Source organism: Alcaligenes sp. Me129, assembly GCF_050487245.1.
Classification (GTDB): domain Bacteria; phylum Pseudomonadota; class Gammaproteobacteria; order Burkholderiales; family Burkholderiaceae_B; genus Alcaligenes; species Alcaligenes phenolicus.
In genome coordinates, this window is sequence record NZ_JBKQGX010000019.1 from 1 (window position 1) to 57,671 (window position 57,671).

The following is a 57,671-nucleotide window of genomic DNA, read 5'->3' on the forward strand; positions in this document are numbered from 1 at the left end:
GCGCCCCCCTGCCCCAGCGTTCTCGTTACGCCAGCCCGGATGTACCATCCAGCAAGGAGCTGTCCTTGCGCGGCATAGAAGTGGAAATCGGCCTGGTTCTGGGTCAGGACTTACCGCCCGGCCAGGCACCGTATTCCATGGAACAAATCTGGCAGGCGGTCAGCCAGATCTGTGTAGCCGTCGAAATTGTGGAATCCCGCTTTGCGCAGCGTGACACCGTAGGCCGTCTATCCACCCTGGCCGATCTAGCTAGCCACGGTGCGCTGGTCTATCAGCCGCAAGGCGTCGCCGCGCAGGATATGACATTGCTACAACCTGCATGGGCACGCCTGCAAGTGGGGCAGCAACCCTTGCTGCAAGGGCCGAACCAGAATCCGGCGGGTGAGCTGACACGACTGCTCATCTGGCTGGCTAATCAGGGCAGCCACCACCTTGGCGGGCTGCAAAAAGGGCAGGTCATCATTACGGGCACCTGTTTACCCATGCTGTATGCCGCCCCCGGCGACCGAATTCAGGCGGCCATTCAAGGGATCGGCGAGCTGAATTTTATCTGCGCCTAAGATCACATTGCCAGCGTCCGAAACGGCGCTGGTTTTGCCCGACAGAGTCTCTCATCAGGCAGCACAAACTCTGCACTGCTGCTCTAGGAAATGCCGCGTGCAAAGCCGATTTTCCAATAGTGGCTGACCTTGGGAGACAACGACCAGTCGGGTTTAAAAAAACTCATCTAACAGGCAGAAGAAAGCGATGCGCTCGGCATCCATTTCCACGCCGTACAAGGCAAAGAAAGGCGCTAGCCACTCCTTGCCCAAATTGCGCTCTATGCTGCGCGCCGTCAGCGCCAGATCCTGATAACGATCTGCCACGCCCAAACGTCCGCAGTCGATAAAACCGCTGAACTGCCCTTGATGCACCATGAAGTTGGGCAAGCAGGCATCGCCATGGGTGACCACCAGATCTTCTTGTCCTGGGCGGCCGGCATATAGCTCGTCCAGCAGGCTTTGAACCGGCATGCCCTGACGTTCATCGTCAAAATCTTCTTCATCAATGAGGCCGGCTTTCGCCCTGGCACGTGCATCGGCCAACCGATGCTCCAGGCGATGATCGAAGGGGCAGGCTTCAAGTGGCAAGCGGTGCAGGCCTTGCAAGGACGAAGCCAGTAACTCCACGGTTTGCTGGGGAGACAAGCCCTCTGTGCAGGCCAGATCGCGCCCAGGAACAGCACTCATCAGCAGCCAATGGCGGCCCTGCGCCAACAAAGTATCCAGCACCTCTGGGCAAGGCAGACCTTGCGTATGCATCCAGCGCAAGCGCTCAATTTCATCGGGCAGCTCGGCCAAAGGCAGATCGTCTTCTGCCTTCACAAACTGGCAGGAGCCATCCGGCCAGTCCAGACGCCAGACATCAGCCCCGGACTCCCCAATGGTTTGACGTTGTACCTTGGCGGTAGCCAGTCGGGTTTGCCAGGCAAGAGGAAAACTCATACTTAAAAACCTTGCTGAAAACAGTCGATAAAAACGGAGGGAGGGATCAAGCCAAACGAATCAGACCGTGATGCCCATCAGACCTGATACTGCAGGTGAATCAGCGGGTATGGCTTGCCCTGATCATCCACGGGCGAGCGTCCAATACGCTTGAAGCCCATTTTTTCGTAAAAGCCCACCGCTTGCTCATTCTGTTCATTCACATCGGTAGTCATGCTGGGATGCAGGCTCAAGCCATGCAGCACCAAAGCCTTGCCTACGCCCGTTCCCCGGCTGTCCGGGTCCACAAACAAGGCCTGCATATGGCCCTGGTCAATCAGCATGAAAGCCAGCGGGTAATCCGTCTCGTCCACTGCCAGCCATAAACTGGCCTGGGGCAGAAAACTGCAGACCATTGCATCAATTTCCTGACGGTCCTGGACGGATAAAAAATCGTGCGTGGCATCCACAGCCTTGCGCCAGATTTCAACCGCACGTTGCCCGTCCTCCGGGCGCGAATGACGAATCCTCATGGGGCGCATCCTGTTTGTAAAGTGTTAGCTGGCAAGCAAGATCCTGATGTCAGCGGTAGGTATGTCAAGGCTGCAGCCGGGACAAAAACACCGGCCAGATTCAAGACGACAGTCCCTGTGATGCAAAAATCTTTTGATAAATATTCCGCACTACTGCCTGCTTTCGCTGGTTGTAATCCTGCACACTGCCAGCCCCTTCTTTAGCCTGCATTTTGGCCTGGGCATAGCGCTGCAAATCCTCGGGATGCGTACCCAGCCAGTCCCGAAACAGGATATGGCGAATATGTTCAGGGCAATCCGGGCCGAACACATGCAGATTCACACGCGGCTCTTCCTGACGCAGCATGCGGTGCTGATACCAGGAGCGCTCACGTATGCTCAACTCATAACCCAAGGCGTTCAACGCAGGAACATAGTCCTCTTCCTGCTCCGGGTCGTCCACCAGCACATCAATATCAATCACAGGCTTGGCAGGCAGACCGAGCACCGCGGTCGAGCCCACATGCGCAATAGTCAGGGCCTTATTGCCCAGGGCCGCCTGAATTTCCTGACTCAAGCGCTGATACAGCACCGGCCAGTTCGCATCGTAGTCCTGAACCTCGATCAGCTCTGCTTTAGGCTCGCCTGCCACCCAGGGGTTCTCATTGGGGTCGCCCTCCTCGAAGGTAGTGATTTTGCTTAGTGCCGATGCAGACACGGTCCTGTTCTCGCGATTCACACAAATTCTCCTTGATACGACTTTCAACTTTTCCACGTCCACCTCACATGGACTGACCGGCTTTCAAAAGTTGGGCATACACACCGTCCAGCGCAGCCAGTTCCTGATGGCTACCCTGCTCAACCAGCCTGCCCGCCTTGAGCACAAAAATGCGGTCGGCATGACGGACGGTAGACAGGCGGTGCGCAATCGAAATAACGGTACGAGTTTCCGCCATTTTGGCCAAGGCGGCTGACATGGCATTTTCCGTGGTGTTATCCAACGCACTAGTGGCCTCATCCAGCAAGAGAACGGGCGGGTTGCGCAGAATGGTACGAGCCAGAGCCAAGCGCTGTTTTTCGCCCCCGGAAAAACGATACCCTCGCTCGCCCACCGTAGTTTCATACGCCTGCGGCAAGGACATGATGAAGTCATGAATCTGCGCGGTTTTGGCTGCGGCCAGCAGCTCCTCATCACTTGCCTCAGGCCGTGCAAAACGCAAATTCTCCGCAATGCTGGCATTCAACAAAAAGGGCTCCTGATTCACCACGCCCAGCACACTGGCCAACTGCTCGAAACTCATCTGGCGCAGATCAATACCATCAATCGTGATGCTGCCTTGATTCGGGTCGGCCAGACGCGCCAACAAGTAACCCAGGGTAGTTTTACCAGCGCCTGTCGGTCCCACAATCGCCACATGACTGCCCGCAGGAATATCCATATTGATGTCGGACAAGGTAGCGGTCTCGGATTGATAGCGGTAGCTCACTCCTTTGAGCCGCACATGACCTCGCGGTCCCGTAGCCGGGAAAGGACGGGGCTGGGCAGGCTCTGTCAACTCGGGCGGCGTATCCATGTACTCAAAAATCCGGGTGAACAGCGCTCGGGTAGTGCGCAGACGCACCCCACTTTGCAGCAGTTCTTCCAACGGCCACATCAACTGCTCCTGCAAGGCAATCAGGGCAAACAGGGTTCCGATGGTGACCACCATACCCTGGCCGATCAGCCAGCCACCCAGCAACAGCGTCAAAGCGGGCAAGGCACTTAAAAACAGATAGATCAGCGACCATTGCCATTCACCAGCCGTGTGCGCACGCACTTCCAGTCGGGCTACCTCCGAGGAGACCTGTGCAAAGCGCCGCGTCAAAAAACCGCCTTGTGCCAAGGTACGGGACAAAATGATGCCCGGAGCTGACAAGGTTTCTTGCACTGTCGCCGACATATTCGCGTGACCAGCCTGCTGATCATGCGTCAAACGCTCGCGCAGTTCCCCTACCTTATTACTCAGCCAGATCAAGGGCGGCAAGACAGCAAAGGAGAACAGAGCCAAGCGCCAGTCCAACAGCAACATGGCAATGGCCGTGGTGACCACCACGCTCAAGTTACGCGCCAAATCAGTGGCTGTGTTGCTGACCACAGCCTGCAAGCCACCAATATCATTGGCGATACGGGACTGAATTTCACCTGTACGAGTACGAATGAAAAAGCCCAACGACAGGCTTTGCAGATGACGATACAAACCGACCCGCAAATCGTGCATGATGGCCTGCCCGATCTTGGTGGACAAAATGGTTTGCAACACACTGATGCTGGCACCCAAGGCACTGATACCCAGCAGGCCCAGCACCAGCCAAACCAGCAGTCCAAAGTCCTGGTCCGGCAAAGCTGTGTCGATAATCTCGCGCAGCAAAAAAGGAGACACCACGCCAATCACTGCACCAAAGGCAATCAGCAGGGCCACCATAAACAAGCGCATGCGCCAGGGTTTGAACAAACCCAAAATCCGGCCCACGGAGGTATGGCGGGAGGATAGCGTTTTGTAATCAGTATCGATTTCCATCATCAAACTACTTAAGGCAGGCCGACGGATTCAGGCTAAGTCGGCCGGGTTTCCAGAAAAAATAAATGTCGCAAATGCTGTTCGGCCTGGGCAGGGCTCAGATCCGTAAAATCGGTCAACAGCATATTGGCCAAGCCGTCATACATCGCAGATAAGCGCAGTGCCGTGCCCTGGGCATCGGGTACCTGCCAAAAACCTTGCTCCGTGCCCCGACTCAGGTAAGAGGCAAGTTGTTCCAGCATTCTTTTATGCACGCGGGTGGTCACTACGGCCAGGGCTGCATCGGTTTTGGCCAGATCAGTGGCATCAATCCACAAAAACCAATAGATGCGATTGCGCTCTTCGAAGGCCGTCTTCAGGTAATCCTCCATCAGAACCCGAGGGTCTGCAGATTGCGCAGCCTCCCATTCCATGAGCTGATCGAAGATCTCGCCCCAAGCCTCGGCCCGCAATTCGGACCAGCGAAAGTAATGGTTCAACAGTCCACGGCCCACTCCAGCCCGTTCGGTCACCATGCGAGTGGTGGCGGCGCGAACACCAACTTCCATCAGGACCTCAACCGCGGCCTGTCGAATTCGTGTGGCACTGTCTTCTTTTTCACTCATCACCTTCCCTCCCTATTGACACGTTGAGCAAGCGCTCAATATTATGGCATTGAACAAGCGCTCAATCAATAAACATCCATGTCTACGGCTTCTCGAAACTCCTCCATCGACCTGATTCGCACCGCCGCTCTGATCGGTATTTGTGTGGTGAACCTGCCCTATCTGGCACTGAGCGACAGTGGCCCGACAGCCACATCCTCCTCCTATGACCACATGGCTGCCTTCCTGATCGAATTTCTGTTTCAGGGCAAATTCTTCCTGCTGTTCTCGCTGATTTTTGGCTGGGGTATAGAAATCCAGGCACGCTCTGCCCAACGTGCTGGCGTCCCCCTCAGCAGCCGCTACTTCCGTCGCATGCTCGGCCTGGCCGTGCTGGGTTGCTTGCACGCGACGCTGGTTTTTACCGGCGATATCCTGCTGCTTTACTCGGTGCTGGGTGTGCTGATCTGGCCACTACGCAAGCTCTCCCCGCGTGGGTTGATCAAGGTGGCGTTGTTGATGGTGCTGGTAGAAATTGTCAGCCTGGCACTGATCGCTTATCTGCTGGCAGGTAGCGAAGACATAGCCCCGGTGTACTCCCTGGGCGGTGCCTTCTCCGAGGCGACACTGGCACGCATCAGCGAATGGCCGGAGTCCTTTGTTTTCCTGTTTCTGTACCAGGGTCCACTGGCCTTTGGAGCCATGCTGATGGGTTTGGCCGCGGCTAAAAGCAACTTTTTTGAAGCTCATAGCCCTGGGCAACAAAAACTGGGCCGCGCCCTGCCCTGGCTCTTGCCGCTGGCTTTAGCTATCAACTTCTTTGGCGCCAGCATGTCCAACGAACAGAATCTGATGGGCTTGATGGGCCTTTTCAGCATCGCAATCGGTGCGCCTTTATTGTCCACGGTATATCTATACCTGCTATTGCATTGCGGACAATGGTTCAGCCTGCCCAATGTGCTGATCGAAGCTGGCCGCAATTCACTTAGCGCCTATGTCAGCCAAGGCATTCTGGCGGGTCTTGTTTTCAGCAGCTATGGCCTGGATCTGTTTGATTCCTTTGGCAATGCCGCACTGTTATTGATCGCCATTGCTATGGCTCTGCTGGCCATGAGCCTGACAGGTCTGATCGCCCAGCGCTGGGGGCGCGGCCCCTTGGAGGCGGTGCTACGACGCATCACCTACGGGTCCAAACACGCCTGAACCGCCCGCCTTTTAGCTGAACATGAAACCTTGAATTCATATGAGTGAACAAACCGTTTCCAAAGACGCCACCGTCTCTTTTCGTCGCATCAACTCGCAAACCGTCTACGAGGTATGTGAGCTAAGCGAGACCCTCTCTCCCGCACAGCGCAGCATGATTGCCGACAATGGCACCTCCATTGCAGAGGCGCACTTTTCCGAGAATGCCTGGTTCCGTGCCATCTACGCTAATGACACCCTGGTGGGCTTTATCATGCTGCATATCGGTGCCGACCATGACGAAGGCATTCTGTATCCTGGTGCCTTTTTATGGCGCTTCATGATTGCAGCCCCCTTCCAAAATCTGGGTTTCGGGCGCAAAGCAATTTCCCTGCTGATTCATGATCTGAAGTACCAGGGTTACAAGGAAATTCGGCTAGGCTATAGCCGGGGGGAAGGCAGCCCGGAAGCGTTCTACTCGAAACTGGGCTTTGAGCTGACAGGCGGCACCTATGGGGAGCACGAGCTGGAAGCCGTGCTGAAATTTGCTTGATAGCCAAATGGGCAAGGTGCTGAACGATGGCCTTCGCAAACCGTGTACAGCCCTTGTGCAAACCGCATCCTAATCACCAAATAGGCTTAGCGCTGCCCGAACAAATCCGAAATGGCCGTGCGCAACCAGCGCACGCCTTCGTCCTGTCGACTGCGCTCATGCCAATGTACGCGCACATCAAAGCTGGGCAGAGCCAGCGGCGTAGGCACAATGCACAAGGCGGCAGGGTCCTGGAAAGACAGGACGGCCACATTGGGCACGGTCAGCAAATAATTACTGTTAACCAGAATCTGCTCCGCAGCCAGATAGTGGGGAATCGTCAGGCTGATATTGCGCCGCATATCCAGGGAGCGCAGGGCGTTTTCCACCAGAGAATGCCCGCTGCTGGTGGCATCAATGGCCAGATGATCAGCCGCCACAAAGGCTTCCAGATCCAGCTCATTTCTGGCCAGGGGATGGCCTTTGCGCATGGCTGTCACATAACGCTCGTGGCGGAACACGCGCGAATGCACTCGCCCTTTAATCATGGGCAAAGAGCCAATCGCCAGATCAATCTCGCCCGAACTCAAACCGCTTTCCAGCGATTCCCAGCCCAGATTCTTGATGACCAGGCGAATACCTGGCGCGTGTTTGGCGACAAAATTGTTCAGCCCCGGCAAAAAAACCAGTTGGCCGATATCCGTCATATGGACCTTGAAAACACGCGTAGACTGAGCAGGATTGAAGCCTTGGGTTTGCGTCAAGGCAATGCCCACTTCTTCCAGCAACGGTTGCAGTTTTTCGCGCAGTGCAATGGCGATCTGCGTGGGTGCCACACCATAGCGCGCCCGTACAAACAAAGGATCACCCAGCGCCTGTCGCCAACGTTGCACCATCAGGGAAATAGCCGACTGGCTGATCCCGATACGCAGCGCGGCCTGACTCAGGTTCTGACATTCGCAGATCAGGCAGAAAGCATGCAGCTCGGCCAGCGTCCAGTTATATGTTTTGTAAATATCAGATAGCACGCTGACACCACCTCAAGTCGTTTTTTGCTCTCTATTATGTGTGTTGGAAATAGTACAACGACAAGATAAATTGCCACTACGTCCCAACAAAACCAGGAGGAAAGCCCCATGAGTAAAAATGAAATCACGTGGTCCAACGGTCAATGGAACAGCACCAGCGCACCTTTGATTGGCGCGACCGACCATGCGTTCTGGATGGCCACCACGGTCTTTGACGGTGCCCGTTCTATTCAAGGCCATACTCCGGATCTGGACCTGCACTGCGAGCGCTTGAACCGTTCTGCCCTCACCCTGGGCATGGAGCCCGTGATGACGCCGCAGCAAACCGTGGACCTGGTGCGCGAGGGCCTGAAAAAGCTGCCTCACACTACGGACTACTACATCAAGCTACTGTATTTCGCACCCGGCGGCTTCTTGTTGCCCGACCCGGCCACCACCCAACTGGCAATTCATATTTTTGAATCCCCACTGCCTGCTGACAGCGGCTTTAGCGCGACCTTCAGCGAATTCCTGCGCCCTGATCCGTCCATGGCACCTACCGATGCCAAAGCCTCCTGCCTGTATCCCAACACCCAGCGTATTTTGCGTGATGCCAGCGCACGCGGTTTTGACAACGCCATCGTGCTGGACTCCAAGGGCAAGGTGGCCGAGTTTGCTGTTGCCAATCTGTGGATTGTGCGTGACGGCGTCGCCCTGACCCCGGCGCTGAACGGCACCTTCCTGAACGGCATTACCCGCCAGCGTGTCATGCAGCTGCTGCGCGACGACGGAATTGAGGTACGTGAAGCCAGCCTGACACCACAAGACGTACTGGATGCCGATGAAGTATTTAGCACCGGCAATAACGGCAAGGTCCTGCACTGCAATCGCATTGACGATCGCCACTACGCCCGCGGCCCGATTGAAACCCGTGCTCACGAGCTGTACATGGCCTATACCAAGCGCAACTAAGTCTCAGAAAGTAGCCAACAGCATGGTTGGAAATGGGCCATGTGCCCAATAGAAAAACGGCTCATGCATGAGCCGTTTTTGTTTTTACATCTCGGCAGAAACCGAACTATCGCCCTGCCCCAAATCCGGTGTTTGAGCCCCCTCTGCCTGCGCCTGCGCCTGCTTCATCTGATTGAGCAAGCTATGCAGCATCTCTGTAGACAGACCGTGCAGCACCAAACGGTAGCCTGCTCGCAAGGTCGACATGGGCACCAAGGGGTGACCATTGTTCACCAGAATCAAATGCTCGGGTGCCTGCAAAATCTTGGCCGCGTAAATCCCGATAGTCTCGTCCAGCTGCAGGGAATTGGCCGCACGCCAGAAGTCGTTATCAGTCAGCAGCAACTGGTACAGGGGCGTGAACAGTTCGATGGCGCTTTGCAGATCCATCTTGTTCAGCGAGCCTTGCGGCATATCGTCCAGCGCCAAAGGCACGGGCTGGATCATGGAGAAATCCACGCGTTTCGGCGGGCCGATTTCCTGATTATTGTCCCGCAAGGTCTGATTGAGCCGGATCACGAAATTGAACAGATTCAAATCGTGCTTCACAAAGGTGTGATCGCGCAATTCGTCGATGTTCATGGGGGTGAGCGGCGTGGTCGGCACCTTGGTGGGCGAATTGGCCGCGATAAAAGCCAGCACCTGTGATCCCAAATGGAAGTGACGCAGAATCAGCCAGTTGGCCTGTGGCGAGACAAAGCGCTTCAGCCCCCACACCAGAATGCGATGCAGCAGGCCCGAATGTGACCATTTGCGCGGCAAAAAGGTTTTAACGACCTGAATCACAATAATCATCAGGCGCGCCAATGGCCGCAGGAATGGCAGCAGGTACTGGCGTGACGACGAGCTGGAGTCGGCCAGCCAGGCCTGCTTCACTTCATCAGGCAGGGGCGTGCTGCGATCCAGATACAAGGCCCGCCAAGGATTGGGGTCCTGCGGGTCATGCGGCTTGCTTAAAAAATCCGGGATTTGATCCATGACTTAAAACTCTTTCGCGTATTGGAACTGCATCAGGTACAGGGCGGCGGTACGACGCGCGGTTTCAATAATAATCTGCTCGGCGCGACCTGTTTCATCACAATCCAGAGCCAGTTCAACGGCTACCAGCCAGCGAGCCAGATGATGCTCGTCGTTCATGCCATGGTAGTGCAGGAAACGGTACATATTCGGTTCCAGCGACAGCGAGGATTTCAGCAAAGGCAACAAGGCCGGAACAATACGCTGGCCGGTGCCTTCAATAATATAAATCGCCCCCAGCAAACCAATCGGGTCCTGGCTGGCGGCCAAGGCATGCAGGTAAGCGTTCAGGGCCTGACCGCCGGGGTTACGGCTCAACTGCTCGATCTCGGTCGCGGTGCCACCAGCGTGCTGATAGTCCTCGAACAGTATCTTGAAGTCATCCTGCTCTTCGCCGGCGTGTAAGCGAATCAGCTCGGCCAGCGGGGCATAGGTGGGCGACAGAGAATCGCACGCTTCACGCATCCACTTGGCCCCTTCACGTACCTGGGGAATCCAGTCCGCCATCCACTTTTGATAATCCTGCATGCGGATCGAGCCGTCGTGCAGGCTGCGCAGCAAGGGCGTACGCCACACTTGGGAGCGATAGTCGTGCCAGATGGGGGCCAATTGCGTCAGCAGATCGCGCAAACCTTGCGGGGCGGTGGCCGGGTCATGCGGAGGGGCAATATCCACCTGATCCGAGGACGTGGCTGGCGCTTGTTTGGCCGCAGGATAAGACACAGCCGGGGCCGGTGCATCGCAGGCTTCTACTTCCAGCAACATATAGGCCGTCATGAAGCGGCCCGACTCGGGCACGTAGCACAGGATTTGCTCGCCGGGCGTCAAGGTCCGGTCGCGCATGAACTCGGCCAGCATGATCAGAATAGATGCTGCGCCCGTATTGCCGCGCCAGCGCAGATTGCTGTACCAGCGCTCGGCAGGAATGCCCAGGCCAGCCTGTTCCAGCAAATCTGCCACCACGGGGATGAATTTTTCGGAGGAGTAATGGCACAGGAAATGGCTGATGCGCTCGGGGTCTACCCAGCCATCACGCACCAGTTTTACGTATTCGTGTATGCCGATGTCGAACAGATGCGGCAGCAGGCGAATGTCCTGGCGCAGGGACAAGGCACCATCTTGCTCGGCCTCGGCCCAGGAATCGTAATCCAGATGGCTGCGAGTGGAATCACGCGTTGCTCCCAGCTGCATGCAAACCGGGTAATCACCCGAGAAGGATTTTTGATGAATCCAGCGCAGGCGCAGGCGGACTCCGGGCTGCGTTGTGGGCAGAACCTGATCTTGATGACTTAACAAGGCCGCGCCCGCACCATCGGACAACATCCAGCGCAGGAAGTGTGAGTCAAAGTCCGCCTGATAGCCTTGCGAGGCAAAGCGCGATCGGCGGAACAAGCGCGATGGCATTTCACTGGCCACGGCCATGCCGTGACGGTGCGCACCCAGCTCGATCCCCTGGGCAACGGCCTGCAAGGCGGTCACGCCAGCGGCGCAAATTCCGTGGACCGAATGCACCTCCAGGGGAGGAGCGGCCAACTCACCTTGAATGGCATTGGCAAAGCCGGGCATCAACAAATCCCCGCCCGAGGAGCCGCTGGCCAGCAAGCTCACATCCGCCATGCTCAAACCCGCCTGCTCCAGGCACGCACGCACGGCATTGGCGGCCATGGCCGTATTGCTCCAGCGCGTGCTGCCATCTTCACCAATGGCGTAGTAGCGCTGCTGAATACCGTTCTCGGCCAGAATGCGCTGCTTGATGCGCCCCGAAATACGATTCAAGGGGGCAATAAAGTTATCCATTGCGGTGTTATCGACCGGCTCTCCGGGCATAAACCACTGGGCCTGATGGATAACAACGTGCTCAAAGGCCACGGGCATAGAAATACTCCTGATTACACGGAATCACGCCGACGCTCCGTCTGGCCCACGGCGTTCAAGGATTGACTGCGGTAGCGGGGCATGAACAAGCCCAGCACAAAAACACGCAGCATATAAGGCACCAGCCCCCCTTCGTTCAAGGCGTCCGGGGTGCGGGCTCGGTATTCGGTGTCGTGCAGCCGGGTCAGCTCGGACCAGTGCGTACACGAATGCTCATGATGGGCCACATGCAGGCCGATATTAAAAAGCAAGGGATTGACCAGGCCCTCGAAATTGCGGGCATAGGCTAGCTGCTCGCCATGACGGCCCTCGTGACTGCCATCAGCATGGGCATGTTGCAGATAATTCGTGGTCAGCAGCCAGTGCAAACCGTGCAGCTGCGGCAGGATCACGTACAAAAAGCCTTTTACCGGGTCCAGCGCCAGGGCCAGCGCCCAGCTTCCCAGCCACACGCCGTACTGCGCCATGCAATAGGCCCAGACGCCCGGCCAATGACGGCGCAGGCTACCCAGCCAGCCAAAAATCATGGGGTACAGCGCAGGTACGGCCTCAAAGGGGTGCATCAACCAGCCCAGCGTGTCGTTGGTGTCACCCCGCCAGAAACGGTAAGTGCGGGCCACATCTTTTTCACCATGTTTATAGCGATGGTGATTGCGCCCATGTGCAGGCCAGAACACGCAAGCGGGGTGGCCTTGTACCAGGGTCAGCCAGAAGTCCGTCAAGCGGTTGGGGATACGCCCCCGCCACATGCGCAGATGATGATGGTTATGGTTGATGACGCCAACGCCCAGCGTCAGGAACAGCAGCAAGCCATACAGAATCCAGGAGAAGCCGCCCCGCCACAGCACGACCACCAGCACAGGATAGGCAATCAGGTACAGCAGGCTTTGCCAATCGCGCGGCTGACGCAAACGCCACGCAGCGCTCATCCCCGCGCCTCCTCGGGGCGATCGGGCAAGCGGGTGCCAAACAGGCGATCCATAAAGCTGAATTGAAAACCGTAATTGCCGTTGTACTGCGCGTGATGGCGCTGGTGACGACGGCTGGCCGCCAGCCAATGGCGGCTGGAAACATTGGGGAAAAAGTCGTAATTGGAGTGGCCGATACTGTTGAAAAACAGGCTGAACAAGGGCACGGACAAAAGCGACCAGAAACTGAAGTCATGCACGACCATGGGCAGCAAAATCACATTGCCCAGCATGATCGACTCCAGCGGGTGGAAACTGTAGGTGGAGAACGGCGTCACCACAACGGAAGAATGGTGCGGGCCGTGATAACGGCGCAACCAGCGGGTATGCAAGAGACGGTGATTGATCCAGAAGTGCACGTCGTTCCAGATCACCAGAGCCAGAATTTCCAGAGCAATGCGGGTCGCGCTGGCATTAGGCGTCAAATGCGCCCAGCCTAGCTGCAAAAAGCCCCAGGGAAAAATCATGCCGGTGCCAAAAATCAGAATGGCCGTGCCGGATTGCTTCAGTTCCCGGCGCAGTTGGCCAGGACGCAAAGGGCGCGTGTCCAGGGGGCGTCCCCAACCCAAGGCAGGTAAAAGCCAATGTGTCAGCGCCAAGGTGCCCAGTGCAAACAGCACGTAAATGCCGCCGAAGAACAATAAGCCCACGCCCATTACCTGCCAGACGCTCAAGGCCTGAAAAGCCTGCCCCATTCCACTCTCTACGTAACAAAGTGCGCTAATGCTAGCGCGGTCAGGAAGATTACGTTTGTTAATTTGGTTACTAATTGCTCACATTCGTCCAGCCCGCCCAAGCAATACAGTTTTGCAATAGCGGGGTTTCGCCCCTATCCTTGAAGGCATGCGCTTTCAAACGGAACCCATGCCATGAAAAAGGTCGCCAGCATCCTCAGTCCATGCCCCTCTTTGGCGGGTGACGATGGTCTGGCGGCGCGTACCTTGTTCAGCCATCAGGACCACGCGGACCGGCACAGCCCCTTTCTGCGCTTGAATTATGCCGCCCCCACTCCCTACCCGGCCCGTAGCCGTCGGCACAAGGTGCATGGCTCCCCGCAACGCGGCTTTGAAACCGTCACGCTGGTGTATCAGGGCGAGCTGGAGCATCGCGACTCCAGCGGTCATAGCGGCGCTCTGGGTCCGGGCGATGTGCAATGGCTAAGTGCGGCCTCCGGCCTGCTGTCTCAGGCCAGCCACTCCGAGCCGTTCGCCCGTCAGGGTGGTACCTGGGAAATGGTGCAGCTATGGATCAACCTGCCTGCTTGTGCGAAAACTCTGCCACCCAGCCAGCAGTCTCTGCCCAGCGCAGACATTCCCGCTCTGGCCCTGCCCGATCAGGCCGGACAGATACGAGTGATTGCCGGGCAATACCGGGAGCAGCCCGGCGCGGCCCGGCATCACAGCCCGCTCCTGTTGTGGGACATACAGATCAAGGCCGGGCATCAAGCCTGTTTTCAGGTGCCCGAGGGCTGGAACACCAGCTTGCTGGTGCGAAGCGGCGAAGTACAAGTGAACCAGCAAACGCGAGTGCGCCCCGCTCAGGTCGTGTTGCTAAGCCTGGAAGGCCAGACTATCCGGCTGAACGCCCAAAGCGACACCCAGCTACTGTTGCTGGGCGGCGAGCCCATTGATGAGCCCGTTTTGACCTACGGCTCTTTTGTGATGAATACACAACAGGAAATTACCCAGGCAATTGCCGACTTTGATCAGGGCCGGTTTGGCTGCCTGGGCTGAGCTTTCCCTCTGCTATTTCCAAGCTGCCACGCGCCCCGATGGCGGCCCCTGCCACCCCAACCTGACCATCCATCATCACAGCACACTTGCATTGAGCCAGCCCGCATACGATATACTGAACCGTCATCGACTTCCCTTAGACACTATGAGACGCTGGTTCGTCGTCGTCTTGCTTCTTATTCTTCCCCTACAGGCTTACAGCTCCCACTACCACGCAACCGTGCAAGGTGGTCAATCGGCTTTATTCGCTCAACACGAATCCGATGCAGCCGAGTCTGCGGAACGCCGTGTCTCATCCGCCAATCATCCTTTGCATCAGCTCAGCGCCATTTTGGCGCACACGCCCATGCAACAGTACGCCGATCACGCGGATACCCCCTTGCCCTGCCCGGTTCAGTCTTTCTGGCTGCATGCCTGGCCATCGGCTTGTCCGACCTATTCCCTGCCAGCAATTTGCTGCGAATTTGCCCCGGAGCACCGCCCGCCCCGCGTCTGACGCCTGACGCGCCGCGGCGCCCTGCTTCTTTGCTTTTTTGCACTTATTTATCTGTCTAACAGGACAACATCATGGAATGGCTACTCGATCCCAGCATCTGGGTCGGCTTACTAACTCTGGTGGTGCTGGAGATTGTTCTCGGCATCGACAACCTGATCTTTATCGCGATTCTGGCCGATAAACTTCCCCCGCATCAGCGCGACCGTGCTCGCCTGATCGGCCTGTCGCTGGCGCTGATCATGCGCCTGGGTCTGCTTACTATCGTCTCCTGGCTGGTCACCCTGACCACGCCACTGTTCTCCATTGGCCCGCTCAGCTTCTCCGGGCGCGACCTGATCCTGCTGCTGGGCGGTCTGTTCCTGCTGTTCAAGGCCACCAGCGAACTGCATGAGCGTCTGGAAGGTGGCGATCATCACTCCAGCACCAACAAGGCCTATGCCAGCTTTGGTGTCGTGGTAGCCCAAATTGTGGTGCTGGATGCCGTGTTCTCGCTGGACGCGGTGATTACTGCCGTGGGGATGGTGGATCAACTGCCCGTCATGATGGCAGCCGTCATTATCTCGATTGCGCTGATGATCTGGGCTTCCAAGCCACTGACCACTTTCGTGAACAACCACCCCACCGTGGTGGTGCTGTGCTTAAGCTTCTTGCTGATGATTGGTCTGACGCTGACCGCCGAAGGCCTGGGCTTCAAGATCCCCAAGGGCTATCTGTACGCGGCTATTGGTTTCTCCATCCTGATCGAGTTCTTCAACCAGATTGCCCGCCGCAGCCTGCAGCGCTCGCAGTCACGCCGTCCTTTGCGTGACCGTACCGCGGAAGCCGTACTGCGCATGCTGAGCAACCGCAAGAATGAAGACAAGGACGACAACGGCAACGATGGTCAGCTGGAACTGGACAAGCAGGCTTTCCGCACCGAAGAACGCAATATGGTCAGCGGTGTGCTCAGCCTGGCCGAACGCCCGATTCGCTCCTTGATGACGCCTCGTCAGGAAATTACCTGGCTCAATATCGAGGACTCCGCCGATACCTTGCGCCAGCAACTGCGCTCCACCCCACACAGCTTCTTGCCGGTGTGCCAGGGCGATCTGGACCAGGTGGTGGGTGTGGCTCGCGCCAAGGATTTGCTGGCCGATCTGGACGACTACCCGCAAGTCAAACTGTGGCCGGATCTGCGTGAACCCATCATCGTTCACGAACACACCGATGTACTCAGCGCGATTGCCATGTTGAAGCAGTCCAATGGCCAGTTCGTGCTGGTAACGGACGAGTACGGCGCGATTGAAGGCCTGCTGACCCCCATCGACATTCTGGAGGCCATTGCCGGCGAGTTCCCCGACGAGGACGAACAACCCGCCATTCAGCAGATTGGCCCCAACCTGTGGCAAGTGGATGGCAGCATAGACCTGCTCTTGCTGGCCCAAGCCGTGGAAGCGGACGACCTGCTTTTGAAAGACAGCAGCTTCAATTCCGTGGCCGGTTTCCTGCTGGAGCGTCTGGACTCCCTGCCCACGGTAGGGACGGTCGTTGAAGCAGACGGCTTGCGCTTCGAGATTACCGAAGTCAGCCAGCGTCGTATTGCAACGGTGCACGTCAGCCGCTTGCAGGAACCCGAGCAGACACAGGAGTAAGAAAAAGCCCGCTGCAAAGCGGGCTTTTTTCAATCAAGCACGACTCAAAAGCGCGATTCCGCCAGGCAAGCGCGTCACCGCCACGCCATATAACTGCTGCAAAATGTCCAGCGCCTCAGGCAAGTTATCCAGACTGACGGCAAAGCTGACCAAGACAGGGCCTAACGTGGCGTCTCGCAAAATCAGATGTCCTGACCAATAGCGGTTCAGCTCGGCCAGCACCTGCGACAAAGGCTGCTCATGAAAAGTCAGACGGCCCTGACGCCAGGACGGGAAATCCTCCGCCGCAACTGTCTGCACCGAGCTGATCGCATGGCGACCGTAAACAAGTTGCTCACCGGCAGCCAGCCGATATCCCTGTCCACCAAAATCCACCTGCGCACTGCCGGACAAACAGGTGACTTCGGTTTTGCCATCCAGATAGCGGATATTGGTACGGCCATTAAAGGTCTGAATGGAGCCAGCACCCGCAAACACCGTACACACCGAGGCCGAGCGCTCGGACTGTCGCACTTCCACTTCCCCATCCAGCAAAGCCACAATTCGACCCAGATGCGGGTCGTCACCGACGTTCAGGCGACTGCGCGTATTCATATCCAGCCAGACATGGTCCAGCAACTGCACGCGCCGCTGCTCGCCCGCACCCGTGCGATAGTCAGCACGCAAATCAGCCAAGGAAGGCCACAACTGCATAGGAGGCTTGGCGACCAGATACAGGCCACCACCCAGCAGCAAACCGCCCAGCAAGGCGCGACGCAAAGGCTGGTGGCCACGTTTTTTCATCAACTTGGCTTCGCGCAGCCAATCTTCACGATCTTGGGGCATGGCATCCCACATTTCGCGCGCGTGCGCAAAAGCGGATGCATGAGAAGGACTGCGCCCACACCAGCGGCGCAGCTCCCGAGCCTGACGAGAGGTCAGCGAGGACGTTTTCAGGCGGCTGACCCAGGCTCGTGCCTCCTTGTGCAAGGTGTCTTCATCCAGATTCAAGGCATTAGCAGGGTTCATCAACAATCAATTCAAAAAGCACTACACAGGGACTGACAAACGCAATCCAAAACGTTTTATCCATCCGTTTAAACGGATAAAAACGAGAACTCAAAAGTAAACATAAATTGTCGGAAACTGCAGGCCCTATCGTCAAGCCATAGCCCGTCATAAAGAGTAAAGACTGGCTTTAACAGCACTGCATCAACTGCTGGCGCAGCCAGGCATGAGCCGGGTCCGCGTGGCGACGGCTATGCCAGACTTGCTGAAACAAGACCGAGGGAATGGGCAGGGGAGGCTGGAAAAACACCAGTTCAGCCTGTTCGCGCAAGTGCTCGGCACTGCGGCTGGACACCGTCAAAATCAGGTCCGTGCCCGCCAGGACTTGGGCTGCCGCACTCCAATGCGGCAAGGACAAGGCAATCTGCCGTTTAAGACCGAGCCGATTCAGGACGTTGTCGACCTCACTTTCCCCTCCCGGACGCATGGCCAGCAACACATGCGGGCGCTGCAACCACTCTTCCAAAGCAGGGGCTTGCCCGCCGCTCAGACTGGCCCGATCCGCAATGCAGATCAGGTGTTCCTCAAACAAGGTCTGCGCCTGCAAGCCGGCTGGAATTTCCGAGAACACGCTCAAGGCCAGATCAATCTCGCCATCCCGCAGCTGACCCTGCATGGCTTCCCGGCTGGCCTGGCTGACCGCCAGCCGAATACCCGGTGCGTCACGACGCAGGCGGCGCATCAACGGTGGCAAGACAATTTGCGCGCCGTAATCCGACATGGCCAAGCGAAATTCACGTTGTTCACTGACTGGATCAAAGCCACCCGCATCCAGCAGGCCATTGAGCTGCTGCAAAGCCTGCTCCAGAGGTCGCTGCAACTGCAAGGCCAGCGCGGTCAGCTCCAAGCGGGAACCGCGTCGTATCAACAAAGGATCGTTGAACACCTGGCGCAAATGAGCCAAGGCATGACTGACGGCAGGCTGGCTTTTATGCAGACGCTGGGCAGCCCGCGTCACATGCTGCTCGGTCAACAAGGCATGCAGGCTCAGCATCAAATTCAGGTCTATACGGCGCAGCTCATCCATAGAACGAATAATGACTGTGCACACTATTAATTTCAATAAGAATCGCGAATAGTGCAAGATAGAGCTTTGATTCTTATGGAGATACGCTCATGCCCGGTCCCGCTTTGTTCAGTATGTTGGTGGCTGTCTTTGCCGGTTCGGCCGTGCCGTTTCAAGCTGCCAGCAATGCCGTTCTGGGTAAGGTCCTGGGGCATCCGCTCTGGGCCACACTGGTGTCGCTCTGTATCAGTGCGGCTCTGGTGCTGCCCACAATCTGGCTGATGCGCGCCCCCGCTCCCCTGACCGCGCAACTGGCGCATGCCCCCTGGTGGGTATGGACCGGTGGTGTTGGCGGGGTCATTTACATCAGCGCCGCCCTGATTCTGACGCCACGCATGGGCGCCGCCAGCTTTATTGTCTGCGTGGTGGCCGGACAAATGCTCAGCTCCATGCTGATCGACCACTACGGTTTGATGGGCCTGACCCCGCGCCCGGTACATATGGGACGCATTCTAGGCGTGCTGCTGATTTTGGCTGGTATGGGCTTGGTGCAATGGTTTACGCCTTCCGTTTCTGCGGCGGCTGAAAGCAAAAGCGCCACTGCAGATCACAGTGGCGCTCAGGAAAACAATCCAAGCCTGGCTCAACGCGCTGGCGCTGACAGCAGCACCCGATCCTGATAGGGCTTAGGCGGAAGCCTCGGTCGATTTGGAACGGAACTGGCTGCACCACCAGAATCCGGCCGACAAGGCAGCCGCCGACAACATGCCCAAGGCCAACAGCAAGCCGCTATCGAACAGCAGCGGAGCCACCACACCGGAAACGGTGGCGAACAAAAGCATTTGCCAGGCACTTTGTACCGAGGAAGCCAGGCCGCGCATGGTGGGGAAGGTGCCCAAGGTCACCACCGTCATGCCCGGCAAGGCCATGGACATGCCAAAGGCGTACACAAAAATAGGCATCACGGCCCACGGCACCTCTGCCTGGAACAGGAGGTTGTACACGGTATTGAAGGTCGCGCCAGCCAGCATGATGGACAGGCCCAGACGAATCATGCGTGCCGGGGCCAGCTTTTCAGCAAAGCGGGCATTCAGAATAGAACCGCCCAACATACCGCCAATGAAGGGCAGGAACAGCCAGGCAAAGGCGGTTTCTGTCAGACCCAGCACACCAATCACAAAGCTGGCCGCCGACGAAATGTACAAGGCAAAGCCGCCAAACGCACAGGCAATGGCGGAGATCGCCAGCACGAAGCGGCCATTGCTCAAGGCCCGTGCGTAATTGGCCAGAATCACCCACAGCTTCAAGGGCTGGCGCGAGGCCACGGGCAAGGTTTCAGGCAGTTGCCGCCAGCACAGCGCAATCAGGGCAATACTGAGCACCGTCAGCATCCAGAACACCGAGCGCCAGCCCGAATAACTACTTAAATAGCCGCCCATGACAGGTGCAAGCGCCGGGGCCAGACTGAAGACCATCGTGATGTGGGCAAACAAGCGCTGAGCTTGCACCCCTTGTACACAGTCGCGCGCCAGGGCCTGACCGACGACACGCCCGGCACCTGCCGAACAGCCCTGGATCAAACGGAAGAACAACAGCCAGGAAAAGCTGGGGGCCAGCGCCGAGCCCACCGACCCGATCAGAAACAGGATCAGTGAGGCCAGAATCACGGGACGCCGCCCGAAGCTGTCGGACAACATGCCCCAGAACAGGCTCATGAAGGCAAAACCAAACAGATACAGACTTAAGGTCTGCTGAACCATTGACTGGTCAACGGAAAATTCAACACCGATACGGTGAAATGACGGCAGATAGGCATCGGTAGCAAAAGGCCCCAGCATCGCCAACGCCGCCAACACCAAGGTCAGCTTGCGGTAATTCATAGATAGCTTTGGAAAACAGGGAGGGCGCCAGAATCAGCGCAGGGATAGGGGCATGGTACCCCTTAACCGGACCGTACGGACACGTCCGCACGGGGCATAGTGTATCAAACGATATAAAGCGGATCGAGCCAAGTCGCTTTCATGCTAGCTGGCCCGGTAGCCACTTGTCTGAAAAAAAGATCAGCGTCTGCCCGGCGACGGCGTACCAAAAGCCTCGCGGCTGGTCTGTCCGAAACCGCTTTGATGCAGCAGGCTGCGCTCAATAAAGCGGCTGACCTGGGAGCGCACTTCCGGCAACCACGGGCCTTGGTCAAACACTTGCGGGAACTTCATGCTGAACCAGGCATAGAGGCTGATCTGCTTGCTGAGCAATTCGGCGTCTTCCAGGCGGGAGGGGCTGGCGGATTTCAGCCAGGACGGCGCCGGTGGCAAGGCCATGGGGCGTTGTGCCACATAGGCGGACAGGCAACGCTTGAAGTAATCCAGCTCCGTATCCTTATCCACGGACACCGGCGCGCAGGCAAAGGTGAACTTCTCCCGCAAATCCAGCTTGGGAGCCAGGCGGTCTACACAAAAGCCCAGCTCAATGGCGTCTTTCAAGCCCGCTGTCTGAAACAAGGGGCTATCGGAAGCCACTTTCTGCGCAAAGTACTGCAGCACAGCGCCGATATTGTTGTTATCCAGTAAAGAGGCCAGCGCCTGCACGTGCTCGGGGCTGGGTGCAATGGGCAAGCGCAAATCCACGCTGGGGGCGTCGCTTTGCAATTGGGTACGAATATGGTTCAGATCCTGCTTGTCCATCGCCCCCACATAGCCTTTGGGGTACAAGCCATAGCGGCCTGCCCGTCCGGCAATCTGGCGCACTTCGGTTGCGTTCAAGGCTCGCATGGAGCGGCCGTCAAACTTGTGAACCGTAGAGAACAGGACGCGGCGAATCGGCAGGTTCAAGCCCATGCCAATCGCATCGGTGGCCACCAGCACATCGGCCTCGCCTTGGGAAAAGCGCTCGGACTCGGTGCGGCGCACTTCCGGAGCCAGCGCGCCGTAAATGGTGGCGACTTTCCAGCCTTGGGCGCGGTAACGAGCACTTAGCGTTAGGACATCCTTACGGGTGAAGGCCACCACAGCATCACCTTTGGACACGCCCTGAGCTTCACGCTGACGATCTTTGCGCCCCCGCCACGGCGCTTCCTGACGCCCTTGCTTGCCTGTGGCTCGCGGCGGGTCTACCGGATAAGGCATGACCTCCAGCGGGGTTTTGCGTTCGGTAAATTCCAGCTCCATGGTCTCTTCCATGGAACGCACCAGACGCTCGCACGGACGCAGGACGGAAGCATCACCACAGACAAACAGGGTACGGGCCGGAACACCGACCAGGGCTGCCGTCCAGGCCCAACCGCGCTGCTCGTCTTGCAACATTTGAATCTCGTCCAGGACGGCCACACGCACTTCCATCGTGGGGTCCATCATCTCAACCGTGCAGGCAGTGTGCTGGGCACCGGGCACCATCACGCGCTCTTCGCCCGTCACCAGATTGCAGGGGATGCCCGCGTTCATCAGACGATCACGCACCTCCATGGCCAGCAGTCGCAGCGGAGCCAGATATACGCCGGATCGGGCTTCCATCAGGGCTTCCAGGGCCTCGTGCGTCTTGCCCGAGTTGGTCGGGCCCAAACGGAACACCAGATGGCGGCGGATGCCTCGGGCCAGGCTGAACATTTCCGGGAAGTCGCCCAAGCGCATCAAATCTTGAGCGCGCTGCTGCTCCACACTTTCCAGAATGCGGCGCACCGGGCCATTGAGCAGACGCTTTTCAAAATCCCCGGCCTCGATTTCCTTTTGCTCGATGCCCTCTTCCAGAGCCATGCGCAAGGCTTTGGCCAGTTCCAGAAAGGACGAGCCATCAATCAGGGGGCGCTGGGTCTGCAAAAACGCATCCAGCGAATCTTCCAAACGCTGGGACAGACGGTTTTGAGCTGCCGTGTTGAACAAGACTGAAACACGAGCGGGCAATCGATCCAGCTCCGAGCCGGTACGTGGCAAAGGCACGGCGGCCTGCATACGAACATTGGCGCGCCAGTGCTGTCGCTCGCCCGCTACGGGCACATTCACCGCCAGCCACAAGTCCTTATGCCACCACAGGCGCAAGGGATCTTCCGGGTCAATTTCGTAATCGCACGCTTCTTGCTTCTTGATCTGGTTCAGCACTTGTTGCTGACGCCATTGTGTGCGCGCACGGTCAGCCGCTCGCTGGTACTGCGCACGCTCACGATTGCTCAGGGTGCTGGCGTGCTGCTCGCGCCATTGCTCAATCTGGTTCTGGTCAATGGCCACCAGCAAATCCGGGTGATGGGCAACACGGTCACGGCCGCCAGCGGCTCCGCCACGCACTTCCAGCTTGGTACTGGGCAAACGGCGATCGGCCAGCCACAGCTCGTACTCCTGCCGGGTAATACCCAGCAAGGCCATGGTCTCTTCCGAGCCTATGCACTCCTGCTCCCAGGCCCAACGCTGCTGGCGTTGCTCGCGCTGACGTTCCTGACGTTGTGCTTGAGCCTGCAGCAGAAACTCCTGCTGCTCGGCATCCAGCTTGAACTCCTGGGTCAGGACAGCGGCACTGGCATTGCGGCCATACACCGTCATGAACCAGTGGGCAGGTTCCCCGGCTTGCAGGCCCTCGAAGGCCTCCAGGGTGATGCGTTGCGGCTCGCAACCTTGCTCTTTCAGCCAGGCTGTCAAACGCTCCTGGGCCTGATTGAACTTGCGCTGTTTGTCGTTTTGTTCTTTTTGACGCGCTTGTTCACGTTCTTTTTGGGCCTGCTCCCAGCGCTGACTGCGTTGCTCGCGATCGCGCTGTTCGGCCTGTAACTGCCACAAATAGGTCTGCGCCAAAGGCATGGACTGCCAGGCCTGCACCAAAGCCTGCAGGCGCTCGCCGCGCTCGGCTTCGGGCCAGTTCTCGCTTAAAGGCAAAGACTGGGAGGCTATCGCTCCGGCCAATTGAGCGCGCTGTTCAAGCAGCTGCTCGCGCAGGGCTTCATAAACATCCGCCTCCAGCTTGTCTGCACCCATTTGATAGAGCAGACGCAGGGTACGAATCACAACCTCAGGCACCCCTTGGGACTCCAGGCGCTGGTCCGCATCCTTCAAACCCAGTTCGGCAGCGATGATCTGATTGAAAAAGGCGGCGTCCTGCGGCAAGCGCCAGGCTTTCAGCCACACGCGCCGTATGCCTGCCCGGTCCTGAAAACGCGCTTTCTTGGCGACCTGACGAGCCACACCTTCCAGACGAGGGTAATCCAGCCATTGAGGATGGAGCAGCAAGCCCGCTTGAGTGGGAACGGGAGAATCGGAAACAGACGAAGCGCGACGCGCAGCCATAGGGCGGGGACCTGAAAATACGGGAAGAAGAGAACGAGAAGGGCAGAAAAGCCGGTTCAAGCAAGCATGAGCAGCATTATACGGGTCTGCTCGGAGACGTTCAGAGGATACAGGCAATCACCGTGCTGAACGTCTTTGTGGGCAAGAGAATACAGGGCTACTCAGCCAGCCATTCCAGACAGCCTTGCGGCAAGGCTGCCAAACCGGACTGACTGTGATTACAGCCCGGCACGATGCGAAAACGCGGCTCGCCACCTTGTTGCTGCGCCAAAGCCTGTGCCAACTCCCGGGTGCCGTCCACCATGCGGCGCTCCTGCAAACGTAAACGACGCAGCTCGCGCTTGTCCTCGGGCATGGCTTCCTCTGCCGGGCCCAGGCTTTGCTCGAACTCGCCAACGGAGAACTGTACGGGCATCGTCATAGCGACTATGGGCAAGGGTTGGGCCAGCAGTCGAGCCAGATAGCCCTCCCCCCACCAGACCGAGGGGCTGGACACCACCAGTGCATCGAACAATTCTGGCTGTTGATACAGCAGTTGCAAGGCAAACAGGCCACCCAGGGAATGCCCGCAGAGCAAGCGCCGTTGCGCATTCAAGGGCGCTTGTGAGTAGGCCCAGGGCAAGAACACGTCCTGCATCATGGCCAGAAAATCCGGCGCGTGACCTGCTTCTCCATTCAGCGCAGGCGTGAAGTCCTGATCGCGCCAGACCTCCGCGCCATAACCTATCCCTAGCACGGCACAGGCTTGTGGAGCCTGCTTTTCACAGGTGGCCAGCACCGCTTCAAATTGCGGTAGATCAAGCACACACAGCAATGGCCAGCCCTGCGCGGGCGCTGGCACGTCCGGCCAGGCCAAAGTCAGACGATACTGTCGGCCCAATGGGGAAAGAAAATCCAAATGTTCAAGCTGCATAAAAGAATCGCGGTAAGGGCGCCAAAGCCCGGCTGATGAACTATACTTTCTTTCTATGTAAACGGTTATCATTCAGACACTTAATGTCCACATCTGCTGTTCCGGCCCCTGCGCTGGCCGACTATCAACACATCCTCAGACGTCGCTGGCTCCTTGTTGGGGCCCTGGTTCTTGTGATTCTGGCCTCGATTGTGGCCGACTTCATGTTGGGGCCCTCGGGTCTTAGCCTGGGAGAACTGAGCCATGCGCTGTTCAACCCGGAACAGTCCGACCCGACCACCCGCGTCATCGTCTGGGAAATCCGCCTGCCTTATGCCTTGATGGCCATGGCCATTGGTTTGGCGCTGGGCCTGTCCGGTGCGGAAATGCAGACCATTTTGAATAACCCGCTGGCCAGCCCCTTTACCTTGGGGATTTCCTCGGCAGCGGCGTTTGGCGCGTCCCTGGCCATTGTGCTGGACCTGTCGATTCCCGGCATTCCACAAGCCTGGACCATTGCCGCCAATGCCTTTATTTTTGCCCTGCTATCCGCCATGCTTTTGGACGCGGTGGCCCGCTGGGGCGCCATGAGTACCGCCAACCTGGTGCTGTTTGGTATCGCGCTGGTGTTCTCCTTCAATGCACTGGTTTCGCTGGTGCAATTTGTGGCCAGCGCCGAAGCCCTGCAAGGGCTGGTGTTCTGGACCATGGGCAGTCTGTCGCGCTCCTCCTGGGGCAAGGTCGGCATCATGCTGGCGGTGTTTGCGCTGATTCTGCCGCTGTCGCTGCGTGATACCTGGAAACTGACCGCCCTGCGTCTGGGTGAAGACCGCGCCACCAGCTTTGGTATCAATGTCTCACGCCTGCGCCTGGTGTCCTTGCTGCGTATCAGCTTGCTGGCCGCACTGGCCGTATCCTTTGTGGGCACCATCGGCTTTGTGGGCCTGATTGCGCCGCATATTGCCCGCCGCCTGTTTGGTGAAGATCACCGTTTCTACCTGCCCGGCAGTGCGCTGGTGGGTGGGGTGATTCTGTCGCTGGCCTCGATTGCCTCGAAAAACATTGTGCCCGGCATCATTATTCCGGTCGGCATTGTCACCTCGCTGGTGGGTGTGCCCTTCTTCCTGGGCGTTGTGCTGCGACGCCAAATAAAGTGAACCATGCTTGAAGTCCACGATCTGAGCCTGTCTTACGGCAAACGCGAAATTCTGTCCAAGTTGACCATCGAGCCTTTGCAGCCCGGTCAACTGGTGGCTTTGCTGGGCCCCAATGGTAGCGGCAAATCCACCCTGCTCAAGTCCCTGGCGGGGCTGCTCAAGCCCACCACCGGCGAGATCCTGCTGGACGGTCAGGAGCTGAGCGGCGTCAGCTTCGAGCAGCGCGCCCAAAAAGTGGTGTACCTGCCCCAATCCCTGCCCGCCTCGGTCCACCTGCGTGTGTTTGAATCCGTACTGGTGGCGGCCAATGCCTCGGCCCCTGGTGGCCACGCCCGCGATGTGGATCATGAGCACATCATGCACATCCTGCAACGCCTGGGCATTGCGCACTTGTCCATGCACTATCTGGACCAGCTTTCGGGCGGTCAGAAACAGCTGGTGGGCCTGGCGCAAGCCCTGATACGCAAGCCTACCCTGCTGCTGCTGGACGAACCCTTGTCGGCTCTGGACCTGAACTATCAATTCCACGTGATGGACTTGCTGGCCCAGGAAACCCACGACAACAATCTGATCACTCTGATCGTGCTGCATGACCTGAACGTAGCTCTGCGCCATAGTGACTATGCGCTGATGATTGAAGGCGGTGGTCTGCTGGCGCAAGGCGAGCCTGCCAAGGTGATTACCCCCAACTCGCTGGCCCAGGCTTATGGCGTACGCGCCCGCGTGGAGAGCTGCTCGCAAGGCACCTTGCAAATCATTATCGACGGGCTGCAAGAGCCTGTGCTGTGACCTTCGGAGAACCCATGAACATCCTGCGCCACCTGCTGCTGTCGCTGACCTTGCTCTTGCCTTTGGGCGTGCAGGCCCAGCCCATCGAAGTTACTGATGCCATGGGTCGTACCGTTACCCTGCCTGGCCCCGCCAAACGCATTGTGCTGACTCAGGCACGTCACTTCCCGGTACTGGCTTTGGTCCACCCCGAGCCTGCAAACCTGATTGCAGGCTGGTCGGACGAGTTCAAAACCTCCTTCTCCAACGAGTACGAGACCTATCTGAAGCGCTACCCGCAACTGGCCAATATCCCTATTGTGGGTCGCCATACGGCAGATACCTTCTCGATCGAACAGGCCCTGGCCCTGCGTCCGGATCTGGTCGTGCTGACGGCTGCCTTTGCGGGCCTGACTCCCGGCCAGGACACACGCGACTCGGCCCTGATCCAGCGCCTGACTGCCGCCAAAGTGCCCGTCATTGTGATCGACTTCTTTGTGAACCCGCTGGAGAACACCGTCCCCAGCCTGCGCGCATTGGGCTACGCCGTAGGTGAGAAAGAACGCACCGACGAGTTCATCCAGTTCTACGAAGAACACATGCAGGGCGTTGCCCAGCGACTGGCCGATCTGCCCAAGGAGGATCATCCGCCCGTTTTTGTGCATGCCCATGCAGGCAGCACGGACTGCTGCAACTCGCCTGGCGCAGGCACCTTTAACGACATGATCAGCTATGCAGGCGGCCACAATATTGGCGCGGATGTCCTGAAGAGCTCCACCGGCAAGCTGAATTTTGAATACATCAATTCCCGCGCCCCGGTGGTCTATGTGGCTACGGGCACAGGCGCAGGCAAGCGCACCACCTCCGGCGGATTGGCTATTGGCACAGGCGTCAGCGAAGACCAGGCTCGTAAAAGCCTGCAAGCCATTATTGACGGCAATCGTCTGCAAGCCCTGCCAGCCGTGCGCAGCGGCAATAGCCACGGCATCTGGCATGCCTTCAACGATTCACCTTTGCACATGATCTTTATCGAAGCTCTGGCGGCCTGGATTCACCCCGACCGTTTTCAGGGCGTATCGGCCTTGAAGACATTGGAAGAAGTGAACCAGCGCTTCCTGACCGTGCCGATGGAAGGCACCTACATGATTGATTTGAAGCCCGCCCCCTAAGCCTTCATGTCACGCCTGATTCCACTGGAACTGCCGCCTGCGGGCGGCCATCCCCATCACGTCTTGCTACGCCTGCCAGACAGCAAGCCAGAACAAGGCCCCCTGCCTTTGCTGTGCCTGCTCGATGGTCAGTGGACCTTGCCCTTGCTGGAAGAAAGCGGCCACCCCGCCTTGCAGCACTGCGCGATTCTGTCGCTGGGTTACCAAGGCGATCGCGATCAGATCACACGGTATCGCGCCCTGGACTACACCCCGCCCGGCCCGGACGGCACTCTATGGGAAGACCCACGCGTCCCCCAATGGCAGGCGGGTGGCGCTCCTGCCATGATCGAACAAGTGCGTATGGCGCTGGCCTTGGCCCAAAGCATGGAGCCTGCGCTGACCCGTTCGCGCATCAGCCTGTACGGCCACTCCTACGCTGGCCTGTTCGTGCTGTATGCCCTTAGCCGGCAAAGCCTGCCCATTCAGCACTACCTGTGCGCCAGCCCTTCCTTGTGGTGGCGTGATCCCCTGATCTGGACCTTGCTGGAGCGGGTAGACAAGCCGGTACTGGTAGATATTCTGGCCGGTGCCTCCGAGGCCTGGTATCCGCTTAGCGCTCAGGCAGCGGGCCCGGAAGGACGCAAAAATGGTGTGCCTACCCTGCCCACCATGCAAAAACTCCAAGCGCACTTGCAAGCCCAAGGCATGCAGGCGAATCTGCATGTTCTGCCCGGAGCCGGCCACGGCCACGTTCTGGCACAAGCCACCTTGCGTGCCCTGGAACTGGCTTGTGGCGCGGCTTAGCCGTGTTCTTCCGGCGCGCATGATGCGCCTTTTTACTTCATATCCAAGTTTTCCCGCCCTAGGGTAACTCCCCCCATTCATCCTCTTGTTTTAGGCCTCAACTTCTTTTAGTCTGTATTTATATGCAAGTGCATAGAAATCAAAAAAAGAGATTGGAGACAAACATGAAGGTAGCGGTATTAGGTGGCGGGCACGGTTGTTACGCAGCAGCGGCAGACTTGAGCGAACAGGGCCACGAGGTCCGTTTATGGCGTCGTGATACGACCCAGTTGCAGCCCTTGCTGGACCGGCCAGTCATGACCTTGAAAGACGAAGCAGGCGAGCGCGAAATCCCCATTGCCAAAGTCTGCGCTGATATTGGCGAGGCCATCGCCGGTGCCGATCTGGTACTGATTCCTTCGCCCGCCATTGCCCAAACCGATATTGCCCGCGTCATGGCTCCGCACCTGACAGACGGCCAGGTCGTATTTCTGCCCCCAGGCACCTTTGGCTCCTTCATCATGAGCGAGATCGTGCGCGGCACCGGCAACAAGGCCGATGTCAGCTGGGCCGAAACCGGCACCCTGCCCTGGCTGGCCCGCAAACATGGCGATACCGTCATCAACATCACCACCCGCGCCACCCGCCTGCCTACTGGCGTGTACCCTGCGCGTAATACCGATCACGCCCTGGATGTGATTGGCAAGGTCTTCCCCAGCGTGGAGCGCTGCGAAGATGCCCTGTCTGGTGCCTTGATGAACGCCGGCCCCATCATCCACCCACCGCTGATCATGATGAACGCAGGTCCGCTGGAGCACTTCCCGGCCTGGGACATTCATAACGAAGGCACTCAGCCTTCGGTCCGTGCCGTGACCACGCAACTGGACAATGAGCGCATGCGCATTCGTGAAGCGCTGGGCTACGGTGCCCCGCACTTCCCGCTGTCCGACCATTATGAAAACGATCAGTGGATGTATGGCGACCGTTCCTCGCACTCCAAGCTGGTGAAAAGCGGCGACTGGCGCGAGAAGATCGACCTGCACGAACACCGCTACATGCGTGAAGACACCATGCTGGGTCTGGCCTTCTTTGCCTCGGTAGCCGACTGGGCCGGTGTAGATGCTCCCGTCACCAAAGGCTTGCTGGCGATTGCCGGTGCCATCGTGGGTGAAGATTTGCGCCAAGGCCAACGTACACTGGCCAGCCTGGGTCTGGACACGATGAGCCGCGAGCAACTGCAAGAGATGCTGCAAGCCGGGAGAGTCTGATGAACGCGCCCGCCCCGATCAAACGTATCGTTGCGGTGGGCGCAGGTCGCATGGGGCGGGGCATCGCCCTGGCCTATGCGCTGCGCGGCCAAGCCGTGACCTTACTGGATTTCAAACCCCGTCAGCCTGCTGATAGTGCCCGTCTGGAAGCCGAAATACGCCAGGAATTGCGTGCCACGCTGGAACAACTGGCCGACCTGGGCATGTTCGCCACCGAACAGATCGACGACCATCTGGCCTGCATCAGCGTCGCCCCCTTGAGCGCAGCGGCGCAAGTGCTGGGCCAGGCCGATCTGATTTATGAAGGCGTGCCCGAAACACAAGAAGCCAAGACCGACGCCCTGGGACGTATCGGTGAACTGGCCCGGCCCGATGCGCTGATCGCCTCCACCACTTCCACCATGCTGGCCTCGGATCTGGCCCCCATGTTGAGCCATCCGGAGCGTTTCCTGAACGCACATTGGCTTAACCCGGCATTCCTGATTCCACTGGTCGAAATCAGTGCCCACCCCGGCACCAGCGAGCAGACCTTGAGCCGTCTGCAAAGCAATCTGGAATCCATCGGCAAAGTGCCTGTGGTCTGTGGTTGCCACCCCGGTTTCATCGTTCCACGCCTGCAAACCCTGATCATGAACGAGGCCGCTCGCATGGTTGAGGAAGGCGTAGCCAGCGCAGTCGATATTGATAAGGCCACCCGCTACGGCCTGGGTTTCCGCTTTGCCAGCATCGGCGTGCTGGAGTTCATCGACTACGGCGGCAACGACATTCTGTATCACGCCGGGCAATACCTGTCGCAGAACCTGGACCCGGAACGCTACGCCGTACCCGACATCATCACCCGTTATATGGAAAGTGGACGCAACGGTCTGCGCAGCGGACAAGGCTTTCACGAATACCCGGTGGACCAGCAACAAGCGTATCGACGCGACGTGCTGGCCCGCGTACTGGGAATGCTGGATCACATCGGCCTGGCCCCTGCCCGCGCCGAACACCTTGCCAAGGAGACACAGGAATGAAAAAAGACTCCCACGCTGCGCCTTCGTCTTGCTGCCCTCCAAGAGGGCGCTCTTCATCTTGGGACGGCCCTGCGATGAAGAAAACCGCTGCGTTGCTGTTTGCCCTGATGAGCTGTCACGGTCTGAGCCAGGCTCAGGAAGTCCCCACCTTGCGGGTAGGCTGGACCATTCCGGGCGAGGAAGCCAAGTACCTGATGGCCAAGCGCCCCGAGCTGTTCCCGCAACTGGGCAAGAAATATCAAATCCAGTGGACTCAGTTCCAAGGCACTTCGCCCATGGTGCAAGCCATGCGTGCTGGCGTTCTGGAATGCTCCACCATGGCCCCCATGTCGCTGGCCAATGGCGCTATTGAAAGCGGTCTGGAAGCCTATATCGTGGCCCAGCACGTGCACTCGGACGATGATCACTTCTCCGTCTACTGGGCCGTGAAGGAAGACAGCCCGATCAAGACCGCGGCGGACCTGAAAGGCAAGGTCATTGGCACCAATGCTTATGGAGCCGGTGTGTACTTCGACATGCTGCTGTGGCTGCGCCAAAACGGTATCGACCCGGACAAGGACGTGAAAATCGTCGAAACCGGCTTTCCCCCTGCGGCCGACGCCATTCGCAGTGGCCGCATTGATGCCGGTCCCATGGCCCAGCCCTTTGCCCTGCTGAACGAGAAGAAAGGCGGTTTACGCAAACTGTTCTCCCTGTCCGAAGTGGCCAGCCCATCCGTACAGATTTTCGAAGCCTGCAGCAAATCCTATAGCGACGCCAATCCCGAAGTGGTGCGCGCCTATGTGCAGGACTTGAAAACAGCCATGGGCATGCTCAGCAAAGATCCTGCACTGGCCGTAGAAGTCACCGCACAAATTACCCGTGCGCCCAAGGACTTGCTGGCCCAGTACCTGTTCACCGACAAGGACTTTGCCCGCGTCCCGGACATGCAGCCCAATCTGGAATCCATCCAGGGCACCTACGACCGCTATCACAAGGCGGGTTTCCTGAAGAAAGCCTTGAGCGTGCAGGACTTTTATCGGGCTGATTTACGCGAGGCAACACCATGATTGAACTGGATGGTGTCGGTAAAACCTTTAACACCCGGCAGGGCCGCAGCCATACGGCCCTGCAAGACATCGCCCTGAGCATTCCGGCAGGGCGATTCGTGTCTATTCTGGGACCCAGCGGTTGCGGCAAAAGCACCCTGCTCTATATGTTAGGGGGCTTTGAGTCCTGCTCCAGCGGCCAGATCCGCGTCAAGGGCAAGCCCATTACCGGCCCAGGTCCAGACAGGGGCCCGGTGTTTCAGGAGTACGCCCTGTTCCCCTGGAAAACCGTGCTGGGAAACGTGGCCTACGGCATGCGCGAACAAGGCATGCCCAAGGACCAGGCCGAACAGCGCGCCAGCGAATGGCTGGACAAGGTCAAGCTGGGGCCTTACGCCTCCTTCTACCCACGTGAACTGTCCGGCGGTATGCGTCAGCGTGCGGCCATCGCCCGCACCCTGGCCTATGAGCCGGACATCCTGCTGATGGACGAGCCCTTCGGGGCGCTGGATGCCCACACGCGCGTCACCCTGCAAACGGAACTGCTCAGCTTGTGGGAGCAGTTACGCAACACCGTGGTCTTTGTGACGCACGGCGTGGACGAGGCCGTCTTCCTGTCCGATACCGTGATTGTCATGACTGGCTCGCCCGGCCGCATCAAGGAGGTAGTGGAGATTGACCTGCCCCGCCCCCGCGTCCGTAGCGAGCTGCTGCGCAATCCGGTCTATCAGGAAACCATTATTCGTCTGGAGCAATCCTTGATGGCGGAGGCCCACCCATGACGCCACAGCACTGGTATGAACATCGCTGGGCCTCCTTGGTCATGGCGGCCATTCTGGTGCTGCTGGCCTGGGCAGGGCTGGCACGTTGGGTAGGGCTGGATTCCTTCCCCAGCCCTTGGGCGGCCTTGGGCGAACTGCCTGCCCTGATCAGCGACCCGATGGCCTGGTCGGCAATCCTGCAGTCGGTTGGCCGCATGTTTGCCGGTTATGCCCTGGCACTGGTCGTGGCCGTCCCCCTGGGTCTGGCCATGGGCCGCAGCCGCCTGGTCTATACCGCTTTCTATCCTCTGGTGGCCCTGGCCTATCCCATGCCCAAAGCGGCCTTGATGCCGATCTTGATGCTGTGGTTCGGTCTGGGGGATTTCTCCAAGATCCTGGTTATTGCGCTGGGCGTGTCCCTGCCTTTGCTCTATCACAGCTATCACGGTGCCACCCGTATCGAGCCCAAGCTTATCTGGGTCGCCCAGTCCATGGGCATGGGGCCCATTGCCCGTCTGGGCAAGATTGTTCTGCCCGCCTCCTTGCCGGAAGTCATGATTGGCTGCCGGGTCGGGGTGGTCATGGCCCTGATCGTGATGGTGTCCTCCGAGATGATTGCGCGTCAGGAAGGTATAGGCAATCTGCTGTTCACCTCCATGGATATGGCGCAGTACTCCACGGTGTATGCCGTCATCATGCTACTGGCCGTGCTGGGCATTGCCTGCGATGCGCTGTTCGAGTTTGTCCGCAAACGCTGCACACACTGGCATGACTCGACCCAGAGCCTGATGGACAAAGGATGACGCTATGACCACCAAAACCTTAGCCTCACCGGGACAAGCTATGCGTTCTACTCAAACCCGCCCGGCCAAACGCCGGGATTTGTCGGGACTGTCTTTATGCATCAGTCCGGCCCTGATGCTGATTGTCTGGGAGCTGTGCACCCGCTCGGGCTGGGTCAGCCCGCAGTTGCTGCCTGCCCCCTCTTCCATTCTGATGCGTGTATTGGAACTGGCCGGTCAGGCGGACTTCTGGCAGAACCTGGGCATCACCGTCTACCGCCTGATCAGCGGTTTACTGATTGCCTGTGTGGCCGGTGTGGCCCTGGCGCTGATTGCACAGCTGACGCGCTGGAGTTCGTTTCTGCTGGATGCCCTGATCCGTCTGCTGGCCCCTATCCCCAAGATCGCCCTTTACCCGGCACTAATCCTGATCATGGGGTTTGAAAGCTCATCGAAAATCGCTCTGGTGGTCTCGGATGCGATTTTCCCTGTGCTGATGGCCAGTTGGGTGGCTGCGCAAACGGTGGACCGCAAGCTGATCTGGTCGGCGCGTGCCGCCGGGACATCTCGCAGCGCCTGCCTGTGGAAAATCATTTTGCCCGCCATCAGCCCGACCGTGCTGGCCGGTGTACGGGTGGCAGGCGTCATTGCCTGCGTGGTGGTCTTTCTGGCCGAGATGATTGCCTCCACCGACGGTCTGGGCCATATGCTGACCGCCGCCGCACGCAGCTACCGCACGATTGATATGTTTGTACCCTTGGTCTGGATCTGTGTGCTGGGCTTCGCACTGAACCTGACGATTGCCGCTTTGCAGCGCAAAGTGGATCATACGAACTGATACTGAACCAACCACTTGCCCGGCCAATGGCAGCGCTGGCCGGGCTTTCGCAGGCTCACTCAATCACTCTGAACGAGTAGCCTGCTTTTTTTTTGCATCAAGGAAGCCGCTTCACTATGGCCAGCCGTACTCTGACTGACGCCTATACCGGGCACGATACGTTTATCCCCTATCTGCTCAATCGCAGCACCTCGGCCTTAAATGCTGACTTTCAAACCTTGCTGCGCAGCCATGAACTGACCTTGCTGCACTGGCGCGTGCTGGCATTTCTGAACGAAACCGACGGTCTGGGCGTCAGCACCCTGGCGCAATATACCGACGTGGATCAAACCACCTTGTCGCGCGCCCTGGTGGTAATGGAAAACGCGGGCCACCTGTCCCGCCAGCCCGACCCGCTGGACCAGCGCCGTGTACTGATCCATCTGCATGAGCAAGGTCGCCAGCACTTTCTGCGTGTTCTGCCCGCGGCTCTGGACATTCATCACCGCGCCATCCAGGGCTTTTCGGCGGAAGAACTGACCCAGTTGCGCCAGTTCCTGAACCGCATTCGCGCCAATATCAATGGAGATGCGCGCTAAATAGCCCGCCCCTGTGCTTTTTTATAAAGCGTCCGCGTGGCCGTTTTCATGCCGTTGTCACCCTGAATCCGCCCCCAATCGGGGCGCGTTGCCTTTAAAGACCCACGCACGAAATGGACATTCAAGGGTATGAGCCTTTATTTACGTCAGGAAAGACCATAAAATGATAATGATTAACATTTAGTAGCGCAGCCTCCTGCCTGAGATGTCCTGCCAGGCAAGCTTGGCTTTCTTACGGAAAATAAGATCTCGTGACTCTCTCCCCTACCCGTGCTGGACGTCGCCAGCTTTTGCTGGCTGCCGCAGCCAGCCCTTTGCTGTTTGGCGTTCCCCGCCTGCTTCGCGCCCAAGACGGTCCCCTGAAAATTGCCCTGCTGACATCCTTGTCCGGCCCCTTCGCCTCCTTGGGCGAAAGCATGCGCACCGGTCTGGAGTTGATGCTGCAACAGTGCAATTACGAGATGGGCGGGCGCAAGGTGCAGTTGCTGGTAGAAGACGACCACGGCAAACCGGACGAAGCCATCCGTAAAGTGCGCAAGCTGATCGAGCGCGACAAGATCGACGTTCTGGGCGGTGTCATCAGCGCCAATATCGCACTGGCCATTCGTGACATCGTGCACGATGCGCAACTGCCTACCTTCATTTCCAATGCCGCTGCCAATGGCCTGGCTCGTGAAGCAGCCAGCCCCTACGTATTCCGCCCCACCAAAACCAGCTGGATGCTGGGCCACACCGGCGCCTTGTGGGCCTTCGAGCACATTGAAAAATCCGGCGGCATCACGCTGGGTTCGGACTACACCGCTGGCCGCGAATACATTGAAGACTTCGCCAATACTTATCAGGAACAAGGCGGCACGCTGGGCGAGCGCATCTGGACGCCCTTGGGCACACCCGACTTCGCACCTATCCTGATGAATCTGGCCGCCAGCAATCCCAAGTTTGTCTACACGTTTCTGGCCGGTGCCGACGCTGTGCGTTTCCACCAGCAAATGCAGGACTACCAACTGCACGGCAAGATCCAGATCGTGGGCCCCGGTGCCCTGTTCGATCAGGAAGACGTGATTACCGCTGTGGGCGAAGCTGCTTTGGGTGGCGTCAGTACCTTCCACCAATCGCCCGGCGCTCCGGCTGCCCAGGACTTTGTGGCTGCTTACCAGGCCAGCCGTGGCCGTTTGCCCGGCGAAGCCAGCACCTCCGGTTACGTGACCGGCCAGGTCATCAAGGCCGGTCTGGATGCGGTCAAGGGTGATCTGTCCAACAAGGCGGCCTTCAAACAGGCCCTGCTGGACAAGCCTATCAACACCGCCTTTGGCCCCATGGCTTTTGACCCGCGCAATAACCAGTCCATTCTGGATATTTACGTCAACCGGGTGGAAAAAGACGCGCAAGGTCGCCCCTTTAACACGGTGGTCCACACTTACCAGCGTATCCAGGACCCCGGCCCGCGTTCTTGAGCTCCACCTTGTCTTATTTTCTGCTTCAAATCCTCAATGCCCTGTCCTTCTCAGCACTGCTGATGTTGGCGGGGCTGGGGCTGTCTTTAGTGCTCAGCCTGATGAACTTCATCAACCTGACACACGGCTCTTTTTTCCTGCTGGGCGGCTATATCAGCGTCCAGTGGCTGGCATCCGGCGCGCCCTGGTGGCTGGCCTTTCCCGCCGCTTTCGCACTGTGCGGGCTGATGGGCCTGTTGCTGGACCGCTTCCCCTTTCGCCAGTTCTACCAGCGCACCCACTTGATGCAGGTGCTGCTGACCTACGGCCTGTCCGTCATTCTGGCGGATTTGATGCGCTGGGGCTTCAGCGCCGACACGCTCTCGCCCATGCTGCCGCAAGTGCTGCGTGGCGGGGTGTGGATCATGGGCCTGCCCTTCCCCACCTATCGTCTGTTCCTGATCGTCACCGGCCTGACGCTGGCCTTGCTGTTCTGGTTCCTGCTGGATCGCACCCTGTGGGGTGCCGCCATTCGCGCTTGCGTGCAGGACGCACAGATTGTCGAAACCCTGGGCTTGAACTCGCGTCGCCTGTTTGCCATCGGCATGGCGCTGGCCGCCGGCCTGGCCGGTTTGGGTGGAGCCTTAGGCGCAGGCATGCTGTCGGTTTACCCCGGTCTGGATGAAGAAATCCTCTTGCTGGCCTTGCTGGTGGTGGTCATTGGCGGCTTGAACTCGGTACGCGGCACCTTGCTGTGCGCGCTGATTCTGGGTTTCGTCACCACCTTTGCCCGCGTCTGGGTTCCAGCCTTTGCCAATGCCGCCACCCTGGCCGTCATGCTGGGCCTTCTGCTTTGCTGGCCCAATGGCTTGAGCAAATCCGCTACGCGTCAGGTTTAAATGAACAAGCTCAACACCTGCCTGCTGCGCACTGGACTTTGGCCTGCTCTGGCTTGCCTGGTCTTGCTGAGCAGCTATTTCTGGGGCGATGCCTTCTTATGGCGCTTTGGCACCGAAGCTCTACTGATCGGTTGCGCTGTCCTTAGCATCAACCTACTGATTGGTTACGGCGGCCTGGTCACCCTGGGCCACGGTGCGGTTTTCGGCTTTGCCGCCTACGCCACCGCCGTCAGCAGCCAGTATTGGGGCGCGTCCCTGCCGCTGATGCTGCTGGTGGGCATTGTGGCGGGCACCCTGCTATCCATATTGATGGCGCTGATCAGCCTGCGCAGTTCCGAGCTGTTTTTCATGGTGGCTACGCTGGTCGCCGGGCAATTGATCTGGGAAGTTGCATTTCGCTGGCGTGATGTCACGGGCGGTGCCGATGGCCTGCGCGGTTTCCCGCGTCTGAGCCTGGGCGATCTGCCCTTGAGCGCCCCTTACACCCTGATGATTCTGGCCCTGGCGCTGGCGGTCATCTGCTGGTTGCTGCTGCGTTCTTTCAGCCGCGCCCCAATCGGGCTGGCCTTGACCGGTCTGCGCGATCAGCCCTTGCGCATGGCCGCCCTGGGTTATCAGGCATGGCGTATCCGCCTTTACACCTTCATGATTGCAGGTGCGGTAGCGGGTGCTGCTGGCGGCCTGTATCCCTTTGCGAATCAGTACGTCAGCCCGCAGCAAGTGCATTGGAGCTTCTCGGCCACGCTCATCATCATGGGTGTGATCGGTGGCATACGCACCTGGCGCGGCGCATTTATTGGGGCCACCTTCTATCTGTTTGCCCAGACCTACCTGAGCTCCTACACGGATCGTTGGCAGTTACTGGTAGGTTTGATCTTTGTGCTGACAGTTCTGTTCATGCCCAATGGTCTGGCAGAACGACGCAAGAGGTCTGCATGAGCGTTTTATTAAGCACTCGCGAACTGGCCTTGCATGTAGGCGGTCTGGATATCCTGACGGACGTCAGCCTGGAGCTGCGTGCGGGCGAAACCCTGGGGCTGATTGGCCCCAATGGCGCAGGTAAAACCACGCTGTTCAACATCATCAGTGGTCTGGCCTCTCCTTCCAGCGGTCAGGTATTCCTGGAAGGCAAGGACCTGCGCAATCTGGGTCCGATTGAACGCGCCAAACAAGGCATGGTGCGCAGCTTTCAGACCAGCCGTATTTTTCCTGAACTGACCCTGCTGCAAAACCTGGCTCTGGCCGTGCGCATCAAAAAAGATTGCGCCTACCACTGGTGGGGCCGCAAGGCCGCCCGCGCCGCCAGCCAAGAAGCAGCCGAAGCATTGCTGGAACATAGCGCCCTGGCCGGCCGGGGCCATGTGCTGGGTCGATCCCTGTCCTATGGAGAGCAGCGCATTCTGGATTTGCTGATCGCCTTGGCGCAGCAACCCCGCGTGCTCTTGCTGGACGAGCCTACCGCTGGTCTGTCCGAGTCCGAATCGCGTGAAGTCATGGCATTGGTCCACGCCATGCGCGGCCAATGTGCCGTGCTGCTGATCAGCCATGACATTGATATTGTTTTCCAGGAATGTGACCGGATTGCCGTGCTGTCATCGGGCACCTTGTTGACCTGCGACACCCCGGACGCCGTGCGCCAGCACGAAGGCGCGCGTCAGGCCTATCTGGGCGAACTGGCTTTGGAGACGGCATGAGCACAGCGCTGAACATCTCCGGCCTGCATGCACGCTACGACCGTGCCGACATTCTGCAAGAAATTTCGCTGGATATCCCCGCCGGGCAAAGCGTGGCCCTGCTGGGCCGCAACGGCGCCGGAAAAACCAGCCTCCTGCACTGCCTGTTCAATATGGGCCCGCAGTGGAGCGGACAAATCAATGTGCACGGGAAAAACATTGCAGGTTGGCCCACGCACAAAATCGCCCTGCTGGGCATGGCTTTGGTACCACAAGGCCGGGGCCGTTTCCCAACGCTGACCGTGCAGGAAAGCCTGCGTTTGGCCGGGCTGGCTCGACGTCCGCGCTCGGATGATCGTTGGACGCTGAACAGTATCTACGAAGCCATGCCGCGTCTGTACGAACGCCGCCAGTCCTCCTGCTCCGCCTTGAGCGGTGGCGAACGACAATTGCTGGCACTGGCCCGTGCGCTGCTGACGCAGTCCTCCATTATTGTTCTGGACGAACCCAGCGAAGGCCTGGCTCCCATGACGATTCAGGACACCTTGCTGCCGCAGCTGCAAACGCTGAACGAGCAAGGCATTACCGTACTGATCGCCGAACAGAATTTAAGTCTGGCTCTGCAGTTGGCCAAACGCGCTTTGTTATTGGGTAATGGTCAACTGGTGTATGACGGCCCTGCCGAGCAACTGCGCCAGGACGCCGCCCTTTTGCAACGCCATTTGGGACTTTGACATGCTGTCTGTATACAGTTTGTCGCTTCCCTTACCCGCTGGTATGGAATCCTGGTTACGAAACCAGGTTCCCGACCACACCTTGGCGGTGATTGCCCGTCGCAGACAGCAGTCGGACCAGCATTTAAGCCTGCTGGCCCACGGTGCGCTGCGCCATTTTCTGGCGCCCTTGCTGGGCTGCACGCCGCGCGCCGTTCCCATCACCCAACTGGAACATGGCAAGCCCGTGCTGGATCTGGACGATGCCGATCTGCACTTTAGCCTGTCGCACAGCGGCGAGCGTGTGCTGATTGGAATTGCCGACCGAACTATAGGCGTAGACATCGAGGCCATGCGCCTGCCCGTCAAAGCAGGGCTGGTCGAACATTGCAGTGTGCCGTCCGAGCGTTTCTGGCTAAAGAGCGATCTGGACTTCTACGCGCTTTGGTGTGGCAAAGAGGCCGCCCTGAAACATGCAGGCACGGGTTTTCATATTCAGCCTCAAGAATTATCCTTGGACGGTCACCCAGATCATGGATGCACCGTACAATCCCCCCATCCCATCTTGCAAGGTTTGGTGGTGCACAGTCACCGGCCGGTGGAAAACTATGCCGCCGCCATCTGCCTGAACACCCCCTTTGCTCCGTGGACAGTCAGCTTTTTGGACAGCGCTCAACTGCCTGACACCAAGCTGACTGAGCACGAGTAAATCTGACAAGCCTACTTATTTATGTAATAGTTCTCATTACCATGATGAAATCTATTCCTGTTGAACAAATTTGGCCTGACGCTTTTGCCCAGCGATACCGCGATGCTGGACACTGGCAAGGAGAAACTTTTGGCGCTTTGCTGCGCACGCGCGCGCAAAACCACCCGGAACGCGAAGCCATTGTTGGCGGCACCCAGCGCTGGACCTATGGCGCGCTGGACCAGTACGCCAGTCAGATCGCGGCGGGCCTGCTGCAAGCCGGTCTGCGCAAGGGCGACCGCGTCCTGGTGCACCTGCCCAACATCCCTGAGTTTGTCAGTGTGATCTTTGGCCTGTTCCGTGCCGGTCTTTTGCCCGTGTACGTCCTGCCTGCGCACCGCATCACCGAAGTCGAACACTTTGCCAATACTGCTCAAGCGCGCGCCTATATTGGTGTGGACGCTCATGCCGGTTTTGACTACCTGCCTTTGGTGCGCGAACTGCGTGAACGCTGCCCGCAGGTCGAGCAGGTTTACATCGTGGGCGACGCACAAGAATTTACGTCCCTGGCCCAGTTGCAAAGCAGCGCTGCCAATGTAGACGTACCCGTATCGGCGGCCCAGCCTTCCGAAGTGGCGTTCCTGCAAATCTCGGGGGGCAGCACCGGCTTGTCCAAGCTGATCCCCCGCACGCACGACGACTACATCTACACCTTGCGCGAGAGCGCCAAGATTGCCGGACTGGACGAGAACAGTGTGTTTCTGGGCGCTTTGCCCATTGCCCACAACTTTCCCATGAGTTCACCCGGTTTTCTGGGTGCACTGTACGCCGGAGCCAGAGTGGTGCTGAGCCCCGCCCCCAGCCCGGACGTTTGCTTTGAGCTGATCGAGCGCGAAGGCGTAACCGACACCAGTCTGGTCCCCCCGCTGCTGATGCTGTGGATGGATGCAGCCACCAAGACCGATGCCAAGCTGGATTCGTTGAAAGTAATCCAGGTGGGTGGTGCCAAATTGAACGCCGAAGCGGCCAAGCGTGTACGTCCCACTCTGGGTGTGACCTTGCAGCAGGTGTTCGGCATGGCCGAAGGTCTGGTGAACTACACCCGCCTGGACGATCCCGAGGACACCATCATCAACACACAGGGCCGTCCCATCAGCCCGGACGATGAAATCCTGATCGTGGACGACAACGGCAATCCGGTCGCCCCTGGGGAAACCGGCTATCTGCTGACACGGGGTCCTTACACGATCCGTGCCTACCACAACAACCCCGCGGCCAATGCCCGCTCCTTTACCGAGGACGGCTTCTATCGCACAGGCGACGTGGTGCGCATGACGCCCGAAGGCTACTTGATGGTTCAGGGCCGTGCCACTGACCACATCAACCGCGCTGGCGAGAAAATCTCCGCCGAGGAAATTGAAGATCATCTGCTGGCTCACCCGCAGGTCTTTGATGCTGCCGTGGTATCGGTGCCCGACGAGTTTCTGGGTGAGCGCAGCTGCGCTTTCATCATCCCCAAGGATGACAAGCCCCGCGCGATTGAACTGAAGAAATGGATACGCAGCCGCGGTCTGGCCGACTTCAAAGTGCCGGATCAAATCGTGTTTGTGGACCGTTTCATGGAAACTGCGGCCCTGAAGATCAGCCGCAAGGAATTGCGCGCCCAACTGCGCGAACAACTCGAAAACACAACGCAAGAACAATCATGAGTACTGCACTTACCCTGGAACGCATGCGCGCAGATATTGCCGCCATGCTGCATGAAGACCCCCAGGACATTCTGGATGATGACAATCTGATCGACCTGGGTCTGGACTCCATGCGCGTCATGACCCTGGCCACCCGCTGGCGCGAAGCTGGCGCTCCTATCGAGTTTTCCGAGATGGCCTCGGTGGTCACCTTGGGCCAGTGGTGGTCCCTGATCGAACGCGCCCAACAGAACGGCCGTTGATTTTCTTACTGCAACACGCTTATGTTTAGCTCCCCTTCCGAACTGCCATTGCGCCCCCTGACCGAAGCACAAGAAGGTCTGTGGTACGCCCAGCGTTTGGACCCGCTCAACCCGATTTTCAATACCGGGCACTGCACGCATATCCATTCGGCGCTGGACACCGCGCTGTTTGCGCAAGCCATCAATCTGACGCTGACCGAAGCCGATGCCTTGACCTTGCGCATGGTGGACACGCCAGACGGCCCGGCCCAGTACCTGCGCCCGCAAGAGCCCATTCAACTGGAAATTGTGGACCTGTCTGCCCACGCAGACGGGGCCGAACAAGCCCAAGCCCAGCTGATGGCGGACCTGCGCACACCGCTGGACCCAACCGTTGCGCCACTGGCACGGCACATCCTGTTTGTACTGGGGCCCAAGCACCATCTTTGGTATCAGCGTATCCATCATCTGGCCGCTGACGGCTATGGCATGGCACTGATCGAGACGCGAGTGGTCAAGCTCTACAAGGCCCTGCTCAGTGGCCGTGAAGATCATGGGCATGCGCTGGAATCGTTCACCCTTTTACAGGATGACGATCAAAACTATCGGAGTAGCGAGCGCCGCAGCAAGGACAGACAGTTCTGGCTGGACACATTAAGCGATGCAGAGCCCGCCCAAAGCCTGAGCGAATCCCAGGCTTTGAGCGATCATCATTTCCTGCTGGCACGCAGCGCCGTCAAGCCCGAACTGACAGCCAGCCTGCAAGCATTGGCACAAAGCAGCGACATCAGCTGGCCAGACATTCTGACGGGCCTGACCGCCGCCTATGTGCGCCGTCACACCCGCCAGGACGAATGCACGGTGGGCGTGCCCTGGATGGGCCGTCTGGGCCATATCAGTGCCCGTATCGTCTCCACCGTCATGAACGTGGCTCCGCTGCGTTTGCAGATCGACGAATCCCAGCCCTTGAATCAGTACCTGATCCAAGTTTCCAAGGCTCTGCGTCAGGCACGTCGTCATGGCCGCTACCGTAGTGAACAACTGCGCCGTGATCTGGGTTTGCTCGGTGGCATGCGTCGCCTGCACGGCCCCATCATCAACGTGCTGCCGTTCGATGCACCCTACGAACAAGCGGGCCTGACCGCCAGCCAGACCGTGCTGTGCGCTGGCCCCGTGGAAGACTTGAACTTCACCTTCCGCGCCCAACCCGATGCCAGTGGCTTGCGTCTGGAAGTGGAAGCCAACCCGCGTCTGTACACCGACGAGCAGATTCAAACCCATCTGGTCCGTCTGGAACAGTTCCTGCTGCGCGCTTTGCAGGCTGAAACCCTGTCTGCCGTGCCAACCTTGACGAATGCCGAACACCACCACTGGATTGAGACCGTCAACCAGACTGCTCACCCGGTCCCTGAAACAACGCTATGGGCACTGATCCACGCCCAGTTGCAGGCTCACCCGGAACAAAGTGGCCTGGAGTTTGAAGGCAAGAAGCTCAACTACGCCCAGATCAACGAACAAACCGCCAATCTGGCCGCGCAACTGCGTCTGGCCGGTGTGCAGACCGGCGATATTGTCGCCGTGGCCCTGCCTCGTTCGCTGGAGCTGGTGCTGTCCTTGCTGGCTATTCACCGTGCTGGTGCTGCCTACTTGCCGCTGGATCTGGACCAGCCTGCCGATCGCCTGAACACCATCTTGCAGGCCGCTCAACCGCGACTGCTGATCGGCCAGCCCGGTTGCACGCTCAATGCCTCTTTGCTGGTCCCGCAGCCTGAACAAACCTGCAGTGCGCCAGACTGGGCCGCCGCCGGTCCGCACGATCCTTCCTACCTGATCTACACCTCCGGCTCTACCGGCACACCCAAAGGCGTGCTGGTTAACCACGACGCCATCGTCAATCGTCTGGTATGGATGCAAACGCACTACAGCATTGGTGCCGGTGATCGAATTTTGCAGAAAACCCCGGCCACGTTTGACGTGTCGGTGTGGGAGTTCTTCCTGCCCTTCCTGTCAGGTGCAACCTTGGTCGTCGCCCCACCACAAGCGCACCGCGATCCGGCTCATATTGCCCGCCTGATGCGCGAACAAAGCATCACAGTGCTGCACTTTGTGCCCTCCATGCTCAGCGCCTTCCTGGATGAGCCTGCCGCTCGTGGACTGGCTCCGCGTCTGGTGTTTTGCAGTGGTGAAGAACTGTCGGCCGCTACCCGCGACCGCTTCCATTCTCTGTTGAACGCCGAGCTGCACAATCTGTACGGCCCAACCGAAGCTGCTGTGGACGTGTCCTACTGGCCTGCGTCGCGCGATGATCAATCCCAGCCTGTGCCCATCGGTTTCCCCGTATGGAACACCGCCCTGTACATTCTGGACGAGCAGTTGCAACCTGTACCGCCCGGCGTGGCCGGTCATCTTTACCTGGCTGGCCGACAGTTGGCGCAAGGCTACTGGGGCCGCCCGGACCTGACTGAAGAACGCTTTGTGCCCGACCCTTACGCCCTGCATGGCCACCGCATGTACGCCACTGGCGATGTGGCCCGCTGGCGTGAAGATGGCGCGGTTATTTTCCTGGGCCGCTCCGATCACCAGATCAAACTGCGCGGTCAACGTATCGAGCTGGGTGAAATTGAAGCCTTGCTGGCGCGTCACCCCGATGTGGCCCACGTAGCCGTGATTGCCCGTGAAGACATACCCGGTCAAATGGCGATTGTGGCTTACTGGGTACCGCAAGCAGGCAGCCAGTGCACGGACAACACGCTGGCCGCTTATGTAGGCGAGCACTTGCCGTCCTACATGGTGCCCAGCGCCTGGATCAGCCTGGATGCCCTGCCGGTGACAGCCAATGGCAAGCTGGACCGCAAGGCGCTGCCCGTTCCTGCCTTGCAGGCCCGCTCGGCAGGCTTGCCGCTGGATGGTGCCACTCAGCACCAAATTGCCGCCGCTTTCGCCACCGTGCTGGAAAGCAGCGAAGCGTTTTACGCCGACGACGACTTCTTCGCCCTGGGCGGACACTCGCTGCTAGCTGCCAAACTGGCCTTGATACTGCGCGAAGCACGCGGTCAGGCCGTATCAATTGGCACTATTTTTGAATACCCCACTATTGCCCGTCTGGCCAAACATCTGGATCAGTCTGGCAGCGCAGCAGCCGATGGTTTTGGTCCCATCATCGCCTTGCGTCCGGGGCTGAACGACCAGCCCGCACTGTTTGTGGTTCACCCGGCCGGTGGTTTGTCCTGGTGCTATGGGGCACTGGCACGTCACCTGCCTGCCGGCCGCGCTGTTTATGGCTTGCAAGCCAGTGTGCTGTCTGACGCCTCGCTGGGTCTGGATGGCAGCCTGGATGCCATGGCCAAGGTGTATGTGGATCGTATCGAGCAAGTTCAAGCACAAGGCCCCTACCATCTGGCAGGCTGGTCCGTGGGCGGCATTATTGCTCAGGCCATGGCCGTGGAGCTGCGTCGTCGCGGTCAACTGGTAGGCATGTTGTCCTTGCTGGACGCCTATCCCAGCGACGCGTGGCGTAACGAACCGGCCCCCGAGCCCAATGCCATCTACAAGGCGCTGCTGCATATTGCGGGCCACGACCCAGACAGCTTGCCCGACGTTTCCCTGACCCGTCAGGGTGTGGTGGACTTCCTCAAGCGCAGCGGTCACCCGCTGGCCGAGTTGCCCGACACGCGTCTGGACAGCGTATTTCAGGTGGTGGAAAACAATAACCGCCTGGTGCGCCTGTACGAGCATCACGTCTATGACGGCCCCATGCTTTATTTCCGCGCGGCGCTGGATCACGCCGGCACACAATTGCATCCCGATTTGTGGAAGCCCTACACAGGGCAGTTGGATGTGCACGACATTGCCTCCTTGCACGCGCATTTGACCGGTACTGAAGCCGTGGCCATCATGGCCCCGCTGATGGACTCGGCCATGGCTTTTGCCGAACAGGCACAAGCCCACCCTGAACTCGATGTATAAGCCATGTCTGTAAGACGTTTCTTTCTGGATATCTCGCCACTAATCGAAAGTCGAGCATTCCGCTTTGCCTACTTCGCTCGGGCCGCCACGGTGCTGGTCACCGGCATGTTGATGGTGGCTGCCAGCGTGCAGCTTTATGAGCTGACCAAATCCAGTGTGGCCGTTGCCTTTCTGAACGTATCCATGGCCACCCCCATGGTGCTGGCACTGATTGCCGGCGGTGTCTTGTCGGACCGCATGGACAGGCGCAGCCTGATGGTCTGGTCGCGCAGTGTCTACATCATCAGCGTGGTGCTGTTCCTGCTCAATACGCTGCTGCCCAACCCGCAGGTCTGGTTGATCTATGTGGCCGCTGCCATTGGTGGTGCGGCAGGCGGGATCAGCGTCCCGGCCATGATGTCCGCTACCCCGGCACTGGTCGGTCGAGACAAGCTGGCCGCTGCGGCCGCCCTGTCCGGTCTGGCCATGCAGTTGGGCGGTATTATCGGCCCCGCCTTGGCAGGCGTGTTGATCTCCGGTCCTGGTCTGATTTTCTGCTACGTGATTGTCCTGTGCGGGGTCATCGTCACCCCTTTACTCTTGCGTGCTCTGCCGCCCTTGCCTCCGCAAGCGGGCAAGCAGCCCCAGAAAAATGCCTTCCAATCCCTGCGTGATGGCCTTGGTTTTGTGGCCAGCCACCCCTTGCTGCGCGCCCTGTTGCTGATTGATCTGGCTGCCCTGATTCTGGCCACGCCTTTGGCCCTGATGCCCGAGTGGGGCGACACCATTCTGAAAATGGGCGCCACCGCCACCGGCTATCTCTACGCCGCTCCGGCCGTCGGTGCCACGCTGGCCGCCCTGTCCAGTGGCTGGTGCCGTCAGGTATCCCGCCCAGGTGCTGCCATTGTGATTGCCGTGCTGATCTGGGGCCTGGCGGTAGCGGCCCTGTCCCTGCAAGCGACCCTGTGGTGGGCACTGGTTTGCCTGGCCATCATGGGTGCTGCCGACACCATCTCCAAAATCATGCGTATGGCGCTGGTTCAGCACCACACCCCCGATTACCTGTTGGGCCGTGTCTCCAGCTTGTGGATGACGCAATATTCCCTGGGCCAGGCCTTGGGCAATATGCAAATGGGTTATCTGTCCCGTCTGCTGGGCCCGGCAGTCGCCGTGGCCGTGGGTGGTTTGGCCTGTGCCGCTGTCGCTTGCGGTTTCGGCGTGTTTAACCAAGGCCTGCGTTCGGCCAGCAAACAGGATGGCCCGCCCAATGCCTGACATCTCGCTTTTGTTCTACCCACGCCTGCTGCACGCCTGTAGAAAGATCTCCTACATGGACCGTCTTGTCGACCGAACCTTTATTTAGGATTAAAAGATGCTAATCAATGTCAATTGCATTCGCCGTACCCCTGCCGCATTGCTGCGCAAGGCCGGCCTGAGCGCAGCCGTCCTGTCCCTGTCCCTGGCCAATGCCTTTGCAGCCCCCGCTTTTGACCAGCCTGATGCTGACTTTCGCGGTTCCCTGAATGCTGCTGGCGTGGTCTATGCAGGCTCCGAAGCCCAACTGGCTGGCCGTGGTTTCACCCCCGGCCAGGAAGTGATCCTGCTGCAAAACGGTCACACCCTGACCCCTCAAGCCCTGGTTGCCGACAAAGAAGGCAATCTGAGCACCAAGATCGCCATCCCCGCTGACGCCGCTGTGGGCGTGCACCCTGTCGTCATGCAAGTCAGCAAGCCCTCGACGGCCGACATCTTCAATCTGAAGGTGTCCCCAAAAGTTGAGCTGAGCGGTCAGGACAAATTCGAACTGCAATCCCAGCACTTGGTGCCCGGCTTGTACCAAAGCGCCTACAGCCCCAAGAACAAAGTGCTGTTCGTGACTTCCGCCGTAGGCCGCCCACCCGTCAAGCAGTCGCAATTGGTCAAAGTGAACCCCAAGACCCTGGCGGTTGAGGCCAGCGTGACACCTGCCGCCCAAAAAGGCCGTGACGATGGTCAGGTTCAAGCCGTTTACGGTGTGGACGTGGACGACAAGCAAGGCAATGTCTGGGTCACCAACACCCGCAGCAGCTCCATTGCTGTCTACAGCCAGAAAGACCTGAAACTGGTCAAACAGTTTGAAGACGGCGTCGTCAGCCACCCACGCGACGTGGTTGTAGACGAGAAAACAGACCGTGCCTACGTGTCCTCGCCCGGCGCCAACACCATAGCTGTATTCGACACCAAGAAGCTGACTCAGCTGGACCCGATCGAGCTGCAATCGAAGACCCGCAACAAGCCCGGCAGCATGAGCCTGATTCTGGACGCTGAAAAAGACCGTCTGTACACCGTCAGCGCCAGCACCAACGAGCTGATCATTATTGACCTGAAAAACGGCAATGCTCAAACCGTCTTCCCCGTGCCCGGTGCACGTGGTCTGGCTGGTGTGTCGGTAGACAGCAAGAATGACCAGGTCTACGTCGCCGCCCAAGGCAGCGACAATCTGCTGATCATCAATGCCAAAGACGGTGCCGTTCAGCACGACATCAAGATCGGTGCCGGTGCCCTGAACGTGGTCTTCGATCCCAAGACATCCCTGGCTTACGTGGCCTCCCGCGGTGCGGGCACCGTGACGGCCGTGAACGGTAAGGGTGAAATCGTTGCCAACCTGGACGGTGGCAGCTTCCCCAACCACGTCTCCCTGGATGGCGAAGGCAATGCCTATCTGGTCAACAAATCCAAAGGTAAGGATGACCAGACGGCTGACCGCATCACACGCCTGCACCTGAAGTAAACCGCCCGATGCGCCCCTTCCATGAAAAGGGGCGCCAAGGCAAAACCCTTGCCCCAAAAAGGACTCCTATGAATAGCCGTATAGCCGACCAAGTCCGCCATGCCACCATTGAAGAATGGTTAGGTCATTACCAGGCCGACAGCAGCGTATTTGCCTCTCCCACCGTCAGTTTGATGGCACACGGCACGGCACTGGAGCGGCATACCAACAATGCCCAAGGGCGACTGCTCTCTGATGCCCAAGCCTTGCTGGCGCAAGCCGCTCAGCAAGGTCTGGACGCCCCCCTGTTGATGGGAGTGATCCCCTTTAACCCGACTCGCCAGGCTTACCTGCGCGTTCCCAAAGAATATCAGCGCGATCCCGTGCTGCTGCGCCCGGTACAGCGCCCGCCGTTGGCCAAATCCAGCAACAGCATTGCCAGCCAAAGCCTGCTGCCTGATGGCGAAGGCTACGAAGACAGCGTCAGCCGCATCCTGGCCACGATGCGCGAACAGAACATTTCCAAAACCGTGATGGCCCGCACTGTCACCATCACCCTGAACGAAGCCCTGGACCGTCAGACTGTGTTGAGCAATATGCTCCACAGCAATCCTGCCGGTTACACCTACGCCCTGCCCTTGCCGGGCGGCAAGGCTCAAGACCCGGATCTGTTTTTTGGGGCCAGCCCCGAGTTGCTGGTGCGTCGCCAGGGCGATCTGGTTACCGTCAACCCGCTGGCAGGCACCGCCCCCCGCTTTGCCGACCCACAGCGCGACCAGGCCAGCGCCGACAGCTTGATGGCCTCCAGCAAAGACCTGCGCGAGCACGCCTACGTCATTGAAGACGTGGTGCGTATCCTGTCCCAGTTCTGCGACTCCCTGGACGTGCCTGATGGCCCCAGCCTGACCAGCACCGCCAACCTGTGGCACCTGTCCACCCGTATCAGCGGCCGTTTGCGTGACCCATCCGTCACCTCTTTGGAGCTGGCACTGGCCATGCACCCCACGCCGGCCGTTTGCGGCCTGCCCACCCAGCCCGCCATGCAGGCCATCGAAGCCACTGAAGTCTTTGATCGCGGCTACTTTGCAGGCGCCATAGGCTGGAACGACCACGAAGGCAACGGCGAATGGGCAGTCGCTATTCGTTGCGGCCATTACACCCAGCAAGGGCTGACCTTATCGGCTGGCGCCGGCATTGTGGACGGCTCCGTCCCTGCCCTGGAACGTCAGGAAACCGGCAATAAACTCATGACCCTGATCAACTCATTGGGTCTGGCCCAGAACATAACAATCTAAAGGAGACACGATTCATGACCATTCACGCCTTGCCCAGCTACGAACTGCCTCAAACCTCCGTAGCCAACCGCGTCAATTGGCGCCCACAGGCCAATCGTGCCGCCCTGCTCATACACGATATGCAGACCTACTTTCTGCAGAAATACGATATGAGCCAGGCTCCTATCCCCATGTTGATCGAACGCATTGCCGCCCTGCGCGAGGTTTGCCACAAGCTGGGAATACCCGTGTTCTACACCGCCCAGCCTACCGAGCAGCCCGAAAAAGACCGCGCCTTGCTGAACGACTTCTGGGGCCCCGGCCTGACCGCCAGCGAATTCCACAGCCAGCAAGCCGTCGTGCCCGAGCTGACACCGGCCGAAAACGACATCATGCTGACCAAGTGGCGCTACAGCGCCTTCCAGCGCTCCGACCTGCGTGAGCAACTGCGCAATCTGGGCCGCGATCAACTGATCATCACCGGCGTTTACGCCCACATCGGCTGCATGACCACCGCCCTGGAAGCCTTCATGCAAGACGTGCAGCCCTTCCTGGCCATCGACGGCGTTGCCGACTTCTCGCTGGAAGAACACCACATGGCGATCCGCCACGTCTCGCAACGCTGCGGCGTCAGCCTGACCTGCGCCGAAATCCAGGACAGCCTGCAAAGCTAAACAGGAAGCACACATGAGCACACAAGAATTTGCAGGTGAATGCATAGCCGTCACGGGCGCGGCCCGTGGCATTGGCGCTGCCGTCACCCAACTACTGCTGGAACGAGGCGCCAGCGTCATCGCCCTGGACCTGGACGTAGAAGGACTGACCCAACTGAGTCAATCCGAATACAGTGATCGGGTGTCCTGCCACCTGGTCGACATCAGCCAAGCCGATGCCGTCGATGCAGCGCTAGCCCAAGGGCAGGAAAAACTGGGCCCCATTCATCGTTTGGCCTGTGTCGCGGGCGTCCTGCAAATGGGCCGCATCACCGAGCTGAGCAACGAACAATGGGATCGCACCTTTGCCATCAACACCACCGGCGTCTTCAACGTCTGCCGCAACGTGGCCAAAGGCATGATCGAGCGCAAACAAGGCGCCATCGTCAACGTCAGCTCCAACTCCGCCGCCACACCACGCATCGCCATGGGTGCCTACGCCGCCTCCAAAGCCGCCGTCACCCAACTGAGCCGCTGCCTGGGCCTGGAACTGGCCCCACACGGCATCCGGGTGAACATCATCTCCCCCGGCTCCACCGACACCCCCATGCAACAAGCCATGTGGGCACAAGGCAGCTCGCGCGAAACCGTCATCGCGGGTTCCGGCGAAAACTACCGTCTGGGCATCCCCCTGCAAAAAATCGCCACCCCCGAAGAAATCGCCGAAGCCGTCCTGTTCCTGCTCTCGGACCGCGCCAGCCACATCACCCTGTCCGACCTGCGAGTAGACGGCGGTGCCACACTGGACCAAGGCTAAACAGCCAGACGCAAAAAAGGGCGGAATCTCCGCCCTTTTTTATTGCCCATCGGAACGAGGCCGGACAAAAGCATACGAACATCCCTACTAGTGACAGTGCCGATAAGGACTGACCACCTATTGCCAAGTCAAGGAAGAATACGAACGAACCGAAACATCGTAAATGCGGCTCAATGAAGACAGACTCAGTCAGGTCAAATCGGATCGAATCAGGTCAGGTCAGGTCAGGTCAGGTCAGCATCAGATTAGACCTGCTCAGTGCAGGTAGCCTCCTATCAGCTACCTCTTAATTCCGTCGAGTCTGTGAACTAGATCGAGCAGCTCCAGCGTGCCAACCGCCCCCGCCAACAACCGTTGAAAGCAGGCCCACTCAAGAGCACTGCCACCATGCTGTTCGGGTCGGGGCAGGCTCCGGCGGGGCGGATCAGAGTGCTTGCCGCGGGCCTGAGATTGCGTAGGGATGCAAGGGGCCTGCTGTTTGAGCCAGGCGCTTGTACTTGGTCCGGGGGACCAAGTACCTGGCGAGTTCAGGCCCCGCCCGTAGCAATCTCAGGCCAAGGGAACTGGTGCGCAGCACCAGCAAGCGCTCAGCCCCGCCGGAGCCTGCCCCGACCCGAACAGCCCCCCGGTCCAGCCTCCTGAGCCCGCCTATAGCCCGTCCCTCACAACTTAAGTCCAGCTACTTCTTGTTCTCGACCGGAGCCTCAACCTGCTCAATCCCGAACAAATGCTCCAAACCCAAAGCCAAAGCATCCCGCCACGCCACAAAATCATGTGCCGTCGCACTCTCCACGTAACGCACGTCATACCCCCGCGCCCGCAGCACATCATCCAGATGGCGATTCGCCTGCACCAGGCTGACATCCCGGCTGGAGCCTGAAGACTCAAACACCCCGGCGCTCATATAAATCTTCACTGGCACAGCTTCTGAGTCCGCCATCTGCCGCGTCAGCCACTGCCCACGAGCATCACCCGTCGGAGCCCACCAGAACGACCCCGACATGCTCAAGACATTGCCAAACAGCTGCGGCAAACGCCAGGCGGCATTCATGGCAGCCAAACCACCGTAGCTGGAGCCGCCAATCGCCGTCTTGTCCGCTGTCGACTGCACCCCTTGGGCCTTGAGCCAAGGCATCAATTCCTTATCCAGAAACTTGATATAAGCCTCATTAGGCGGCAACTCACGAGCCCGTTCCGCCATGCCCGGATTGTCCACCAGGACCAGCCACATAGGCTCCACGCGCCCCTGCGCAATCAAGGTATCCAGCATGGCCGGCGCGCGCGCCAAATCCCGATAGTCCCGACCATCGAACAAAATCAAGGTGTGATCAATTTCCTGAGCCCGAGTGCCCGCAGGCTGATAAATCTGCACCTGCCGTTCCACACCCAAAGCCTCGCTGGGCAAGCGCTCCGTACGCCATTGCCCCTGCCCCAACTGCTGCGGCTCCAGGCTCACCACCTCGGCAGGTGCCTGCGTCAAACGCAAGACAGACTCACCATCAAACAGATCCTTGCTGTTTTCCGGCAAAGCCTTGGCATTATGAGGATCGCGCTGCAACGCCGCCCGCAGCACTTCGCGCGCCAGGTTCTGGCCCACATAAGGCACATCCGGCGCCATGCGATAGGCAAAGCGGGCATCACGCGGCAAATCGTAAGTGATGTACCAGATATCCGACTCACCCAAACGATGCATGCGATCGGTATACGAGAAAGGCCCGCCATGCAGACGCACCTCGTTCTGAGCACCGCGCCAGACAAACGTGACGCGATCATGCGTAGTGCTGTAGCGCTCCACCAAAGGCGAACCCACACGCTGCACATAGTCCCAGAAACCGCGAGACGGCTCGCCCGCGCGCAAGCGCATGCTCCACTGACGGATCACATCGCCTTGCAAAGGCTCGGCCTGAGCCGGCGCCTGGGGAGCCGTAACCGATTTAACCTGCCACTGATACTCGCCCTGCCCTTGCACACGCAAACGATACTCGCCCGCCGTGCTGGCAATAAAGCCAAAAGGGCCACCCCGTTCCGGTGCATCTGCCCAATGACGAATCGCCTTGCCATCCGGGCCGAACAATTCCAGCGCCACATCACCACTGTGCTGCCAACTGCCTTGCACCAGCTCATTTTGCTGCAAGCTCAGTATTCGTTCATGATGTTCGTGCGCCTGAACCTCACCTTGAGCCGAAGGCAGCGTAGCCGCCCAAGCCGACCCAACCATTCCCACCATCAATACAGCAACAACAGGTGCGCGCAACATACATCCTCCTAAATGCCGGTTTGCCGCAGGACAAGCCCAGTACCAAGAAGCAGTATACGATCAAAAATAATCAGCGCACCCCTTGGCTGGCGCGAGGCGGCGCCATTTATCACCCCAGACGGAAAGCCTGAATCAAACGATCCAGCTCTTGCACCTGCTCCTGCAACTCGCTGGAGGTGTGCGCCACCTGGTTCACCATTTCCGCGTTTTGCTGAGTGGCCGAATCCAACTGCCCCACCGCCACGTTGATTTGCTCGATACCAATGGTTTGCTCGCGAGTAGAAGCCGCAATCTCGTGCACAATCGTCATCACTTGCGAGCTGCCGGTGACCATCTCATCAATAACCTCACCGACCTGCCCCATCAATTGCACGCCTTCGCGGGTGCTATTGGAGGACGCTTCCACCAATTGAGCAATCTCCTGGGCTGACGCCGTCGTGCGCTGCGCCAGAGCACGTACCTCACCCGCCACCACCGCAAAGCCTCGACCTTGCTCACCGGCTCGCGCCGCTTCCACAGCCGCGTTCAAGGCCAGAATATTGGTCTGGAAGGCAATCGAGTTAATCACCGTGGTGATGTCCGCCACCTTGCCACTGGTATCGCGAATCGCGCCCATGCGGTCCACCAGCTCACTAACCATCTGACCACCATGCTGGGCTGTTTTCTGCACCTGGCTGGAAACTTCCTCGGCACGCATGGCGTTTTCTTCGCTCATGCGAACGGTGCCCGTCATCTCTTCCATGGCCGATGCTGTTTCCTGCAAGGCCGCGGCCTGCTGAGTCGTGCGACTGGACAGCTCCAGATTGCCCACAGACAGTTGCGAGGTATCGTCCGCAATCACACCACTGCTGTGTTGCAGCGTGCGCATGACCTCGTTCAGCTTCAGGCGCATCTGCTCGATGGAGGCCATCACGCTATTGTCCGGAATCGAGCGTAGGGAATGAGTCACACGCAAATCGCCATTGGCAATGGCTTGGGCCGCTTCATGCAAAATTTTGGGCTCAGCCCCCAGCTCGGCAAAGATCTGACGCGCCAGAAACACAGTAACCGCTGATACCAGCAGCACGATCAGAACAAACACGATTGACGAGCTGAGCAGATTGCTCAGGAAGCGCGCCTGAATATTGTCGATATATACGCCCGAGGTCAGCACCCAATCCCACTGCGTCACCCCTTTGCCAAAGGCCAGTTTGGGGGCATTGCTCTTGTCGCTAAGTTTGGGCCAGTGATACTCCAGAAAACCTTCGCCACCATTGCGGCCGATGCGGCTCATCTCGGCAAAAGGGTGCACGCCGTTGCTATCGACCACGGCACTGACGTCCTGGCCGTCCAGCTCCGGTCGGCTGGGATTCATGATGGACACCACATCGGTCGATAACACCGACACATAACCTTCCTGCCCAAAACGGATACTAGCGATGCGTTGCAGCGCCTGCTTTTGCGCCTCTTCCTTGCTCAGAACGCCTTTGCTGACCAGTTGCTGATAGTCCTGCGTAATGTTTGCTGCAATATTGACGATGTGCTGCAAACTACTTTTTCGCTCCTCCATCTGTGCCTGATAGAGCTGATAGTTCACAAACGCAAAAACCGCCACCAACGCCATCAAGCACAAGATCAATGGCAACCACAACTTCTGTTTCAAGCCCAAACGCATCATATTCCCCGAGCAACGCTGAAAAGACAGGTCCCAGGTACGCAAAAACCGACCGTGTCACCACGGTCGGCCTGCATGGAGGCCCCATCGAACAAGCTGGGTAACGGCCTCGGGCTTGAAATACTTAATTAAAGTTACATATCGAGATAATTGGATGCTAAGGCGGCTTATAAAACACTACCACTCAAGCGTCGGGAAGCTTCATGGCCTTGGCCAAAAGAGGGTTCGCTGCTGGCCAGAGTCAGCAAGAAGCCATCTTCAGACATCAATTCCGAGGTCAGACGCCCCTGGTAATGACCCAGCTCCAGATTCAAGGCAAGATCGCGCTGTTCCAGGTTATCGACACCTTTGATAACCAGCTCAAAGCCCTGCTCGCTCAGTAAATGGCACGCGGTTTCCAGCAATGCCTTGAACGTCGGTTCACGGCAGGCGCGCTGAATAACCTCGGCTTCCAGTTTGACGCCGCTGATTGGCCAGCCACGCAAACGGTTGAGCTTGTTGTTCTCAATATCGGGGCTGGTCAGCCAGACCTGAATGTCCTGTTCTTTCAGAAACTGCAAAGCCTGGATCAGTTCTGGTGTTTCTTCCAATTCCTCGTCGCTGAACAAGTCCAGTTCTACACAGCAAGGCTGCAGCTCGAACTGACGCAACATGCTGGGCATGCGCTTATAGATAGGCAGCAGCATATCGATGGGCAACTTCAGGCCAATATGGCTGGCACGCAGCGAGTACTCCTGCCACCAGCGACGCACGTCAGCCATCAGGGTGCGCAGCATCCATTCGCACAAAGCCTGACGGTGAATGGCGTCAGGCATATGGCGCAGCACCAGATCCGATGACAGACGCAAGCCTGTGGGCGAGGTCCAGAACACCTGGGCGTCCACACCACTGTATTGGCCCGTACTGGTCGCCACGCGCAACTGATAAGAGAAAGACAGCGCTTCGCTGGCCTGGGGATCAAGCACATCCAGAGTTTCCAGCGCACGCAAGAGTTCCAGCGGCGTGGGCTGGGATGCTTCCTGCTCGTCGCGCTGGGCATAAAACTCCATGATTTCAGTATCTTGCGGCTCTTGCTGGGCGATCAACTTGCCCGTAAAGGTGTAGCCCCAGCCGTGCACCGACTTGATCGGCAAGGCCACCCCTGCCTGACTGGCCTTGCGGCGCAAACGGCTGATCAGGGAATCCACTGCACGGCTGTCACTGGCAGCCAGGCCTTTGTCACGCATCAGGTCTTCACGGCTGAAACGGGCATCCGCATGGCGAATGAATGCGTCCATCAATTGACGTTCGCTATGCGTCAGTTCCAGTCCCACCCCATTGGGAGCCACCAGAGTCCAGCCTTTATCGCGCAAGATCCATTCCTGCTGGCCACTCTGATCCTGAACCTCTTCCATCGCCTGGGTGGCACCCACGGCGGCATAAACATTACGGCGGCGCACGGCATGGCACCAGGCCATCAGCTCGGGAACTTGCACATCCATAGCCAGACACGCATCAGCACCCGTCAGCAGCAACTGCACACGAGCACTGGCAGACAGGCCGGACTGAACGGCCACAATACCCAGCGAGCCAAAGTCATTGCGCAATTTGGCCACCATCAAAGGCACGTAGCCCGTCTCAACAGGAAACAGCAACAGATCGGCTTGGCTCAGACGCGCCTCGGCTACCTTCTCCAGGGATCTGACAACGCTTGTCTTGGTACCGAAAACCCGCAGTTGCTCCAGCCAGTAGTGCAAGCCTTCGCCTTCTTCCAAAACAATCAACACGCAGCGTGCATGTTCCATAAGCGCCTACTATTTAATTATTGTCAGTCCCACGACGGTCCCGGCGAGGGCCGACAATACTATTTTTATCAATAGTTAGAATTATCACTTCTAGAATACGGAGCACAAAGTAAAGAATGGTCAAATGTGGCGTTTGAAATTTTTTGTCTTCAAAATAACGTCCGCCTTACCGCCTGAACCATCTCGGGATTATTTTCTAATCGCTGCTCTTTTAAAATCATGCCCCACAAATAATTATAGTTTCCATAACGATGGGACATAAAAAACCCGCTCGAAAGCGGGTTGTTCTAGCTCAAG

51 protein-coding genes are annotated in these 57,671 nt (G+C 58.7%); 33 read left to right on the forward strand and 18 right to left on the reverse strand.

Annotated elements, in window-relative coordinates; translation table 11 throughout:
* The coding region (locus ACLPGZ_RS16620) for a fumarylacetoacetate hydrolase family protein (RefSeq protein ID WP_429641687.1) at positions 1-560 on the forward strand (560 nt) is incomplete at its 5' end.
* 153 nt (positions 561-713) lie between these two features.
* Here the strand turns inward: ACLPGZ_RS16620 and ACLPGZ_RS16625 are convergent.
* The 5 genes from ACLPGZ_RS16625 to ACLPGZ_RS16645 all read right to left on the reverse strand — a co-directional run bounded on the left by ACLPGZ_RS16625 (position 714) and on the right by ACLPGZ_RS16645 (position 5,138).
* A complete protein-coding gene (locus tag ACLPGZ_RS16625; RefSeq protein ID WP_239055027.1) occupies positions 714-1,484 on the reverse strand; it encodes an APH(3')-II family aminoglycoside O-phosphotransferase in 771 nt (256 codons plus the stop codon).
* Positions 1,485-1,561: 77 nt separating this feature from the next.
* Positions 1,562-1,996: an acetyltransferase gene (locus tag ACLPGZ_RS16630; protein ID WP_239055026.1), complete on the reverse strand. Its 435-nt coding sequence runs from the start codon at positions 1,994-1,996 to the stop codon at positions 1,562-1,564.
* A 100-nt stretch (positions 1,997-2,096) separates the two neighbouring features.
* Positions 2,097-2,714: a GrpB family protein gene (locus ACLPGZ_RS16635; RefSeq protein ID WP_239055025.1), complete on the reverse strand. Its 618-nt coding sequence runs from the start codon at positions 2,712-2,714 to the stop codon at positions 2,097-2,099.
* A 43-nt stretch (positions 2,715-2,757) separates the two neighbouring features.
* On the reverse strand, positions 2,758-4,533 hold the full coding sequence (locus tag ACLPGZ_RS16640; RefSeq protein ID WP_239055024.1) for an ABC transporter ATP-binding protein: 1,776 nt from the start codon (positions 4,531-4,533) through the stop codon (positions 2,758-2,760).
* Positions 4,534-4,568: 35 nt separating this feature from the next.
* Entirely contained in the window at positions 4,569-5,138 is a 570-nt protein-coding gene (locus tag ACLPGZ_RS16645; protein ID WP_035268401.1) for a TetR/AcrR family transcriptional regulator, read from the reverse strand.
* Positions 5,139-5,216: 78 nt separating this feature from the next.
* On the opposite strand from ACLPGZ_RS16645, the gene ACLPGZ_RS16650 reads away from it, so the two are divergent.
* On the forward strand, positions 5,217-6,320 hold the full coding sequence (locus ACLPGZ_RS16650; protein WP_429641689.1) for a DUF418 domain-containing protein: 1,104 nt from the start codon (positions 5,217-5,219) through the stop codon (positions 6,318-6,320).
* A gap of 40 nt (positions 6,321-6,360) precedes the next feature.
* On the forward strand, positions 6,361-6,852 hold the full coding sequence (locus ACLPGZ_RS16655; protein WP_239055022.1) for a GNAT family N-acetyltransferase: 492 nt from the start codon (positions 6,361-6,363) through the stop codon (positions 6,850-6,852).
* Positions 6,853-6,938: 86 nt separating this feature from the next.
* On the opposite strand, the gene ACLPGZ_RS16660 is transcribed toward ACLPGZ_RS16655, so the two are convergent.
* Positions 6,939-7,859 (reverse strand): LysR family transcriptional regulator, encoded by a 921-nt coding sequence (locus ACLPGZ_RS16660; RefSeq protein WP_060186133.1) that lies wholly within the window; start codon positions 7,857-7,859, stop codon positions 6,939-6,941.
* 108 nt (positions 7,860-7,967) lie between these two features.
* On the opposite strand from ACLPGZ_RS16660, the gene ACLPGZ_RS16665 reads away from it, so the two are divergent.
* Positions 7,968-8,810, forward strand: a complete 843-nt coding sequence (locus ACLPGZ_RS16665; protein ID WP_226349586.1) for a branched-chain amino acid aminotransferase — start codon at positions 7,968-7,970, stop codon at positions 8,808-8,810.
* A gap of 84 nt (positions 8,811-8,894) precedes the next feature.
* On the opposite strand, the gene ACLPGZ_RS16670 is transcribed toward ACLPGZ_RS16665, so the two are convergent.
* The 4 genes from ACLPGZ_RS16670 to ACLPGZ_RS16685 are packed head-to-tail and all read right to left on the reverse strand — an operon-like array spanning position 8,895 to position 13,404.
* Entirely contained in the window at positions 8,895-9,827 is a 933-nt protein-coding gene (locus ACLPGZ_RS16670) for a DUF6999 family protein (protein ID WP_239055021.1), read from the reverse strand.
* A gap of 3 nt (positions 9,828-9,830) precedes the next feature.
* Positions 9,831-11,741 (reverse strand): beta-ketoacyl-ACP synthase III, encoded by a 1,911-nt coding sequence (locus tag ACLPGZ_RS16675; RefSeq protein ID WP_203145178.1) that lies wholly within the window; start codon positions 11,739-11,741, stop codon positions 9,831-9,833.
* Between the two features lie 14 nt (positions 11,742-11,755).
* The gene (locus ACLPGZ_RS16680; RefSeq protein ID WP_060186129.1) at positions 11,756-12,670 is read right to left on the reverse strand and encodes a fatty acid desaturase; all 915 of its coding nucleotides are present in this window, start codon (positions 12,668-12,670) and stop codon (positions 11,756-11,758) included.
* Positions 12,667-13,404 carry a sterol desaturase family protein gene (locus ACLPGZ_RS16685; protein ID WP_153228870.1) on the reverse strand — a complete coding sequence of 246 codons (738 nt, stop codon included), beginning with the start codon at positions 13,402-13,404 and terminating at the stop codon, positions 12,667-12,669. Before ACLPGZ_RS16685 ends, ACLPGZ_RS16680 begins: the two co-directional genes overlap by 4 nt.
* Before the next feature lie 174 nt (positions 13,405-13,578).
* On the opposite strand from ACLPGZ_RS16685, the gene ACLPGZ_RS16690 reads away from it, so the two are divergent.
* The 3 genes from ACLPGZ_RS16690 to ACLPGZ_RS16700 all read left to right on the forward strand — a co-directional run bounded on the left by ACLPGZ_RS16690 (position 13,579) and on the right by ACLPGZ_RS16700 (position 16,569).
* Complete coding sequence (locus ACLPGZ_RS16690; RefSeq protein WP_239055020.1) at positions 13,579-14,442, forward strand: pirin family protein; 864 nt, start codon at positions 13,579-13,581, stop codon at positions 14,440-14,442.
* Between the two features lie 145 nt (positions 14,443-14,587).
* Positions 14,588-14,938 (forward strand): hypothetical protein, encoded by a 351-nt coding sequence (locus tag ACLPGZ_RS16695; RefSeq protein ID WP_035268424.1) that lies wholly within the window; start codon positions 14,588-14,590, stop codon positions 14,936-14,938.
* Positions 14,939-15,009: 71 nt separating this feature from the next.
* Complete coding sequence (locus tag ACLPGZ_RS16700) at positions 15,010-16,569, forward strand: TerC family protein (protein ID WP_115635307.1); 1,560 nt, start codon at positions 15,010-15,012, stop codon at positions 16,567-16,569.
* Between the two features lie 33 nt (positions 16,570-16,602).
* On the opposite strand, the gene ACLPGZ_RS16705 is transcribed toward ACLPGZ_RS16700, so the two are convergent.
* Entirely contained in the window at positions 16,603-17,577 is a 975-nt protein-coding gene (locus tag ACLPGZ_RS16705) for a FecR family protein (protein WP_060186126.1), read from the reverse strand.
* 169 nt (positions 17,578-17,746) lie between these two features.
* On the reverse strand, positions 17,747-18,643 hold the full coding sequence (locus ACLPGZ_RS16710) for a LysR family transcriptional regulator (protein WP_429641703.1): 897 nt from the start codon (positions 18,641-18,643) through the stop codon (positions 17,747-17,749).
* An 89-nt stretch (positions 18,644-18,732) separates the two neighbouring features.
* Here ACLPGZ_RS16710 and ACLPGZ_RS16715 point away from each other — a divergent pair, with 89 nt between their 5' ends.
* Positions 18,733-19,302: a DMT family transporter gene (locus tag ACLPGZ_RS16715; RefSeq protein ID WP_060186124.1), complete on the forward strand. Its 570-nt coding sequence runs from the start codon at positions 18,733-18,735 to the stop codon at positions 19,300-19,302.
* A 6-nt stretch (positions 19,303-19,308) separates the two neighbouring features.
* Here ACLPGZ_RS16715 and ACLPGZ_RS16720 read toward each other — a convergent pair whose 3' ends face one another.
* The 3 genes from ACLPGZ_RS16720 to ACLPGZ_RS16730 form a co-directional block, all read right to left on the reverse strand.
* Positions 19,309-20,502, reverse strand: a complete 1,194-nt coding sequence (locus ACLPGZ_RS16720) for a multidrug effflux MFS transporter (protein WP_239055018.1) — start codon at positions 20,500-20,502, stop codon at positions 19,309-19,311.
* A gap of 180 nt (positions 20,503-20,682) precedes the next feature.
* Positions 20,683-23,883, reverse strand: a complete 3,201-nt coding sequence (locus tag ACLPGZ_RS16725) for an SUV3 family DEAD/DEAH box RNA helicase (RefSeq protein WP_239055017.1) — start codon at positions 23,881-23,883, stop codon at positions 20,683-20,685.
* 157 nt (positions 23,884-24,040) lie between these two features.
* The gene (locus ACLPGZ_RS16730; RefSeq protein WP_239055016.1) at positions 24,041-24,781 is read right to left on the reverse strand and encodes an alpha/beta hydrolase; all 741 of its coding nucleotides are present in this window, start codon (positions 24,779-24,781) and stop codon (positions 24,041-24,043) included.
* A 98-nt stretch (positions 24,782-24,879) separates the two neighbouring features.
* On the opposite strand from ACLPGZ_RS16730, the gene ACLPGZ_RS16735 reads away from it, so the two are divergent.
* The 25 genes from ACLPGZ_RS16735 to ACLPGZ_RS16855 all read left to right on the forward strand — a co-directional run bounded on the left by ACLPGZ_RS16735 (position 24,880) and on the right by ACLPGZ_RS16855 (position 51,679).
* Positions 24,880-25,932 (forward strand): FecCD family ABC transporter permease, encoded by a 1,053-nt coding sequence (locus ACLPGZ_RS16735; protein WP_021447070.1) that lies wholly within the window; start codon positions 24,880-24,882, stop codon positions 25,930-25,932.
* Between the two features lie 3 nt (positions 25,933-25,935).
* Entirely contained in the window at positions 25,936-26,721 is a 786-nt protein-coding gene (locus tag ACLPGZ_RS16740) for an ABC transporter ATP-binding protein (RefSeq protein ID WP_021447071.1), read from the forward strand.
* A gap of 14 nt (positions 26,722-26,735) precedes the next feature.
* Positions 26,736-27,869 (forward strand): ABC transporter substrate-binding protein, encoded by a 1,134-nt coding sequence (locus ACLPGZ_RS16745; RefSeq protein WP_035268440.1) that lies wholly within the window; start codon positions 26,736-26,738, stop codon positions 27,867-27,869.
* 6 nt (positions 27,870-27,875) lie between these two features.
* Complete coding sequence (locus ACLPGZ_RS16750) at positions 27,876-28,655, forward strand: alpha/beta hydrolase (RefSeq protein ID WP_239055014.1); 780 nt, start codon at positions 27,876-27,878, stop codon at positions 28,653-28,655.
* Between the two features lie 164 nt (positions 28,656-28,819).
* Entirely contained in the window at positions 28,820-29,902 is a 1,083-nt protein-coding gene (locus ACLPGZ_RS16755) for an NAD/NADP-dependent octopine/nopaline dehydrogenase family protein (RefSeq protein WP_239055013.1), read from the forward strand.
* Entirely contained in the window at positions 29,902-30,918 is a 1,017-nt protein-coding gene (locus ACLPGZ_RS16760) for a 3-hydroxybutyryl-CoA dehydrogenase (RefSeq protein ID WP_203145184.1), read from the forward strand. Before ACLPGZ_RS16755 ends, ACLPGZ_RS16760 begins: the two co-directional genes overlap by 1 nt.
* Positions 30,919-30,992: 74 nt before the next feature.
* Positions 30,993-31,967 carry an ABC transporter substrate-binding protein gene (locus ACLPGZ_RS16765; RefSeq protein ID WP_203145185.1) on the forward strand — a complete coding sequence of 325 codons (975 nt, stop codon included), beginning with the start codon at positions 30,993-30,995 and terminating at the stop codon, positions 31,965-31,967.
* On the forward strand, positions 31,964-32,728 hold the full coding sequence (locus tag ACLPGZ_RS16770) for an ABC transporter ATP-binding protein (protein ID WP_009462836.1): 765 nt from the start codon (positions 31,964-31,966) through the stop codon (positions 32,726-32,728). Before ACLPGZ_RS16765 ends, ACLPGZ_RS16770 begins: the two co-directional genes overlap by 4 nt.
* Entirely contained in the window at positions 32,725-33,510 is a 786-nt protein-coding gene (locus ACLPGZ_RS16775; protein ID WP_035268452.1) for an ABC transporter permease, read from the forward strand. Before ACLPGZ_RS16770 ends, ACLPGZ_RS16775 begins: the two co-directional genes overlap by 4 nt.
* Positions 33,511-33,550: 40 nt before the next feature.
* The gene (locus tag ACLPGZ_RS16780; protein ID WP_226349577.1) at positions 33,551-34,327 is read left to right on the forward strand and encodes an ABC transporter permease; all 777 of its coding nucleotides are present in this window, start codon (positions 33,551-33,553) and stop codon (positions 34,325-34,327) included.
* A gap of 116 nt (positions 34,328-34,443) precedes the next feature.
* Entirely contained in the window at positions 34,444-34,905 is a 462-nt protein-coding gene (locus ACLPGZ_RS16785; protein WP_009462841.1) for a MarR family winged helix-turn-helix transcriptional regulator, read from the forward strand.
* Positions 34,906-35,156: 251 nt separating this feature from the next.
* Positions 35,157-36,359, forward strand: a complete 1,203-nt coding sequence (locus tag ACLPGZ_RS16790) for an ABC transporter substrate-binding protein (protein WP_239055012.1) — start codon at positions 35,157-35,159, stop codon at positions 36,357-36,359.
* A gap of 8 nt (positions 36,360-36,367) precedes the next feature.
* Complete coding sequence (locus ACLPGZ_RS16795) at positions 36,368-37,237, forward strand: branched-chain amino acid ABC transporter permease (RefSeq protein ID WP_035268872.1); 870 nt, start codon at positions 36,368-36,370, stop codon at positions 37,235-37,237.
* A complete protein-coding gene (locus ACLPGZ_RS16800) occupies positions 37,238-38,176 on the forward strand; it encodes a branched-chain amino acid ABC transporter permease (protein ID WP_035268457.1) in 939 nt (312 codons plus the stop codon).
* Positions 38,173-38,931 (forward strand): ABC transporter ATP-binding protein, encoded by a 759-nt coding sequence (locus ACLPGZ_RS16805; RefSeq protein ID WP_226349575.1) that lies wholly within the window; start codon positions 38,173-38,175, stop codon positions 38,929-38,931. The genes ACLPGZ_RS16800 and ACLPGZ_RS16805 overlap by 4 nt, the downstream gene beginning before the upstream one ends.
* Entirely contained in the window at positions 38,928-39,644 is a 717-nt protein-coding gene (locus tag ACLPGZ_RS16810; protein ID WP_239055010.1) for an ABC transporter ATP-binding protein, read from the forward strand. Before ACLPGZ_RS16805 ends, ACLPGZ_RS16810 begins: the two co-directional genes overlap by 4 nt.
* Position 39,645: 1 nt before the next feature.
* Complete coding sequence (locus tag ACLPGZ_RS16815) at positions 39,646-40,332, forward strand: 4'-phosphopantetheinyl transferase family protein (RefSeq protein ID WP_239055009.1); 687 nt, start codon at positions 39,646-39,648, stop codon at positions 40,330-40,332.
* A 41-nt stretch (positions 40,333-40,373) separates the two neighbouring features.
* On the forward strand, positions 40,374-42,020 hold the full coding sequence (locus ACLPGZ_RS16820; RefSeq protein ID WP_060186114.1) for a (2,3-dihydroxybenzoyl)adenylate synthase: 1,647 nt from the start codon (positions 40,374-40,376) through the stop codon (positions 42,018-42,020).
* Positions 42,017-42,262: a phosphopantetheine-binding protein gene (locus ACLPGZ_RS16825; RefSeq protein ID WP_003804459.1), complete on the forward strand. Its 246-nt coding sequence runs from the start codon at positions 42,017-42,019 to the stop codon at positions 42,260-42,262. Before ACLPGZ_RS16820 ends, ACLPGZ_RS16825 begins: the two co-directional genes overlap by 4 nt.
* 21 nt (positions 42,263-42,283) lie before the next feature.
* A complete protein-coding gene (locus ACLPGZ_RS16830; RefSeq protein WP_239055008.1) occupies positions 42,284-46,207 on the forward strand; it encodes an amino acid adenylation domain-containing protein in 3,924 nt (1,307 codons plus the stop codon).
* A gap of 3 nt (positions 46,208-46,210) precedes the next feature.
* Positions 46,211-47,461, forward strand: coding sequence for an enterobactin transporter EntS (gene entS / locus ACLPGZ_RS16835; RefSeq protein WP_239055007.1), 1,251 nt, complete (start codon positions 46,211-46,213; stop codon positions 47,459-47,461).
* A gap of 97 nt (positions 47,462-47,558) precedes the next feature.
* Positions 47,559-48,956, forward strand: coding sequence for a YncE family protein (locus tag ACLPGZ_RS16840; RefSeq protein WP_083054358.1), 1,398 nt, complete (start codon positions 47,559-47,561; stop codon positions 48,954-48,956).
* Between the two features lie 68 nt (positions 48,957-49,024).
* Positions 49,025-50,230, forward strand: coding sequence for an isochorismate synthase (locus ACLPGZ_RS16845; RefSeq protein WP_239055006.1), 1,206 nt, complete (start codon positions 49,025-49,027; stop codon positions 50,228-50,230).
* Between the two features lie 14 nt (positions 50,231-50,244).
* Entirely contained in the window at positions 50,245-50,883 is a 639-nt protein-coding gene (locus ACLPGZ_RS16850; protein ID WP_239055005.1) for an isochorismatase family protein, read from the forward strand.
* 13 nt (positions 50,884-50,896) lie between these two features.
* A complete protein-coding gene (locus ACLPGZ_RS16855; RefSeq protein WP_035268474.1) occupies positions 50,897-51,679 on the forward strand; it encodes a 2,3-dihydro-2,3-dihydroxybenzoate dehydrogenase in 783 nt (260 codons plus the stop codon).
* A 679-nt stretch (positions 51,680-52,358) separates the two neighbouring features.
* Here the strand turns inward: ACLPGZ_RS16855 and ACLPGZ_RS16860 are convergent.
* From ACLPGZ_RS16860 to ACLPGZ_RS16870, 3 genes are all read right to left on the reverse strand, one after another.
* Positions 52,359-53,936 (reverse strand): alpha/beta hydrolase-fold protein, encoded by a 1,578-nt coding sequence (locus ACLPGZ_RS16860; RefSeq protein ID WP_035268476.1) that lies wholly within the window; start codon positions 53,934-53,936, stop codon positions 52,359-52,361.
* Between the two features lie 109 nt (positions 53,937-54,045).
* Positions 54,046-55,578 carry a methyl-accepting chemotaxis protein gene (locus ACLPGZ_RS16865; RefSeq protein ID WP_226349740.1) on the reverse strand — a complete coding sequence of 511 codons (1,533 nt, stop codon included), beginning with the start codon at positions 55,576-55,578 and terminating at the stop codon, positions 54,046-54,048.
* Positions 55,579-55,757: 179 nt separating this feature from the next.
* A complete protein-coding gene (locus tag ACLPGZ_RS16870) occupies positions 55,758-57,374 on the reverse strand; it encodes an EAL domain-containing protein (RefSeq protein ID WP_203145194.1) in 1,617 nt (538 codons plus the stop codon).
* Positions 57,375-57,671: the final 297 nt, after the last annotated feature.

Bases quoted from the DNA above. Each gene is read 5' to 3' on its own strand.
- ACLPGZ_RS16625 (WP_239055027.1), bottom strand. From the start codon at position 1,484: ATGAGTTTTCCTCTTGCCTGGCAAACCCGACTGGCTACCGCCAAGGTA.
- ACLPGZ_RS16630 (WP_239055026.1), bottom strand. From the start codon at position 1,996: ATGAGGATTCGTCATTCGCGCCCGGAGGACGGGCAACGTGCGGTTGAA.
- ACLPGZ_RS16640 (WP_239055024.1), bottom strand. From the start codon at position 4,533: ATGGAAATCGATACTGATTACAAAACGCTATCCTCCCGCCATACCTCC.
- ACLPGZ_RS16645 (WP_035268401.1), bottom strand. From the start codon at position 5,138: ATGAGTGAAAAAGAAGACAGTGCCACACGAATTCGACAGGCCGCGGTT.
- ACLPGZ_RS16650 (WP_429641689.1), top strand. From the start codon at position 5,217: ATGTCTACGGCTTCTCGAAACTCCTCCATCGACCTGATTCGCACCGCC.
- ACLPGZ_RS16655 (WP_239055022.1), top strand. From the start codon at position 6,361: ATGAGTGAACAAACCGTTTCCAAAGACGCCACCGTCTCTTTTCGTCGC.
- ACLPGZ_RS16665 (WP_226349586.1), top strand. From the start codon at position 7,968: ATGAGTAAAAATGAAATCACGTGGTCCAACGGTCAATGGAACAGCACC.
- ACLPGZ_RS16670 (WP_239055021.1), bottom strand. From the start codon at position 9,827: ATGGATCAAATCCCGGATTTTTTAAGCAAGCCGCATGACCCGCAGGAC.
- ACLPGZ_RS16675 (WP_203145178.1), bottom strand. From the start codon at position 11,741: ATGCCCGTGGCCTTTGAGCACGTTGTTATCCATCAGGCCCAGTGGTTT.
- ACLPGZ_RS16680 (WP_060186129.1), bottom strand. From the start codon at position 12,670: ATGAGCGCTGCGTGGCGTTTGCGTCAGCCGCGCGATTGGCAAAGCCTG.
- ACLPGZ_RS16685 (WP_153228870.1), bottom strand. From the start codon at position 13,404: ATGGGGCAGGCTTTTCAGGCCTTGAGCGTCTGGCAGGTAATGGGCGTG.
- ACLPGZ_RS16690 (WP_239055020.1), top strand. From the start codon at position 13,579: ATGAAAAAGGTCGCCAGCATCCTCAGTCCATGCCCCTCTTTGGCGGGT.
- ACLPGZ_RS16695 (WP_035268424.1), top strand. From the start codon at position 14,588: ATGAGACGCTGGTTCGTCGTCGTCTTGCTTCTTATTCTTCCCCTACAG.
- ACLPGZ_RS16700 (WP_115635307.1), top strand. From the start codon at position 15,010: ATGGAATGGCTACTCGATCCCAGCATCTGGGTCGGCTTACTAACTCTG.
- ACLPGZ_RS16705 (WP_060186126.1), bottom strand. From the start codon at position 17,577: ATGAACCCTGCTAATGCCTTGAATCTGGATGAAGACACCTTGCACAAG.
- ACLPGZ_RS16710 (WP_429641703.1), bottom strand. From the start codon at position 18,643: ATGGATGAGCTGCGCCGTATAGACCTGAATTTGATGCTGAGCCTGCAT.
- ACLPGZ_RS16715 (WP_060186124.1), top strand. From the start codon at position 18,733: ATGCCCGGTCCCGCTTTGTTCAGTATGTTGGTGGCTGTCTTTGCCGGT.
- ACLPGZ_RS16720 (WP_239055018.1), bottom strand. From the start codon at position 20,502: ATGAATTACCGCAAGCTGACCTTGGTGTTGGCGGCGTTGGCGATGCTG.
- ACLPGZ_RS16725 (WP_239055017.1), bottom strand. From the start codon at position 23,883: ATGGCTGCGCGTCGCGCTTCGTCTGTTTCCGATTCTCCCGTTCCCACT.
- ACLPGZ_RS16735 (WP_021447070.1), top strand. From the start codon at position 24,880: ATGTCCACATCTGCTGTTCCGGCCCCTGCGCTGGCCGACTATCAACAC.
- ACLPGZ_RS16740 (WP_021447071.1), top strand. From the start codon at position 25,936: ATGCTTGAAGTCCACGATCTGAGCCTGTCTTACGGCAAACGCGAAATT.
- ACLPGZ_RS16745 (WP_035268440.1), top strand. From the start codon at position 26,736: ATGAACATCCTGCGCCACCTGCTGCTGTCGCTGACCTTGCTCTTGCCT.
- ACLPGZ_RS16750 (WP_239055014.1), top strand. From the start codon at position 27,876: ATGTCACGCCTGATTCCACTGGAACTGCCGCCTGCGGGCGGCCATCCC.
- ACLPGZ_RS16755 (WP_239055013.1), top strand. From the start codon at position 28,820: ATGAAGGTAGCGGTATTAGGTGGCGGGCACGGTTGTTACGCAGCAGCG.
- ACLPGZ_RS16760 (WP_203145184.1), top strand. From the start codon at position 29,902: ATGAACGCGCCCGCCCCGATCAAACGTATCGTTGCGGTGGGCGCAGGT.
- ACLPGZ_RS16765 (WP_203145185.1), top strand. From the start codon at position 30,993: ATGAAGAAAACCGCTGCGTTGCTGTTTGCCCTGATGAGCTGTCACGGT.
- ACLPGZ_RS16770 (WP_009462836.1), top strand. From the start codon at position 31,964: ATGATTGAACTGGATGGTGTCGGTAAAACCTTTAACACCCGGCAGGGC.
- ACLPGZ_RS16775 (WP_035268452.1), top strand. From the start codon at position 32,725: ATGACGCCACAGCACTGGTATGAACATCGCTGGGCCTCCTTGGTCATG.
- ACLPGZ_RS16780 (WP_226349577.1), top strand. From the start codon at position 33,551: ATGCGTTCTACTCAAACCCGCCCGGCCAAACGCCGGGATTTGTCGGGA.
- ACLPGZ_RS16785 (WP_009462841.1), top strand. From the start codon at position 34,444: ATGGCCAGCCGTACTCTGACTGACGCCTATACCGGGCACGATACGTTT.
- ACLPGZ_RS16800 (WP_035268457.1), top strand. From the start codon at position 37,238: ATGAACAAGCTCAACACCTGCCTGCTGCGCACTGGACTTTGGCCTGCT.
- ACLPGZ_RS16805 (WP_226349575.1), top strand. From the start codon at position 38,173: ATGAGCGTTTTATTAAGCACTCGCGAACTGGCCTTGCATGTAGGCGGT.
- ACLPGZ_RS16810 (WP_239055010.1), top strand. From the start codon at position 38,928: ATGAGCACAGCGCTGAACATCTCCGGCCTGCATGCACGCTACGACCGT.
- ACLPGZ_RS16815 (WP_239055009.1), top strand. From the start codon at position 39,646: ATGCTGTCTGTATACAGTTTGTCGCTTCCCTTACCCGCTGGTATGGAA.
- ACLPGZ_RS16820 (WP_060186114.1), top strand. From the start codon at position 40,374: ATGATGAAATCTATTCCTGTTGAACAAATTTGGCCTGACGCTTTTGCC.
- ACLPGZ_RS16825 (WP_003804459.1), top strand. From the start codon at position 42,017: ATGAGTACTGCACTTACCCTGGAACGCATGCGCGCAGATATTGCCGCC.
- ACLPGZ_RS16830 (WP_239055008.1), top strand. From the start codon at position 42,284: ATGTTTAGCTCCCCTTCCGAACTGCCATTGCGCCCCCTGACCGAAGCA.
- entS (WP_239055007.1), top strand. From the start codon at position 46,211: ATGTCTGTAAGACGTTTCTTTCTGGATATCTCGCCACTAATCGAAAGT.
- ACLPGZ_RS16840 (WP_083054358.1), top strand. From the start codon at position 47,559: ATGCTAATCAATGTCAATTGCATTCGCCGTACCCCTGCCGCATTGCTG.
- ACLPGZ_RS16845 (WP_239055006.1), top strand. From the start codon at position 49,025: ATGAATAGCCGTATAGCCGACCAAGTCCGCCATGCCACCATTGAAGAA.
- ACLPGZ_RS16850 (WP_239055005.1), top strand. From the start codon at position 50,245: ATGACCATTCACGCCTTGCCCAGCTACGAACTGCCTCAAACCTCCGTA.
- ACLPGZ_RS16855 (WP_035268474.1), top strand. From the start codon at position 50,897: ATGAGCACACAAGAATTTGCAGGTGAATGCATAGCCGTCACGGGCGCG.
- ACLPGZ_RS16860 (WP_035268476.1), bottom strand. From the start codon at position 53,936: ATGTTGCGCGCACCTGTTGTTGCTGTATTGATGGTGGGAATGGTTGGG.
- ACLPGZ_RS16870 (WP_203145194.1), bottom strand. From the start codon at position 57,374: ATGGAACATGCACGCTGCGTGTTGATTGTTTTGGAAGAAGGCGAAGGC.